57 protein-coding genes, 8 pseudogenes and 1 other annotated feature (2 of these 66 only partly in view) are annotated in these 56515 nt (G+C 60.5%); of the genes and pseudogenes, 23 read left to right on the plus strand and 42 right to left on the minus strand.

Annotated elements, in window-relative coordinates; all coding sequences use genetic code 11:
• The 5 genes from KS03_RS00310 to KS03_RS00330 all read left to right on the plus strand — a co-directional run.
• Positions 1-334, plus strand: the 3' portion of a protein-coding gene (locus KS03_RS00310) for an NrsF family protein (RefSeq protein ID WP_012732769.1). It extends 323 nt beyond the left edge of the window; the window shows 334 of its 657 coding nt (coding positions 324-657); its start codon lies off the left edge, out of view; the stop codon is at positions 332-334.
• A gap of 111 nt (positions 335-445) precedes the next feature.
• Entirely contained in the window at positions 446-766 is a 321-nt protein-coding gene (bufA1, locus tag KS03_RS00315) for a BufA1 family periplasmic bufferin-type metallophore (protein WP_012732768.1), read from the plus strand.
• A gap of 15 nt (positions 767-781) precedes the next feature.
• Positions 782-1675: an MNIO family bufferin maturase gene (bufB, locus tag KS03_RS00320; protein WP_012732767.1), complete on the plus strand. Its 894-nt coding sequence runs from the start codon at positions 782-784 to the stop codon at positions 1673-1675.
• The gene (locus KS03_RS00325; RefSeq protein WP_012732766.1) at positions 1659-2444 is read left to right on the plus strand and encodes an HvfC/BufC N-terminal domain-containing protein; all 786 of its coding nucleotides are present in this window, start codon (positions 1659-1661) and stop codon (positions 2442-2444) included. Before bufB ends, KS03_RS00325 begins: the two co-directional genes overlap by 17 nt.
• Before the next feature lie 25 nt (positions 2445-2469).
• Positions 2470-2940: a DoxX family protein gene (locus tag KS03_RS00330; protein ID WP_012732765.1), complete on the plus strand. Its 471-nt coding sequence runs from the start codon at positions 2470-2472 to the stop codon at positions 2938-2940.
• 107 nt (positions 2941-3047) lie between these two features.
• On the opposite strand, the gene KS03_RS00335 is transcribed toward KS03_RS00330, so the two are convergent.
• Together KS03_RS00335 and merR are read right to left on the minus strand one after the other, a co-directional pair.
• On the minus strand, positions 3048-3488 hold the full coding sequence (locus tag KS03_RS00335; RefSeq protein ID WP_012732764.1) for a DUF4148 domain-containing protein: 441 nt from the start codon (positions 3486-3488) through the stop codon (positions 3048-3050).
• Positions 3489-3772: 284 nt separating this feature from the next.
• Positions 3773-4183: an Hg(II)-responsive transcriptional regulator gene (gene merR, locus KS03_RS29120; RefSeq protein WP_012732763.1), complete on the minus strand. Its 411-nt coding sequence runs from the start codon at positions 4181-4183 to the stop codon at positions 3773-3775.
• A gap of 157 nt (positions 4184-4340) precedes the next feature.
• On the opposite strand from merR, the gene merC reads away from it, so the two are divergent.
• The 3 genes and pseudogenes from merC (at position 4341) to KS03_RS00350 (ending at position 8236) form a co-directional block, all read left to right on the plus strand.
• Entirely contained in the window at positions 4341-4763 is a 423-nt protein-coding gene (gene merC / locus KS03_RS00340; protein ID WP_012732762.1) for an organomercurial transporter MerC, read from the plus strand.
• A gap of 54 nt (positions 4764-4817) precedes the next feature.
• Positions 4818-6203, plus strand: a pseudogene (gene merA, locus KS03_RS00345) (mercury(II) reductase); the annotation flags it as partial.
• A 341-nt stretch (positions 6204-6544) separates the two neighbouring features.
• Positions 6545-8236: a phage integrase family protein gene (locus KS03_RS00350; protein ID WP_012732760.1), complete on the plus strand. Its 1692-nt coding sequence runs from the start codon at positions 6545-6547 to the stop codon at positions 8234-8236.
• Between the two features lie 107 nt (positions 8237-8343).
• On the opposite strand, the gene tnpC (KS03_RS00355) is transcribed toward KS03_RS00350, so the two are convergent.
• From tnpC (KS03_RS00355) to KS03_RS00420, 15 genes are all read right to left on the minus strand, one after another.
• Entirely contained in the window at positions 8344-9813 is a 1470-nt protein-coding gene (gene tnpC, locus KS03_RS00355; RefSeq protein ID WP_088499482.1) for an IS66 family transposase, read from the minus strand.
• A 31-nt stretch (positions 9814-9844) separates the two neighbouring features.
• Positions 9845-10195: an IS66 family insertion sequence element accessory protein TnpB gene (gene tnpB, locus KS03_RS00360; RefSeq protein ID WP_012732753.1), complete on the minus strand. Its 351-nt coding sequence runs from the start codon at positions 10193-10195 to the stop codon at positions 9845-9847.
• Positions 10171-10647, minus strand: coding sequence for an IS66-like element accessory protein TnpA (tnpA, locus tag KS03_RS00365; protein ID WP_012734051.1), 477 nt, complete (start codon positions 10645-10647; stop codon positions 10171-10173). The genes tnpB (KS03_RS00360) and tnpA (KS03_RS00365) overlap by 25 nt, the downstream gene beginning before the upstream one ends.
• A 47-nt stretch (positions 10648-10694) precedes the next feature.
• Positions 10695-10937, minus strand: coding sequence for a transposase (locus KS03_RS00370; RefSeq protein ID WP_017433970.1), 243 nt, complete (start codon positions 10935-10937; stop codon positions 10695-10697).
• 42 nt (positions 10938-10979) lie between these two features.
• On the minus strand, positions 10980-11348 hold the full coding sequence (locus tag KS03_RS00375) for a hypothetical protein (RefSeq protein ID WP_045678674.1): 369 nt from the start codon (positions 11346-11348) through the stop codon (positions 10980-10982).
• A 130-nt stretch (positions 11349-11478) separates the two neighbouring features.
• A complete protein-coding gene (locus KS03_RS00380; protein WP_043308431.1) occupies positions 11479-12258 on the minus strand; it encodes a hypothetical protein in 780 nt (259 codons plus the stop codon).
• 263 nt (positions 12259-12521) lie between these two features.
• Positions 12522-13127, minus strand: coding sequence for an RNA-dependent RNA polymerase family protein (locus KS03_RS31930; RefSeq protein WP_158335139.1), 606 nt, complete (start codon positions 13125-13127; stop codon positions 12522-12524).
• 346 nt (positions 13128-13473) lie between these two features.
• Positions 13474-13779, minus strand: a complete 306-nt coding sequence (locus KS03_RS00385; RefSeq protein ID WP_012734095.1) for a helix-turn-helix domain-containing protein — start codon at positions 13777-13779, stop codon at positions 13474-13476.
• Between the two features lie 880 nt (positions 13780-14659).
• A complete protein-coding gene (locus KS03_RS00390) occupies positions 14660-14869 on the minus strand; it encodes a hypothetical protein (protein WP_042968082.1) in 210 nt (69 codons plus the stop codon).
• Positions 14870-15505: 636 nt separating this feature from the next.
• On the minus strand, positions 15506-15817 hold the full coding sequence (locus KS03_RS00395) for a hypothetical protein (protein WP_127913983.1): 312 nt from the start codon (positions 15815-15817) through the stop codon (positions 15506-15508).
• A gap of 126 nt (positions 15818-15943) precedes the next feature.
• A complete protein-coding gene (locus tag KS03_RS00400) occupies positions 15944-17785 on the minus strand; it encodes a site-specific integrase (protein ID WP_012734094.1) in 1842 nt (613 codons plus the stop codon).
• Entirely contained in the window at positions 17782-18162 is a 381-nt protein-coding gene (locus KS03_RS00405; RefSeq protein ID WP_012734093.1) for a hypothetical protein, read from the minus strand. Before KS03_RS00405 ends, KS03_RS00400 begins: the two co-directional genes overlap by 4 nt.
• 34 nt (positions 18163-18196) lie before the next feature.
• Positions 18197-18514 carry a hypothetical protein gene (locus tag KS03_RS00410; protein ID WP_017433735.1) on the minus strand — a complete coding sequence of 106 codons (318 nt, stop codon included), beginning with the start codon at positions 18512-18514 and terminating at the stop codon, positions 18197-18199.
• A gap of 62 nt (positions 18515-18576) precedes the next feature.
• The gene (locus KS03_RS00415) at positions 18577-18987 is read right to left on the minus strand and encodes a type II toxin-antitoxin system VapC family toxin (RefSeq protein WP_039203971.1); all 411 of its coding nucleotides are present in this window, start codon (positions 18985-18987) and stop codon (positions 18577-18579) included.
• The gene (locus tag KS03_RS00420; protein WP_012734091.1) at positions 18978-19232 is read right to left on the minus strand and encodes a type II toxin-antitoxin system Phd/YefM family antitoxin; all 255 of its coding nucleotides are present in this window, start codon (positions 19230-19232) and stop codon (positions 18978-18980) included. The genes KS03_RS00415 and KS03_RS00420 overlap by 10 nt, the downstream gene beginning before the upstream one ends.
• Before the next feature lie 865 nt (positions 19233-20097).
• Here KS03_RS00420 and KS03_RS29130 point away from each other — a divergent pair.
• Positions 20098-20232, plus strand: a pseudogene (locus KS03_RS29130) (transposase); the annotation flags it as partial.
• A gap of 50 nt (positions 20233-20282) precedes the next feature.
• Positions 20283-21520 (plus strand): IS3-like element IS1416 family transposase gene (locus tag KS03_RS00430; RefSeq protein WP_085962428.1). Its coding sequence is split into 2 segments (ribosomal slippage): positions 20283-20574 and positions 20574-21520, totalling 1239 coding nucleotides; the frame shifts between segments, so codons are not numbered across the junction.
• Positions 20564-20680, plus strand: a sequence feature (AL1L pseudoknot). Its footprint overlaps the gene before it by 117 nt.
• Before the next feature lie 109 nt (positions 21521-21629).
• Here KS03_RS00430 and KS03_RS29135 read toward each other — a convergent pair.
• Complete coding sequence (locus KS03_RS29135) at positions 21630-23477, minus strand: clostripain-related cysteine peptidase (RefSeq protein WP_012734082.1); 1848 nt, start codon at positions 23475-23477, stop codon at positions 21630-21632.
• Between the two features lie 95 nt (positions 23478-23572).
• Positions 23573-25060 carry a hypothetical protein gene (locus tag KS03_RS30710; protein ID WP_124837819.1) on the minus strand — a complete coding sequence of 496 codons (1488 nt, stop codon included), beginning with the start codon at positions 25058-25060 and terminating at the stop codon, positions 23573-23575.
• A gap of 698 nt (positions 25061-25758) precedes the next feature.
• On the opposite strand from KS03_RS30710, the gene KS03_RS29140 reads away from it, so the two are divergent.
• A protein-coding gene (locus tag KS03_RS29140; protein WP_085962370.1) for an IS5 family transposase occupies positions 25759-26564 on the plus strand; the annotation gives its coding sequence in 2 pieces (ribosomal slippage) (positions 25759-26089 and positions 26089-26564; 807 coding nt in all).
• 37 nt (positions 26565-26601) lie between these two features.
• Here KS03_RS29140 and KS03_RS29145 read toward each other — a convergent pair.
• Positions 26602-27405: pseudogene (locus KS03_RS29145) on the minus strand (IS5 family transposase).
• Positions 27406-27619: 214 nt separating this feature from the next.
• Between KS03_RS29145 and KS03_RS29150 the strand changes: the two are divergent.
• The 3 genes from KS03_RS29150 (at position 27620) to KS03_RS00460 (ending at position 32040) form a co-directional block, all read left to right on the plus strand.
• Positions 27620-28357: a response regulator transcription factor gene (locus KS03_RS29150; protein ID WP_017423070.1), complete on the plus strand. Its 738-nt coding sequence runs from the start codon at positions 27620-27622 to the stop codon at positions 28355-28357.
• A 219-nt stretch (positions 28358-28576) separates the two neighbouring features.
• The gene (locus tag KS03_RS00455) at positions 28577-29356 is read left to right on the plus strand and encodes a response regulator transcription factor (protein ID WP_012734079.1); all 780 of its coding nucleotides are present in this window, start codon (positions 28577-28579) and stop codon (positions 29354-29356) included.
• Positions 29357-29505: 149 nt separating this feature from the next.
• Complete coding sequence (locus KS03_RS00460; RefSeq protein ID WP_158335140.1) at positions 29506-32040, plus strand: hybrid sensor histidine kinase/response regulator; 2535 nt, start codon at positions 29506-29508, stop codon at positions 32038-32040.
• A 31-nt stretch (positions 32041-32071) separates the two neighbouring features.
• Here KS03_RS00460 and KS03_RS29155 read toward each other — a convergent pair.
• The 4 genes and pseudogenes from KS03_RS29155 to tnpA (KS03_RS00475) all read right to left on the minus strand — a co-directional run.
• A pseudogene (locus KS03_RS29155) lies at positions 32072-32404 on the minus strand (integrase core domain-containing protein); the annotation flags it as partial.
• Positions 32405-32430: 26 nt separating this feature from the next.
• The gene (tnpC, locus tag KS03_RS00465) at positions 32431-33987 is read right to left on the minus strand and encodes an IS66 family transposase (protein ID WP_012732752.1); all 1557 of its coding nucleotides are present in this window, start codon (positions 33985-33987) and stop codon (positions 32431-32433) included.
• Between the two features lie 31 nt (positions 33988-34018).
• Positions 34019-34369, minus strand: a complete 351-nt coding sequence (tnpB, locus tag KS03_RS00470; protein ID WP_012732753.1) for an IS66 family insertion sequence element accessory protein TnpB — start codon at positions 34367-34369, stop codon at positions 34019-34021.
• On the minus strand, positions 34345-34821 hold the full coding sequence (tnpA, locus tag KS03_RS00475) for an IS66-like element accessory protein TnpA (RefSeq protein WP_012734051.1): 477 nt from the start codon (positions 34819-34821) through the stop codon (positions 34345-34347). Before tnpA (KS03_RS00475) ends, tnpB (KS03_RS00470) begins: the two co-directional genes overlap by 25 nt.
• 63 nt (positions 34822-34884) lie before the next feature.
• Here tnpA (KS03_RS00475) and KS03_RS33115 point away from each other — a divergent pair, with 63 nt between their 5' ends.
• On the plus strand, positions 34885-35823 hold the full coding sequence (locus KS03_RS33115) for a GGDEF domain-containing protein (RefSeq protein ID WP_017433349.1): 939 nt from the start codon (positions 34885-34887) through the stop codon (positions 35821-35823).
• A 127-nt stretch (positions 35824-35950) separates the two neighbouring features.
• Here KS03_RS33115 and KS03_RS29165 read toward each other — a convergent pair.
• Both KS03_RS29165 and KS03_RS00490 read right to left on the minus strand, forming a co-directional pair.
• Positions 35951-36677, minus strand: a pseudogene (locus KS03_RS29165) (IS6 family transposase).
• 15 nt (positions 36678-36692) lie between these two features.
• Positions 36693-37091, minus strand: a complete 399-nt coding sequence (locus KS03_RS00490) for a nuclear transport factor 2 family protein (protein ID WP_012734052.1) — start codon at positions 37089-37091, stop codon at positions 36693-36695.
• Positions 37092-37172: 81 nt separating this feature from the next.
• On the opposite strand from KS03_RS00490, the gene KS03_RS00495 reads away from it, so the two are divergent.
• Positions 37173-38114: a LysR substrate-binding domain-containing protein gene (locus KS03_RS00495; protein WP_012734053.1), complete on the plus strand. Its 942-nt coding sequence runs from the start codon at positions 37173-37175 to the stop codon at positions 38112-38114.
• A gap of 2 nt (positions 38115-38116) precedes the next feature.
• Positions 38117-38329 carry a hypothetical protein gene (locus KS03_RS32515; RefSeq protein ID WP_017424862.1) on the plus strand — a complete coding sequence of 71 codons (213 nt, stop codon included), beginning with the start codon at positions 38117-38119 and terminating at the stop codon, positions 38327-38329.
• Between the two features lie 415 nt (positions 38330-38744).
• Here KS03_RS32515 and istB read toward each other — a convergent pair whose 3' ends face one another.
• The 4 genes from istB to KS03_RS00530 all read right to left on the minus strand — a co-directional run bounded on the left by istB (position 38745) and on the right by KS03_RS00530 (position 44230).
• A complete protein-coding gene (istB, locus tag KS03_RS00505) occupies positions 38745-39611 on the minus strand; it encodes an IS21-like element ISBcen28 family helper ATPase IstB (protein WP_012732871.1) in 867 nt (288 codons plus the stop codon).
• Positions 39608-40864 (minus strand): IS21 family transposase, encoded by a 1257-nt coding sequence (gene istA / locus KS03_RS00510; RefSeq protein ID WP_017432522.1) that lies wholly within the window; start codon positions 40862-40864, stop codon positions 39608-39610. The genes istB and istA overlap by 4 nt, the downstream gene beginning before the upstream one ends.
• A gap of 548 nt (positions 40865-41412) precedes the next feature.
• A complete protein-coding gene (locus tag KS03_RS00520) occupies positions 41413-42651 on the minus strand; it encodes an FAD-dependent monooxygenase (protein WP_045678675.1) in 1239 nt (412 codons plus the stop codon).
• Between the two features lie 727 nt (positions 42652-43378).
• On the minus strand, positions 43379-44230 hold the full coding sequence (locus KS03_RS00530) for an AraC family transcriptional regulator (RefSeq protein ID WP_012734056.1): 852 nt from the start codon (positions 44228-44230) through the stop codon (positions 43379-43381).
• A gap of 226 nt (positions 44231-44456) precedes the next feature.
• On the opposite strand from KS03_RS00530, the gene KS03_RS00535 reads away from it, so the two are divergent.
• Positions 44457-44876, plus strand: a complete 420-nt coding sequence (locus tag KS03_RS00535; protein WP_012734057.1) for a hypothetical protein — start codon at positions 44457-44459, stop codon at positions 44874-44876.
• A 109-nt stretch (positions 44877-44985) separates the two neighbouring features.
• On the opposite strand, the pseudogene KS03_RS00540 reads toward KS03_RS00535, so the two are convergent.
• Positions 44986-45345 (minus strand): annotated as a pseudogene (locus KS03_RS00540) (integrase core domain-containing protein); the annotation flags it as partial.
• A gap of 97 nt (positions 45346-45442) precedes the next feature.
• On the opposite strand from KS03_RS00540, the gene KS03_RS00550 reads away from it, so the two are divergent.
• The 3 genes and pseudogenes from KS03_RS00550 to KS03_RS00565 form a co-directional block, all read left to right on the plus strand.
• Positions 45443-46647, plus strand: a protein-coding gene (locus KS03_RS00550) for an IS3-like element IS1417 family transposase (protein WP_085962358.1) whose coding sequence is annotated in 2 segments (ribosomal slippage) — positions 45443-45758 and positions 45758-46647 — 1206 coding nt in all. Because the reading frame shifts where the segments join, the coding sequence is not laid out codon by codon here.
• 108 nt (positions 46648-46755) lie between these two features.
• A protein-coding gene (locus tag KS03_RS00560; protein WP_085962446.1) for an IS3 family transposase occupies positions 46756-47993 on the plus strand; the annotation gives its coding sequence in 2 pieces (ribosomal slippage) (positions 46756-47110 and positions 47110-47993; 1239 coding nt in all).
• Between the two features lie 31 nt (positions 47994-48024).
• Positions 48025-48333 (plus strand): annotated as a pseudogene (locus KS03_RS00565) (ATP-binding protein); the annotation flags it as partial.
• A gap of 58 nt (positions 48334-48391) precedes the next feature.
• On the opposite strand, the gene KS03_RS00570 reads toward KS03_RS00565, so the two are convergent.
• From KS03_RS00570 to KS03_RS33460, 11 genes and pseudogenes are all read right to left on the minus strand, one after another.
• Positions 48392-49438, minus strand: a complete 1047-nt coding sequence (locus KS03_RS00570; protein WP_012734061.1) for an IS481 family transposase — start codon at positions 49436-49438, stop codon at positions 48392-48394.
• A gap of 712 nt (positions 49439-50150) precedes the next feature.
• On the minus strand, positions 50151-50345 hold the full coding sequence (locus KS03_RS30715; protein WP_124837731.1) for a hypothetical protein: 195 nt from the start codon (positions 50343-50345) through the stop codon (positions 50151-50153).
• A gap of 69 nt (positions 50346-50414) precedes the next feature.
• On the minus strand, positions 50415-50717 hold the full coding sequence (locus KS03_RS30720) for a hypothetical protein (RefSeq protein WP_127913981.1): 303 nt from the start codon (positions 50715-50717) through the stop codon (positions 50415-50417).
• A 63-nt stretch (positions 50718-50780) separates the two neighbouring features.
• Positions 50781-51023 (minus strand): hypothetical protein, encoded by a 243-nt coding sequence (locus tag KS03_RS00580; protein ID WP_012734062.1) that lies wholly within the window; start codon positions 51021-51023, stop codon positions 50781-50783.
• A 12-nt stretch (positions 51024-51035) separates the two neighbouring features.
• The gene (locus KS03_RS00585) at positions 51036-51299 is read right to left on the minus strand and encodes a hypothetical protein (RefSeq protein WP_017433216.1); all 264 of its coding nucleotides are present in this window, start codon (positions 51297-51299) and stop codon (positions 51036-51038) included.
• An 11-nt stretch (positions 51300-51310) separates the two neighbouring features.
• On the minus strand, positions 51311-51631 hold the full coding sequence (locus KS03_RS00590; RefSeq protein WP_012734063.1) for a type II toxin-antitoxin system PemK/MazF family toxin: 321 nt from the start codon (positions 51629-51631) through the stop codon (positions 51311-51313).
• Positions 51625-51873: an AbrB/MazE/SpoVT family DNA-binding domain-containing protein gene (locus KS03_RS00595; protein WP_012734064.1), complete on the minus strand. Its 249-nt coding sequence runs from the start codon at positions 51871-51873 to the stop codon at positions 51625-51627. Before KS03_RS00595 ends, KS03_RS00590 begins: the two co-directional genes overlap by 7 nt.
• 111 nt (positions 51874-51984) lie before the next feature.
• Positions 51985-52656, minus strand: coding sequence for a tyrosine-type recombinase/integrase (locus KS03_RS00600; RefSeq protein ID WP_012734065.1), 672 nt, complete (start codon positions 52654-52656; stop codon positions 51985-51987).
• Positions 52657-52780: 124 nt separating this feature from the next.
• Positions 52781-53071 carry a hypothetical protein gene (locus KS03_RS00605; RefSeq protein WP_017425259.1) on the minus strand — a complete coding sequence of 97 codons (291 nt, stop codon included), beginning with the start codon at positions 53069-53071 and terminating at the stop codon, positions 52781-52783.
• Between the two features lie 39 nt (positions 53072-53110).
• Positions 53111-54664 (minus strand): phage integrase family protein, encoded by a 1554-nt coding sequence (locus tag KS03_RS00610; protein WP_102952664.1) that lies wholly within the window; start codon positions 54662-54664, stop codon positions 53111-53113.
• A 338-nt stretch (positions 54665-55002) separates the two neighbouring features.
• Positions 55003-55122 (minus strand): annotated as a pseudogene (locus KS03_RS33460) (transposase); the annotation flags it as partial.
• A gap of 538 nt (positions 55123-55660) precedes the next feature.
• Here KS03_RS33460 and cysC point away from each other — a divergent pair.
• Together cysC and KS03_RS00620 are read left to right on the plus strand one after the other, a co-directional pair.
• Positions 55661-56344, plus strand: a complete 684-nt coding sequence (gene cysC / locus KS03_RS00615; protein WP_012734068.1) for an adenylyl-sulfate kinase — start codon at positions 55661-55663, stop codon at positions 56342-56344.
• A gap of 72 nt (positions 56345-56416) precedes the next feature.
• Positions 56417-56515 carry the beginning of a sulfotransferase family protein gene (locus KS03_RS00620; RefSeq protein WP_035976812.1) on the plus strand. It continues 717 nt past the right edge of the window, so 99 of the gene's 816 nt are visible here — the first part of the coding sequence; its start codon is at positions 56417-56419; its stop codon lies beyond the right edge, outside the window.

Below are 56515 nucleotides of genomic sequence, written 5' to 3' on the forward strand. Positions count from 1 at the left end.
GTGCTGGAGCGAATGGATTCTGGTCGGCGCATCCGGCATGTCGCTGCGTCCGGACTGGATGTGTCTGCCGAACATCGCTGTCATCGGCGCGCTGCCTGCGATTGCCATCGTCATCGCAATCCGGCGCGGCGCTCGGCTCGATGCGACGCCGGTGCTGTGGGGAAGCCTCGCGGCCGCGGCGCTCGCCGATGCGGCGCTACGCCTGATCCATGCCGAGGACGCCGCGCTGATGGTAATCGTCTGGCAATTCGGCAGCGTCGCGCTGTTCACGACGGCGCTGACGCTATTCCGCCGTTTTCTGGTACCGATTCGGACGGCTCGCATGCTGAGCTAACCGGTCAGTTACACGGGAACATGGTCGAACGTAACCTTTTGCGCCATTCGACGAAGTAACGGAATCGGCCTCGCCTCGAGTGCCGACCAACCAGGAGAAAGGAGAATCGCCATGACTCACCGACTGCTCGCCACCACCACGCTGTCCGCTGCCATGGGCCTCGCGCTGGCCATCCAGGGTGGCGCCGCCAGCGCGCAAGGCATGAAGGACATGTCGAATGCGCCACCGATCGTGAAGCAGAATATGGAACGCGCGATGAAGGGACACCTGGAAAAGTGCTATGGCATCAATGCCGTCGCGAAGAACGACTGTGCGGAAGGTGCTCACTCGTGCGCAGGACAAGCGACCCAGGCACGCGATTCCGCGTCGTTCGTGCTGCTGCCGGCAGGCGATTGCGGCAAGATCGCCGGCGGCAGCCTGAAGCATACGTAATGCGCGATGGCTCCCATGGCTTCCAATTCATGCATCGACCAGTCGCGGGAGTCTGGCCCGATCCCGGCTTCGGCCGGGGTCGGACTGCGTTTTCCCCACCATCAGGCATTCGTCGACATGCGCCCTGCCATCGGCTGGCTGGAGGTGCATGCCGAAAACTACATGGGTGGCGGCACGCCGTTGCGCTACCTGGACACGCTACGGCGTGACTATCCGGTGTCGCTGCACGGCGTCGGCCTGTCGCTTGGCAGCGCTGACGGACTGGATGCTGCGCATCTAGAACGCCTTGCCCGTACGATCGAACGGTTCGAGCCTTGGGTGATCTCCGAGCACCTGTCATGGAGCGTGGTCGGGCAAACGTATCTCGCCGATCTGCTGCCGCTGCCGATGACCGAGGAAGCGCTCAACGTCGTGTGCCACCACGTCGACCAGACACAGGAATATCTCGGACGCCGGATTCTGGTCGAGAACCCGTCGACGTATCTGCAGTTCAGCCACTCGACGATACCCGAGTGGGAGTTTCTGTCGAGCGTCGCATGCCGCACCGGCTGCGGCATTCTGTGCGACGTCAACAATATCTACGTCAGCGCACAAAATCACGGCTGGAATGCGCTTGCGTACCTCGATGCGCTTCCGCCCGCCGCGATCGGCGAGATCCATCTGGCGGGCCATTCAGTGACGACGCTCGATTCTGGCGCAACGATCAGGATCGACGATCACGGATCACGGGTGGCGCCCGCTGTCTGGACGCTCTACGAAGCTGCATTGACCCGATTCGGCGCGGTTCCAACATTGGTCGAGTGGGACACGAACATCCCTGCGCTGGACGTCCTTGTCGGGGAAGCTGCACTGGCCGAGCAGCAGCTCGGTCGCGCTCGCGAAAGGAGTCGCCATGCCGTCATTGCGTGAGCTACAGGACGCGTTTCGGCGGAGCATCGTCGAGCGCGACGATCTCGACGCCGCCGCTTGGATCCGCGATGACGGCATCGAGCCTGACAGGCGTTTGTCGGTCTATCGAAATACGTTTGCCAGTACGCTGATCCGCGCGATGCGGCTGTCATGTCCTGCGGTCGACCGATTGGTCGGCGGCGAATTCTTCGACGCGTCGGTTCGCGCGTACATCACTACTTGCCCACCACACAGCAGCTATCTGGACGAATTTGGTGGCGACTTCGCGGATTTTCTCGAGCAATATGCGCCAGCGCAATCGGTGTCGTATTTGCCCGACGTTGCCCGGCTCGAATGGGCGGTGAGCTGCGGTCTTCGCGCGCCTGATGTGCCCACGCTAAGTGCGGCGGAGATCGGCGGCGTCGATCCGGCCGATCATGAACGGCTCCGGTTTCAACCTCATCCGTCCGTGCGCCTCGTACGTAGCCGGTTTCCCGTCGACGAGATTTGGCGGGCCGTGCTCGGCGGCGACGACGCGAGAATGGCGGTCATTGATCCGGATAGCGGCGCGGTCTGGCTGCTCGTTCACCGAGACGAAACCGGCATCCGCGTCGACCGGCTCAAAGCGAACGCGTGGCAATTCGTCGGAGATCTGTTCGCCGGTTGCGCGCTCGGCGATGCGTTGGGCAAGCACCCCGGCGTCGATGCAGCGGGGATTCTGGCTAGCTTGTTCGTCGACGGGCTATGTACGCGCTTCAGCCTGGCAAACGCCGCCGGGACTCATGCGTGAATCCGAACGAAAAAGGAGTGAGGCGATGGAACCGACTGCGTCTTCGAAGCCGCACGTACACGGAAGCGCCGCGACGCTCGCGATGCGCTGCATTCGCTGGCTGGACGGCATCCCCTACACACTGCTTGCGATTCCGCTGCGCGTAGCGGTGGCAAACGTATTCTGGAGTTCGGCGATGGTCAAGCTCGCCAATTGGGACGCCGCGCTCGCCTTGTTCGAAGACGAATACAAGCTCCCGCTGCTTCCGCCCGATCTTGCGGCCTACATCGGCACGTCGATCGAACTCTCGACGCCTGTTCTGCTGATACTCGGCCTGTTGACCCGCCCGGCGGCGACCGCATTGCTCGGTATGACCACAATGATCGAGGTGCTCGTCTATCCGCAAGCATGGCCAACCCACATTCAGTGGGCCGCGATGCTGCTCGTGCTGCTCGCGCGCGGTCCGGGGAAGCTATCGCTCGATTGGCTGATTCGTCGGAAGTTCTTTGGCGAGTGATGACGCGCTGGACCCGGAAACAGCGATCGCGATCCGTCCGGATATCCGTTGCGGAGCTGCCGGCCCGTTGACCGGCGACCCCGCAATGGAAGCCTGTCGTCGAAGATTCAATGTCCCCGATAGAGACCACACTGAGGATCCATTGAGCAAGGCATGGCGTCATGCGGCCGCATACTCCGGTCGTGCGACAGGGCGCCGGCCTCGGTCTTGCCGCCGGCATTCCCGCCATAGGACGTCTCCGTGACGGCCGGCGCGTTCGCTCCCTCCTCTTTTTTCTGTTGCTGCTGCGCGAGTGCTTCATGCCGTTGTTGAACGATACGCTCGGCCGCCTGGATGTTTTGCGGGTAGTGGTACCAGTCCCGCGGGTTGTAGCCCGCATTCACGAGCTCCTCGAGCTCCGCCTTGACCTGGGCGCGAGTGACGGGCGCCTGACTGGTCGCTGCGCTCTGCGCGAACGCGGGAACCGCGGCAAGCAATGTTGCGCCCGACAAGATCGACGCAAGCCAGCACTTCCGCAGAAACGATTTGCGTAACAGTTCGGATTTCATGACTGCCTCCAGATGATCCGATGGACGAAAGGGCAATCGAGATCTGCTTCGATCGATATGCCGGAGGCGGGCCGAATGGGTCGTCCCTGTTCAGCGGACAATAGTCGGATTCGGTTGCTCTCCTGCCTACTTCTTCGTTCGCACCTCGCGAGAGGTTACATTACGTGCGAACGGTAACGCCCCGTCTGCAAATGGCCGATGCCTCGCATCATGGAACCAGGACAACGAACGCGGCAGCTTGTTGCTTCGTATCGGGCAAAGGCTTGTGCACGTTCGACGAACGGCTATCGGTCATGTAGCGCGGCGATCAATGGACAAGACACGTTGCCGCGGCGCGTGCGGCACTCGCTCACGAGATGGGAAAGCGCCGCTTCAATGCGTGCGAGATCGTCGAGCTTGGCTCGCACGTCGACGAGATGCCGGGCCGCCAGTTCCGCCGCTTCGCCACAATGCGTACCGTCATCCAGCCGCAGAAGCTGCCCTACTTCGTCCAGGCTGAAGCCTAGCCGCTGCGCCGCCTTGACGAATCTCATCCGTGCGACATCGGATTCGCCGTAGCGGCGAATCCCGCCAAGCGGTCGGCCCGGCGTACGCAGCAAACCCCTTTGTTGGTAAAAGCGAATCGTCTCGACATTGACGCCGGCCGCCTTGGCAAAGCCGCCGATCGTCAGATTTCCCGTTTCTTCGTTCGTCATGCTTGACTCCGTAGTCGACTACGGAAGTAACGTTACTTCATCGAGATCCGTTTCGATACGGGTTCTCCATATCGATTCCCAACACGGCGACGGCGCCTCGGCGTTGTGCGGGTGTTTACTCCCACCGGATGTCGATCCGTCGCCTTCGAGTACAGCGATGAAACTGGCTATGCGTCTTGCCGACAAGGCTGGAGTCCTGGGATCTGTCGTCTCTGCTATGGGCTGCGCCGCGTGTTTTCCTGCGCTCGCCAGCTTGGGCTCGGCCGTCGGGTTGGGTTTCCTCCAGCAGTACGAGGGTCTATTTGTGTCGCGGCTTCTGCCGTTATTCGCCGCGCTGGCTTTTGCAGCGAATGCGTTGGGCTGGTTGCACCATCGGCAGTGGCTTCGCAGTCTGTTCGGCATGATCGGTCCTGCCGTCGTCTTCGTCAGCGTCGCGTGGCTGCTCGGCAACTGGTGGACGGAAGCGTTGATCTATGCCGGCCTGGCGCTGATGGTCGGTGTATCGATATGGGATCTTGCCATGCGGTCCCACCGACGCTGCGGGCCAGATGTCTGCGATTCGCCGGCAGAACGTAAATAAAGCGGCCGTTATTCAAGTTTAGAAACCATGACGCGATCAAAACTCCAACCGCACATTGCCGTGATCGGCAGCGGCGGCGCTGCGATGGCCGCGGCGCTCAAGGCTGCCGAGCATGGCGCACGCGTAACAGTCATCGAGCGTGGCACCATCGGCGGCACTTGCGTGAATACTGGGTGCGTGCCATCCAAGATCATGATCCGCGCTGCCCAGATCGCACACCTGCGCACAAGCAGCCCATTCGACGACGGCGTCGCCGCAGTCGCACCTTCGATCGATCGTGGACACCTGCTCGCGCAGCAGCAGGCGCGCGTCGAGGAACTGCGCCATGCCAAGTACGAAAGCATCCTGGACGGCAATGCAGCGATCACCGTGTTGCCCGGAAACGCGCGCTTCAAGGACGGCCGCACCCTCGTTGTGCGGCTGCATGAGGGGGGCGAACGAGTGGTCGCCTTCGACCGCTGCCTGATCGCCACCGGTGCCAGTCCTACCATTCCGCCGATCCCCGGCTTGATGGACACGCCCTACTGGACCTCGACCGAAGCCCTGAACAGCGACGCAATTCCCGCTCGATTGACCATCATCGGTTCCTCGATCGTCGCGGCCGAGATGGCGCAAGCCTTCGCACGGCTGGGCAGCCGCGTGACGATTCTGGCGCGCAGCAGGCTAGTCTTCCGCGAGGATCCGGCCATTGGCGAGACCTTGACGGCCGTCTTCCGCCGCGAAGGGATCGAGGTGCTACAGCATACGCAGGCGAGCCTAGTCGAGCATCGGGACAGCGAATTCGTGCTGACGACCGGGCACGGCGAGTTGCGCGCAGACAGGCTGCTGGTCGCCACCGGCCGCAGTGCGAATACGCACGACCTGAATCTCGAAGCCGCCAGCGTAACGATGAATACGGAAGGCGCGATTGTCGTCGATCCCGCGATGCGCACCAGCGCGCCAGATATCTATGGAGCCGGGGACTGCACCGACCTGCCGCAGTTCGTCTACGTTGCGGCAGCGGCCGGCACGCGTGCGGCGATCAACATGACGGGGGGCGAGGCGACGCTCGATCTGAGCGCAATGCCTGCTGTGGTGTTCACCGATCCGCAGGTCGCCACGGTTGGACTGTCCGAAGCAAAGGCGCACCTCAGTGGGATCGAGACCGACAGCCGTACGCTCACGCTCGACAACGTGCCGCGCGCACTCGCCAACTTTGATACACGCGGTTTCATAAAGCTCGTCATCGAGGAAGGCACGCGCCGGCTGATCGGCGTGCAGGCGGTCGCACCGGAGGCTGGCGAATTGATCCAGGCTGCAGCGCTTGCAATCCACACCCGAATGACGGTCGAGGAATTGGCCGATCGGTTGTTCCCTTATCTGACGATGGTGGAAGGGCTGAAGCTTGCGGCACAGACCTTTCGGACAGACGTGAAACAATTGTCCTGTTGCGCCGGATAGGAGACAGACAGGCAACCGCAGCACCTGGCCGATCTGTTCAGCCCGTCGAGAGCAGCAGGGACGATGACTTCGACAAGCGGATGCACGATCTGCCGGGCGACAAATCCAGCGAGGTAGACGATCTCAACTGTTTCTCGGAGAGTGGTGCCCGAATGGAACGCACGGACCGCTACTGGCGCCTGCTTAAGCCGGTTGTCTGTTCCGTTGCTCCGTGGACTTCAGATTGCGAAGGTGTGGATCAAGGACATCAGTTGGTCCGAATAAGCAAACGGGAATGCACACGACCGGACAGATAACGCACATTATCGGTCCGTCATCGTTTTTTCTCTAAACTGGCGTTCATGGAAATGCGCGACACCCTCCCCACCGACATGACCGAACTTAGCTTTCCCGACGAAGCCCAACTCGCCGCGCTGCGCGGCTGGTACGCCGGCCTGGACGCGAGGGCTGCCGTGGGCCGTTATCTCGGCGATCGCCGGGAAGCAGGAGCATCGTCGCGCGGCATCCTCGGCGAGATTCGCCAGCGGCTCGTCGCATACGCGCAGACTCGGCACCGCGCCGACCTGGCGGCCGCGTTCGTCGTTCGCCCAACAAGGACATCGGGCGACAGCGTGGCCCGCGCGATCGAAACGCTTCGCAACCTGCCCGTGCCGGCGCCGCTGATCACCGACGCGATCGACCAGTGGCTGTCGCCCCGTATTGTTGGGGCGCTACTCGCGCACGGGATTCGGACGCTCGCCGAGCTGACCGTGCGGATCCCGCGGCGACGCCGGTGGTGGTCCTCAATCTCGGGACTCGGCGTCGCCGGCGCGCGCCGCATCGAGGCGTTCTTTGCTACGCACCCAGCACTGACCGAACGGGCGCGAGCATTGATCATTGCTGCGCCCACCGGCGACATCGTCCCGTGGGAACAGCTGCGCGTGCCACACGAGGTCGACGGTTCGCGCGGCCAGTTTCGCGCACCACTAAACGCTTGCCTGCTGAACGCGTCAAACGACTACGAGGCGATCCAGTCCTGGCTTTCGCTGCACGAGACGGCGGCCACGCAGCGGGCCTATCGGAAGGAGGCAGAGCGTCTGCTCCTTTGGTCAATCGTAGAACGCGGCCGCGCACTGTCGTCGCTCACTACCGATGACGCGATCGCGTACCGTGGCTTCCTGCGGCGACCGACGCCGCGCGAGCGCTGGGTCGGGCCATCGCGGCCACGGCATAGCATCGAGTGGCGGCCGTTCACGGGCCCGCTGTCCGCTCGCTCTGCGGCGTACGCGCTGAACATCTTGTCGGCATTGTTTCGCTGGCTGGTCGAACAACGCTACGTGCTTGCGAATCCGTTCGCCTGCGTCAAGATCAAGAGCCACGCGCAGCGTGCGGGACTAGACGTTTCTCGGGGCTTTTCCGAAAGCGAGTGGGTGCTGATCCGCACGCTCGCCGACGGCCTCGAGTGGTCGTACGGCTGGAGCGCGCCGGCCGCGCAGCGCCTGCGATTCCTGCTGGACTTCGGCTACGCGACTGGCCTGCGCGCGAGCGAGCTGGTCGGCGCGACGCTTGGCGACATCCGCCGCGACGAGCACGGCGATCACTGGCTGCACGTGCTCGGCAAGGGTGGCAAGCTCGGCAAGGTGACGCTGCCGACGCTCGCCCGAACCGCGCTGGATCAATATCTCGTGCAGCGAGGGCAGCCGGTCACGCCGACGCTCTGGAACCCCGTGACGCCGCTTGTCGCGAGTCTCGAGGAGGATGGCGCAGGCATCGAACCCCGGCGCCTCTGGCGCGTGCTTCGCCGGTTTTTCGCGCTGGTGGCCGACGCGATCCAGGACGAACGGCCAGCGACCGCTGAGAAGTTGCGCCGCGCAAGCCCGCACTGGATGCGTCACACGCACGCGTCGCACGCGCTGGCGCGGGGCGCCGAGTTGATCATGGTGCGCGACAACCTGCGCCATGCGTCGATCTCGACGACGTCGACCTATCTGCACAGCGACGAAGTGCAGCGGGCTCGCCAGTTTGATCAGGCGTTCGGAGCCCACAAAGGATAGTCCACCAACAGACCGACAACGCTAAGCTGATAAGGACACTGAATTTCTCCGTGAAATCATCGGGTTAAGGTGTTTTTGGCGAAAATCTCACGAATCCCGGCCGACCCTCAGACCAGATAGCGATACGGCTCGATGCCGTTCGCCTTGCACGTCTCGACGAGGGAGTACAGGTTGGCACTGGCCTGCGCACCGGCGACCGTATCAGAGAACAGCCAGCCCTTGCGGCCGACGACGAACGGCCTTATCGCGTTCTCGCACAGGTTGTTCGAGATCGGCCAGTTGCCGTTCTCGACGTAGCGGACCAGCTTGGGCCACTGTCCGTTCATGTACTGCAATGCCTTGCCGAGCAAACTCGACGGCACGACGCCCGGCAGATGCTCGATTAGCATGCGCTCGATGATGACGAGCACGCGGGCGCTGTACCGGGCGCGCAGCCGTCGCCGACGTTCAGACTCCCACTTCGCGCTGCGCGCCTCGGCCGCGAATAGCTTGCCGATCAGTGCCACGAAGCGTGTGGCCAGCAGATCCGGTGAGCGTGCCGCCTTCGGCACCGACTCCTCGGCCTTGATGAAGCCGCGGCGCACGTGTGCCCAGCATCCGAGATGCACGAGCTGGTGATCGTGGGCGATGCCGTTATAGAGCTCGTAGCCATCCGTCATCAGCGCAGTGCCGGGCTGTACACCGGCATACAGCTTCTGCGCATGTTGAGCACCGCGCCCGGGCGAGTAGGAGAACATCCGCACGGACGGCCCCGAGCCGTTGACCTGCGCCCACAGGTAACTCTTCGTCTGCGGCCTTCGTCCTGGTTCCTTCAGCACCTGGAACGTGGTTTCGTCGCCGTAGATCAAGTTCGATTCGAGCAGCGCGTCGCGCATCAGGTTGATCACCGGCTGCGTGGCCAGACCTACCCGCACCACGCTGGCGGCCAGCGTATTCGACGAGATGTCACCGCCGAAGCGACGCAGCAGTGTGGCCTGACGATACAGCGGCATGCCGTACTGGTACTTGCCGGTGATGATCCACGCCAGCGCGGATTCCGTGAGCAGCCCGCGCGGAATGATGCGCGTCGGCGCCAGCGTGACCTTGATGCCGAGATCGCAGCATGGGCACGCGTACTTGACCCGCTGGTGCTGAACGACGCGCACTTGCTCGGGAATCACGTCGAGCTGTTCGCTCGTTTCCACGCCGATCTCGACGAGGGCCTGGCCGTCATGGGCGCAGAACCGTTCGGACTCGGGCAGCTCGTGCCGCACGACCTCGCGCGGCAGATTCGGATCGAGTGGTTTGCGCCCGCGCTTGCCTCGCGTGTGGGCCGCGACCGATGTACCGGGCATATCCTCGCGCGCGGGCGCGTCGGCAGTCGTCGCCAGCGCCTCGGCTTCGTTGAACAGGCCGAGCTGGTCGGCATGGCGCGCCTCGCTCGAGGCGCCGAACAGTTCGTGCTTGTAGGCCCGCAGTTTCTCTTCGGCCAGATCGCGCTGAGCCGTCACGAGCCGAAGCTCACCGCGCAGCGCATCGCGTTCGGCGAGCAGTGCCTGGTATTCCTCAACACTCGGCATGACGGGGCTGTTCGGCATGGCCAATTAGACCACGCCACCTGCGTGGTGTTCAGCTCATCCGCGCGTAATATCGCTGGGGATGCTTCTGGATCACGGCCAGGTCGATGCCGTCGAGCAGCCAGTGCAACTGCTCGGTGCTGATCGTGATCGTGTCGCCACCGTTCGGCCAGACGAAGCGGTCGGCTTCGAGTCGCTTGAGCAGTAACCAGAAACCGTTGCCGCCCCAGCCGAGGATCTTGACTCGATCACGACGGCGGTTGCCGAAGACGAACAGCGCCGAGGTCATTGAGTTCAGGCGCATCGCCTGTTCGACCAGGATCGACAGCCCGTTGATGCCCATGCGGAAGTCGACCGGATCGCGATGCAGGTAGACCTTCAGCCCTTCGTCGAACCGGAACACGGCAGCCTCCCGAGCATCTGGACGAGCATCGTCAGTTCATCGAAGTTCGCCTGGCTCAGCTCCAAGGAAACGCCGTTTGGTAAGTGCACCTTCAGCGAGGACACCGCAGCCGATTTAGCCGGAGTGGGGGCAGCCGCAGAGGTGACGACCTGCATGAAGGCTGATTCCTCAGGCACGGAAGCCGTCGACAACTCGACGCGAGCCTCTCGTGACGGCTCCGCCGCGGAGCTGGCTATCTCGCCCGCGGCTTGTTCGCGCTGATACTTGGAAATCCACGTCCGAACGAGGTTCGGATTGATGTCGTGCTCCATGGCCGTCCGCGCGATCGACACCCCTGGCTTCAGACACGCCTGTATCAACTCGCGCTTCGCATCCTCGTCGTACTTGCGCCGTCCGTCTCGCTTGCGATCGGCCACCAACCGGCTCTGCAAACCTCCGTGTTGCTCGTTCATGCACACCTGTCCACGCTCATTGAACATGGACACGTAGCCTCGGTGAATCAGCCTCGTCGTGCAATGGCGTCCTTCAAAGAGCGCTTACCTTTCTCGCGCTCCATCAGATACTTCGAAATCCACTTGCGTAGCAGGTTGGCGTTGATCCCGTGCTCCTGCGCCAAGCGAGCCACCGACACGCCCGGGCGTAACGCCGCCTCGACCAATGCGCGTTTGCCCTTCTCGTCGTAGCGGCGACGGCCGTCGCTGTTTTGACGAACCACTCTCAACTCAGAGTCTTTGTCAGCCATAGGTGTCCACCTCCCAAATAGGTGGACACCTATGCTCCTCGCTCAGAGCGCCGTTGGGTAGACGCCGACAATGGACCGCATACAGATGACGCGCCAGGCGATCAGCGCGGCGGCTCCGGTTACAACGCCGCCGAGCACCCGTTGCAGCCATCGCGGGGTCGGCGTGGTGTTGGTGATGGGCGTGCCCACCACGAAGTCGTAGCACTGCTGGGTACCAAGGCCGACGAGACCGAGGCTCACCCCGGTCAGCGCGTGCTCGAGCGTCGAGACGGCGTCGTTCCAATGCAGCGCCGCGCGGATCGCCTGACGCGCGGCCAGCACGTGTCGATCTCCGTGGAGCGCGGCCGAGCGTTCACCGTCCGCCCATAGGAACAGCCACCACGCCAGACTCAATGCCGTGGCGGCCAGCAACAGATGCCAGCCGTGCCGGAGTGCCGCTCGCCAATCCCGCGCGGCGAGTCGCTTCCCGATTCGAGCGAGGCGCGTCGGGGCGTGGCGCGCGGGGGCGACCTCGCGGGCGCCACCGTCGGCGGCGGCGATATCAGGGCCGCGGCTGCGGCGGCCGCGGGCGCTCGGTGGCCGATCGACATGTCTCACGCGCCCGCCTCGCGGCGACCGCGCTCGAGACGTCGTGAGGCGGCCCTGCCTCGCCGGAGGGGGATTGCGCGGCCAGCTCGCGGCGAAAGCGCGCCTCGAGCGCCGGGTCCACCAGCGGGCGCGTTTCTGCCTGCCGGTACGCCTGACGGACGAGGTCGATGGCCAGCTCGAAATGCCTCACGTAGTCGGCCACCAGCGCGGACGGCGCGACGCCGATGTCGCCCCGGATGCGGCTGGCGAGCTGCGCGGCCAGCAGGCCGTAGTGCATCGTCTGGTGCGCTTCCAGTTCATAGAAGCCGGCATGGCGCGTCTGGCCCGCGAAGATTGCCCGGATTCCATCCTGGCTGACCGCGAACGCGACGGGCAGCTCGCGCACGTCGGCCACCAGCTGAATCGGCAGATCCGTCCAGACCGGTTCGGGCTCGAACTCGAATCCCAAGCGCACCTGATCCACGCGCTTGAAGGGGTCACCCTGTCCCACAGCCGCCAAGCCGGTTGCCACTTGGAGGTCCAAGAGATAGGCGCTGGCGCGCTGCGCAAAGGCCTCGAGCGCGCGCGCGACATCGAGTTGCGCATAGGCCTGGCGGTCCCGGAGCGCCGCAGCCTCGCGCAGGCGATCGCGGTGCCGGGTCCACAGCGAGATCCCGTTGTTGACCACGGCGCCGATGACGGCGCTCGAGGCCACCACGACCCACCAGTTCACCGGCTGGACGTCCGCCGCCATACCTGCCCCTTGCTCTCTGACGCCTCACGGCCGCCCGATCGCGGGCGCTTCATGGACGTGGTGTTTGATACGGAAACCGTGGTGTCCCGCATGCTCGCGGGGCGGCCCGGTGACGGGTCGGTGCCGAGGCCGTCGCGCGTCGATCCCGCCGAGGCCCGCGCTGCGCGCCCGCCCGGCGGGGTCTGACGAGAACGGCGTGAAAACAGGGTGAAACACGATTTTTTGCAGATCGCCTGCAACGCCCCGGCTACTCCCCAAATCTGTCACCCAGCGGTGATTGCTCCGCGGCGACCCTTAGGATTGTAGACATCTCGGCGCTTCAGCCATGCAGCTGTTTTTCGAGAAATTGCCGAGGCAGAGGCGATGCGTCCGCTCAATTTTATTCGAAGCGATGCGACCGTTTCGGCGTCAAACTCCCCCTTAGCGAGGACGCCCTGGTCGTCAACAATCTGCTTGAGGCGCCGATTCGGCACATGAATCCCCCTTCCGTTTACTGCGGCACCGGTGATGTGCTTGAATTGGCCTCGACCAAAGCTCTTATCTTTATGAGTTTCTAGACCCCGTAAGCGAAGTTTGTGCTTCACTTGGCGAAGGAGCGCGAGAGACGCGTGAGCACCGGAGAACGCCATATCGTCCACATATACGGTCATGACGACGCCGCGCTCGACAACTAATTCATGAATTTTGTCAAACGTTTGATGATGAGCCCAATACGATAGCAACGGACTGAGCGGGCTCCCGGTCGGAAGATGCCCGTCTGTAGTGCACAGATTGGCGAGCTTTCGGGCTAGATTAGGGGCCATATTGAGGCTATCGGAAAAGAACTCCTCGACTTGCTTCGTGCTCGTGGCTTCATAAAACGACTTCATGTCGGTGGTAACACAAGGCCCATGGGACACATGCTGCGAAGCATTGGTGATCGATGACCGTTTTCGCGTTGCAGAATGCAAAAATTCGGGGCGGATTACGCGGTCGAGCAACTCGCAGATCCGATAGTGCAGCCTCTCTGTCGTCCCTCTCGGGTCTTGGATATCGCGAGGTTTCTCAGGTCGCGATCTGTCCACCCAAGTCGCAAATTCTGGCGCCTGGGCACTTTGCCGAAGCGCTTTATTCGTGGTTTGCAAGAGATCCGTCAGCACGCTTAGCTGCCGAACTCCATACAGAGCACACCGACTGAGCTCGTAGCGACACGATTGGTTGGCCCTCAGGCGCCGTTTAAGCGCCGATCTTTTCTTGTTCATCAATCCAAGAAAGCACTTTTAGAATTTTGGAGGCTGCTTGCACCCTCAGGCGGTCGGCCCGACGCTCGGGCGAGATTTGTTCGGAAAAAAGCAACAATGACGAGACTGGAATGCCAAAAACGGCGGCATATTTCTCCAGCAAATCGATGGTGATCGAGTCTTTCTTGACTCCTGTTTCGATTTCAGACAGATACGAATTGGAAATGCCGAGCCGAGCGGCAAGATCCTTCTGAGTCATGCCGTGATATCTGCGCAGGAGCTTCAGCGCTTGGAAAAGCATGGTGCGCTCCTTAAGCTAAGTTGGTTCTGAGGTTGGCCGGGGCCAACGTCGCCGCTCATGACTTGTCGCCTAAATTCAAGATCGTGGTAACGAGCTTGAGAAGTGCGATTGCGAACCGGATGGTGTCCGGTCGCACAAGCCATGACCAACGCGGACGCTTCGTTGGTCGTCGTTCGTGAGTAGCCCTATTCTTGTGCATAGAATTCTCCTGGTTGCTCGTATCAAGCAAATGCCTGACACGCTCCAGTACGCAACCTTGGAGGAAGAGCAAACGACGATTTTGTCCCCGGCACCTAGAACTGTGGTGCCGCTTCCAGGCGGCACCACAGCCATCGCGTCCCGCCGTGCCGATCGCATCGGCCATGCGCTCCGCGATGTGTCAGAGGGTTTCCCCTCCACAGCCCTAAGGCCAGCATTACGACTGGAGTTAGCTTCCGTCACTACTCGGAACTGAGTGTATCAGATGTTCCGTATTCGACAACCAAAATTTCGCTGACAGCGAAATTTATGTCCGTATGACGCTACCGAGCACGCGGGGGAAACCCGCTTGGGAAAAGGGCTTGCCCGATTCCAAACGAGGAAGGGCGACGATCGGCGCAACTTTAGTTGTGTGAGCGGGTTTGACCAGGCGCGGCAACGCCGGCGCCGAGCTTTAACCCTGATAACTCGTATTATCTGGGGCGGCCGTTAATACGACGGTGATCGATTGCACACCGCCGCCTGGCCGGGTTCGCTGACGACAACCTTGTGCGGCCCAATCCAGTTTGTCAGCCGAAGCCGGTACAGCCGGACCAGCGCGTCGCAGATCGTCCCACTGCGATAGACGAAGCCTCGGCGCCGGCCTCTCGCCGTCATTCGCGGACGTGTCGTCTCCCGCCCCTCAATTCACGACAACGATCCGCATCGGTGGGTCGCCAGGCAAAACGAACTCCTCCTGGCGGCCCAAGCGCACATCGCGCATCAGTTGCTCCAGCTGCGCAATATGGACGAGCGTTCCCGCGGCGACACTCTCGCCCTCCGGGGCGAGTAAGCGCCGCCGATTGAGAATCATGGCCACAGCGCTTTGTCGCGAAAGGAAGTAAGAAGCCATAGGAGAGACACGGGGACAGACGATGAGTTAGCGATGGCGGTCACCGACCGCTCGCCCACGACCTCAGCATCCGACTTCGCCGCCTAGACGTGTGGCCGAGCAACGACCGGGCCGTGTCGGTGGGCAACTCATTGGACCATCACCAGCGCGATAGTTCGCCATTGACCAAGGCCTGCGCCGCGCCGGCCGGAGCGCCTCGGCGCGATGCGCAACGTGAGCTCGACGCGCACCGCGCGCGAGGGCGGCCGATCAGGCGGCCCGACGTCGAGATCTCCCTCCGCCTCGTGCACCGCAGCGGGTGCCGCGCCGGCGCCATCGAGCGCGGCATTGAAGAACGCGTCGACGGTCTGGTACTGGCGCGCGGCATCGCCCTCCGCCTAGTGGGTGCGCGGTTGAGGCCGGCCGAGCTGTCGAGCGTGGCGGGCACGCGCAGCGCCTCGAGCGGCGCCCACGCACGCGATTGGCTGCAGCGCCGCGTCCGCCGGGCGCGAGCTGCCGGCGTGGCACGAGGGCGAGCCGCGACAAATAGCCGAGCGTGCCGGCGTGCTGGTCGATGAAATCGGTGACGCGCCGCGCGCCGATCTCAGGGCGCCACAGTGAATTCGACGGGTGCGGCAACGCGTGCGAATTGAAGCGTTAGCCCACGTATTCGACAGAATAGGTGCCGCCGACAAAACGAGCCAATTCGACAGCCAGCTGCTGCCCTTCTTGGTGGAATTCCTCCCGGGGAAACTGATCGGGGGTTTCCGGTAAATACTCATCGTACCAATCGATCCATCGGTCGAACCGCTCGGACAAGGTGTCCGGCAGACCAAGATAATCGTGCGTGACCATGCTGACCGCACCGTGGCCTGCTTGGCTCCCCATCTGAGGGAACCAAATTCCGCTACTGCCCCACTCCGGCCAAACCCACAATCGTCTCCGGTCGTATTCGATGGATGCTGCCATATCATCTCCAATCTCGCTTCAAGCCAAGACTCTTGCCACCGAACGCTAAACACAAAGGTTTCGATCAGAGGATGAGGGCTGGGCGGTCATTTATAGCCGTCAGCGTACACAGCCTGAGGCCGCGTGTCATGAGTTGCCTGGCTGTTGCCGCGCGCTTGCCATCCCGGCGTGGAACTTCGCCGCCTCGATGCGCTGTCGGCGCTGCTCGGCCGTGACGTAGACGGACGTGGTCTGCAACGACGCATGGCCGAGCAACTGCTGGACGACGTCGAGCGTCATGCCGCTGGCCACCGACTGCGTGCCGAAGGTGTGCCGCAGACTATGCGGGCTCGTGCGCGCGAGCTGACGGCGCTCCGGCTCGCTCAGATCGCCCATTGTCGCCTGCAGGCGCTTGAGCACCCACGCGACCAGGGTCGCCGCGCCGCGCACCGAATAGCCTGCCGCGTCGGCACTCGCCTTATCCGATTCAAACTTCGTTTGCGCCCGCAGCGTCCTTGGGATCACCAGCGGCGCGAGCAAGGCGCCGGCGGCCTGGTCACTGTCGAACTGGCGGCCGCGGTCGGCCCAATGCGCGCGCAGCGCGGCCACGCACGCGTCCGAGACCGCGACAAACCGCTCCTTCCTGCCCTTGCCGATCACCTGCAACCACCAGGTGGCCGGCACCTCGCCGTCGCCGGGTAGCCAGGCCAGCTGCTCGCGGCTCGCCGCGGCCGCCTCCGACACGCGCAGGCCGGAGTCCCCCATCAGGAGCAACAGTGCCTGAGCCGCACGCCAGCGGGCGGCCTCGGGTGACGGGCTCTCGCTCCAGCTGGCGATCTCGGCCCGAACACGGGTCCACAGATCGAGCGGCAGCGCCCGGTCGACACGCAGCAGCGCCGCGCGCTTGACGGGCCGTGGATCGGTCACGGCCGCCCAGGGGTTGCCCGCCAGGTAGCGAATGCGCACCAGCCAGTCGAAGGCCGCCCGGATCGTGCGGATCGCGTACCGCTGGCTGTCGAGCGACATCGGCGCGTCGCTGAACGGGCGCCAGCGGCGCGAGCCGCGCGCGGCACGTGGCCCGCAGAAGGCGGCCGACGGGCTCGCCAGAAACGCTTTGTAAGCTTCGCAGTCCTCGACCCTCAGCGACGACAGCGCGGTGCCGCGCTCGACCACGCACCAGAGCAGCAGGCGTTCGAGCTCGCGGCGGTAGCTGCGCAGCGTATTGGGCGCATCGGTGTAGCGGTTCAAGTAGGCCGCGATCGCATCCAGGTCGTGGTTCGCCCGCACGAACGAAAACTCGGTGTGTCGGTTCACGCCCCGCTCGCCCGACATCTCGGGCGGGATGGCGATGCGCTCGAGCGGCACCAGCTGCCCGCGCGAGGGTGCGAGTACCTCGGCGGACGGGGCGAGCGGATTGGCGGCCTCGACGTCACGGTCGACCGTGGCGCCGATCGTCTCGGCATGCCGGCGCAGCCACGCCACCAGCACGCGGGCGCGCGTGAGGCCGATACGCGGCACCGATCGCCACCAGCTGCCGCCGCGGCGATTGCAATAGGCGACCAGCTCGGCGAGCGTCCGGATGCCCTCCCCGGCCAGCCGCTCGGCCACGAGCGGCCGAAACCAGCGGCCGATCTCGTGCTCGCCGGCGGGCTTGGCAGCGGCCCAGGCGCCGGCGGCCTGTTCGATCATGTGCAGCGACACGGACGTCAGCCGCGGTTCGCCGTACTTGCGGATGCTCTCCTGCAGGTACTGCTTGAGCACGCTCGAGCCCTCGCGCAGCGCGAGCGCGACCAGGTCGTCGCGCATCGTGCGCAGCAGCGCGTCGAGCTCGTGCGGGGCGTCCACGTAGGGCGTCGTCTCCCGGTCGAAATAGAGCCGCGCGATGGTCGCCGTCGGCAAGCCTTTTACACGCGCACGCAGGGCCGTGAACTCGGTCCGGCTGTAGGTGCGCGGCGCCGGCAGCTCGAGTTGCTGGACGCGGTTCGTCATGAGCGCTTGGCCATCTCTCGAAACTTGCGCTGCCACTCGGCGGGCGACAGGCGCCCGAGGGCCTCGAGCGCGATGGCGCGCGCCTCGTCGACCGAATCCCCACGAAGCCCGGCGATCGACCAGCCGGTGGCGGCGTCCGCGACGTCGTAGCGCGACGCTTGCATCACGCCGAGCAGCGGCGCGCGGTGGATCGCGAACACGCGGCCCCGACACTCGAACGGAATGCCGATGTGTTCCACGCGCAGGCCACCGGCCAGGCGCAGGTGGAAGACGATGCCGCCCGCCTCGATGCGCGGCGCGTACCGATCCGCGTGCCGGGAAGCCGCGGCGCCGAGCGGCTGATCGTTCGCCGGCGAAGACAGGGGGTTCGATGTCATGGTCGTGGCTCGTGGGTGGGTGTCGTGGCCGTCCTCACGGATTCGGCTCCGTGCGGCCTGCGCGTCGCGTCCACCGTGCGCGGCGCGCATCGGCCGAGTCACGCTGCAGCGTCACGGTGCCTGGCCAGCGGGCCACTGCGGCGCGGATGTCGGCCTCGAAATCCACCGATGGGCCGCCGCGCGCGAGCTCCACTAACTCGAAGTCGCCCAGGCGCTGCAGGCCCACGCGCATCAGGCGCCACGTGCGATCGTCATACACATCGACCTGGAAGGTGTTCAGGCCGATACCCCAGACCGTGACGCGCCACGTCTCAGCGATGCGGGCCTTCGGAGTCGGGGAGGACGATGTCATGGTGTGCCTCGGCAAATCGGGGAGTCCTCGCTGTCGGTCCGATCGGTGACGTTGCGCATGGCTTAACTCGTCGGCGCCAGCACGGTCAGACCGGGCAGGTCCGCGAAGTCCGCGACGTTCAGGGTCATCAGCGCGTAGCCGTGTTCGATGGCCTGCGCCGCGATCCACAGATCGTTGTAGCGCGGGCGCGGCGAGCGGCCCGCCTGCTTGACCGCGGCGGCCAGCACGCCGAAGGCTGCGGCCGTATGGCGGTTGACGTCGAGCACGGGTCGGCCCTCGAGCTGGCGCAGGTGTGCGGCACGCCGGGCACGCTCGGCCGGATCGGGGCAGGCCTGCACGCCGAACGCCAGTTCGCCGAGCGAGATAGTGGAGATGAACACCGGCGCCTCGCCAGCCGCGGCGATGACGGTGTGCTTGGCCAGCGTGCCGCCCGCCAGCGCTACCCACACGCAGCTGTCGAGAATCACGCCCACGGATCACGCACCTCGTCCTCGAAGCCGTTGCGGCTGTCCTGTAGCCAGCGCGCAGCTGTCTCGGCGTCCAGGCTCGTTGGCAGGCCCTCCAGGGCTTGCGCCGCGGTCATGACGGGTTCGGCCGGCACCAGGCGCGCGATGACGGTCTGATTGCGTTCGACCACGACGGTCTCGCGGCGCAGCGCGACCTGGTCGAGGATCTGGCGGGTGTGGCGGGCCAGCTCGGTGGCGGTGATGGTGGGCATGGCGGCTCCTGGTAACGAATACGTATTATACGCAATCCGCGCATCCGAACAGGGCAAACCTGGCACGTAATTCAGCCCTACGGCATTTTAGTGCATTAAACGCAATGCCGATAATACGAGCTAACGGCATTGAAACAACTGTACCTTCTTACACCATCGCAAACTTGGACCACCCAAAACCCTACCAACAGGCTTCCATGATTTCGCATGCCAATACGCCAGCGTCGCATTCCGTCACAGTAGGGCGGGGCAAACCAGAAACTCACAAGCAAAAAAATGGGCTACCTTAGGTAGCCCAGAAGCCAATGGGAAGTCGGCTTCAAAAAACTTCCATGCTCAGCAAATAATGTACTCACCACTCCGAAAACGGACAAGCCTCCGCAGAGAAATTTCTTTTATTCGGTGACTGATCCATCCCATATTTTTAGAATGCGAAATACATTCTAGCCAATGCAAATTTGGCTGGAGCAGCATACGCACAAACATGCTTGGCGACATCACCCCATCGCCTCCTTATTCGCCCCTAGCACCGCATTAACGTTCACGGTGCACCCACAAATCGGACGCAGCCTAACGCGCCGACCCTGTCTTTATAAAATCGCTTATGAACGGAGTCCCGGAACTTCAACCATTGATCACCAGTATCAATCAGGGTGGTACTTTTCATGCCATCTTGCATACCATACGACACATAAAATCAAAAAAACACAACGATAAAATTAATAATTCAATTTGATATAAATCAAATTTCATTGACCGCGTATTTTGGCGACCGTGATCAGCGATTTCGGTTAAACGTGATCAATGGTTTAGAGCCGCTAACATAACCTAGACATGACGTAGCAGAAGCCTTATCGTCTGCGACATGGCAAGACGCAAAATCAGCAACGAGTTGTGGGTGGAACTGGAACCGCTGATTCCGGAATTCACCCCATCGCCCAAGGGCGGACGGCGGCGCACGGTCGATGACCGAGCTGCACTCAACGGCATCCTGTATGTGTGAACCGCACCGAATTTTGTGGAGGCTCGGATTCTTGAGAGAATGGAGCCATGAACAAGAAGGCAACCAAGTTTTCCCCGGAAGTCCGGGGGCGCGCAGTGCGTCTGGTACGTGAGCAGCGTAGCGAACATCCGTCGATGTGGGCGGCGGTCGAATCGATTGCGCCGATGATCGGCTGTACGCCGCAGACGCTGCTGGATTGGGTCAAGCGCGAGGAGATCGATCGTGGGGAACGTGATGGCGTGAGCACGGCCGAGCGTGAACGCATCAAGGCCCTGGAGCGTGAGGTCAAGGAACTGCGCCGTACCAACGAGATTCTCAAGCTGGCGAGCGCGTTTTTCGCCCAGGCGGAGCTCGACCGCCGATTCAAGTCCTGAAAGCCTTCGTTGATCAGCATCGCGACACCTTCGGGGTCGAGCCGATCTGCAAGGTCTTGCGGATTGCCCCGTCGGGCTACCGACGCCATGCTGCGCGGCTTCGTGATCCGTCCAAACGCTGCGCTCGTGCCAAACGCGATGAGGTCCTGCAACCCGAGATCAAGCGTGTCTGGCAGGCCAACATGCAGGTCTACGGTGTGCCGAAGGTCTGGAAGCAGATGAACCGGGAGGGCATTGTGGTCGCACGCTGCACGGTCGGGCGGCTGATGAAGCTGCAGGGCTTGCGTGGCGCAGTTCGCGGCAAGCGGGTTCGCACGACGAATCCCGATACGAGCGCTGCGCGCCCGCTGGACCGGGTCAACCGGCAGTTCAAGGCTGAGCGCCCAAATCAGCTTTGGGTGTCTGACTTCACCTATGTCTCGACATGGCAGGGTTGGCTGTACGTGGCGTTCGTGATCGACGTGTTTGCCCGTCGCATCGTCGGTTGGCGCGTCAGTTCGTCGATGAGCACGGACTTCGTTCTGGATGCGCTCGAACAGGCGCTGTACGCGCGCCAACCGGGCGACGATGGGACCTTGATACACCACTCCGATAGGGGGGCTCAATACGTCAGCATTCGGTACAGCGAACGTTTGGCCGAGGCGGGTATCGAGCCGTCCGTCGGCAGCCGTGGCGACAGCTACGATAACGCGCTGGCTGAAACGATCAACGGTCTCTACAAGACTGAACTGATTCATCGGCGCGCCCCTTGGAAAACGAGGGAATCCGTCGAACTGGCAACGCTGGAATGGGTCGCCTGGTACAACCATCATCGGCTGATGGAACCGCTCGGCTATATCCCGCCTGCCGAAGCTGAGGCAAACTACTACAGGCAACTCAGAAATGCTGCTGAAGTGCCTGCATTAACTTAAACCAACCGGCCTCCACGATTCCCGGTGCGGTTCACGCTCGTCTGCTGGTACATCTTCAGCCGAGCTGAGCAGGGTTTTCGAACCGGACTCTAAATACTTACCGGGTTAGCTAGTTTGACCGGGGATATATGTCGGAAAGCTTTACGTCAAACGTGGAGTCCGTATCCAAAACGGCTTGACTCATACCGGCCGGAACTGACGTAAATTGAAGATCAAAGTTGCCTGTGCTAAATTCCGGAGTAACAGGCATCAAGGCCACTGCTTTTGCAGACTCCACATCAAATTTCGCGCCCAAGATTTGAATCTTGTCATCAGCGGAAGGCAAAGGCATCACGCGATAGACTGGGTCTTTTATTGAAGAAGCAGTACCAATTGCAGTCCAACCTCCATCATTTTCTCTTGTGTACAGCAAATATGTAAGTTCACCATTCAATTCAATTGGCGCTCCCCAGATCTGGCCACCATCCTGTTGGTTCAGATAGCCCAAAATCAGTGGATAACCGTTTAAAGTCAGCCAACCACCATTGAGCGGCGCTGTCACCGATACTGTCGCCCTGAAGTTTTGCACGTTGTCATAGATTGGCATACTACCCACCAACGTTGCTGTACCATCAGAATTTACTGAAGAAAACAATAGACTATCAACATCAAGAATCCCTGCATCAGCCTTAATATCGGCCGCAATCGCTCCGTTTTTGACGCCAGCATCAATTTCATGTATACGCGGCTTTGCCGAAATCATCGAAAGGTAATTTTTCGAAAAATTCTGATATTTTTGAGAAAAATTGATAGCTTGATAAGCTGACGATCCAGCACTACTATTCAATGAACGAGAGGGAAAATATGCAGTCAATCCGGATGCATTGCTATAATTAGAAGTGGCGTTATTGTAAACAACCGCTTGGCTGATAGAATCAGATAATTTCTCCGAGCCTTGCACGATATCTGAGATACTTCTCGAGAAAATCTTTAAGTCAACCAAATCAAGGTACCCATTTCCATTAGTGCCGTCGCCCGTTCCTCCGAAACCGAGCGAGGTGGCGCGCTTCCATACTATATTAGCCCAACTATTATCACTGGCGCTCGCTTTGGCTATAATTGAATCCGACCACGATTCCAGAGCGGTTTGCACAGCACCAATCTTTTGTAGATCGATGAGTGACAGCGTTCCGTTTTCTTTTTCAGTTTCTTGTTTCGCAATATAGGAATCTGCGACAATTTTCCCAAACGTTCGTGCTTCTGAATCTGCCGACGAAATTACCGATGTCCAATTCCAGCCTGGTCCCGGTTCAAGCTCCTCGGAAGCCAAAAGATAGTTGGCATATGGGCTAAGTGCAGTCGCTACCTCAACTGTAGCCATCAAGCAAGCATCAAATCCAATAACATCGAAATGAATATTCGAGGCCTTGACTCCGTCGCGAATGCCTTGAGCCAAGCTATTCAGAGATAACATCGAGTTGGAGCCGCTTGCAGTTTTAGTATTTTCGTCCCCACCAAAACCCGTCCAACCTCCACCATGATCCCACATCAGGAGTTTGTAGCTGCCTGCCGGATACTGTTTCTGTGCCCAATCAATAAAATCGGACAATGTTTTGGGCGCCCCCATGTCCAGCCTTCCAAGATCAGAGATCTGCTGGATTTTCCCACTCGATAGTACGTGCCGCTTAACACTAATCCAATTCGGTATCTGTCGAGACACATCGTTATTGACGTTGGCTCCTCCGGTTTCAATTACAACATTGGTGTTGGGAGGGAGTGATGCCTTAAGCATTTCGACTATATTACCATCCGCACTTTTATATTTGCTTTCCAAATTCGATCCAACCATATAAACCATCACGGTCGTCGATGCTTGCGGCTGTGGCTTGGGAGGAAAAGGTGAATTATCATCACTACCGCACGCAGAAAGAAATACAACGACCGAGAACATCACCGATCGGGAAAATTTATTTTTCATGAGCCAACCCCATATCATTCAAAAAATACAACTATTATCAAAAAATCCTTGATCCTCACCAATGCATTGCATCAAAATCTTAAAAATCGGAAACTTTATTGAATCACTTGAATTGGCACCGCAACATCCTGGTCTCGCATTGACCCTGCCGCGGCGCGAGGACTAGTATTAATCATGACGTAACCGAGCGTACCCGGCGCGGCGTTGGGTCGCACTGTGAGGACAACCTTGCCGTTTCCGCTATTAACCCCCCCCTTGTCTACCGATGCGACAATCCAGTCGGGCAGATTAGTCACCTGCCATGCCAAACGAATGGGCGTCTCATAATTTCCTGCGGTAATGGCTAGCTCAGTGGATTCCCCGGCTTTCAAGCGAATCGCATTGTTTCGCCCGCTCGGAACCGGGCCGAGGGAGTCGTCGCCATTCACCACATTGACGCGGAACACGGGCGTTGAGTAACTTATAGTATACGGACTTGTCAGTTTATAATCGTACAAATATGTCTGCGAGATTAGACCGTTATCACTTCTTAACCCGAAATTTCCTTCGAGCTTCGAAACCTTGATTTGCACGCTCTCTTTGGCGGCGGGATTGCCAGCAGGAACGCTGAACAAACCCCAGGCTATCGTCCCGGCAGTTCCGACCGTGGTTGGGTCGGCGTTCCATATATCTGAGTACGCAGTTGCGTGGGAGGAAACAAACTGCAAGGAATTTTTTGACGAAGACGCAATTATATTTTGGGCAGCATAAGAATATGACGTAGAAACCTCACCACTAACTTTCGCGCCGATGCCCTTATCACCAAATCCCAATTCCGCGCCCATTCTCTCTGTCACCGTTCGATTTCTTTCGACAGTCTTCGGCATATAGCTTTCTACCTGCGCGACTATTGGAATGCCATCCCTCAGGACCGACAACGAAAACTCCAAACTGTGCTGATTATTATAATATCCGCAATATTCTCCCTTTTTACATGCATCTGCACGCGTGGGATGGTATTTATTGACCCGAGGCTCCGGCGTCGTTTCCCACGAAGCCTTGACCAAATAATAATCGTTTTGAGTGTTCGAATTGAGGCGGTACAAAGTAAATTGGACCTTAGTGCTACCGGTCTTCTGATCAGCTTGCCACCAGTTGTCACTGTATGATTCTAAACTGACTTCTTGTGAGCTTTGTCCGAGAAGCGTCCATGCGCTTGGGTCTGGATTCGTATTGCCGACAAGCGGTGCGGGCGAGTTGTCCGCGGCGGCCCGCAAAGGCACTGACCGGGTCGACGCCGTTTTTTGAGCCTCCAGTTGCGCTTGACCGCTCCTAAGACTCTCCAAGCATTCGTCGACATCCGCTTGGTTAGCGCTGTCGCTAGGCAGTTGGCACTCGAAGGGAGATCCGTCCTCGTTGGACTTTGCAATAACAAAGCCTCCAGCCTGTACATCTTTAGTAGCCTCGGGCACTGCCGTGCCCTGCGCCACCGTGTTGATGACCAAGCCCGTGTCTGGAGGCTCTGTCGCAGAGACACCACTATCGATTTTGAATGACGGTACATTGTCCGTCGGTCCCCAGACATCGATATCTTCAGTTGCCACGACCGCGTAACCCGCGTTGTAGTGTGCTATTACCGCACACTTATCAAACGCCCCCGTTGACACTCGGTATATGGGATAGCCTTGGACCGACGCCAATGATGCGGTGCTGCCACAACTCGGATAGTCTGACGTCTGGATAAGCGCGGGTGAATCTTGGCCGCCGCAGCCTGCTAACTCCGCGGTTGCAAGCAGACACACAACCAGGGCGCAGCTTGTAAAAATTATTGACTTTTCGTTTTGCATTAGAAACCGACCCCATTATTTAATCATTTCACGTCATTCTTCAGTACATTTCCTGCTTACAACCCGTTTTTGGGTTACCACCCCAACCTCGATCCGCCACTCTGCGCGGTTTGCACGGGTTGCGTGCATCTCGACACGTTTTTTGCGGGAGGCAAAGGATAAGCAGGTATCCCCACTTGCCCCCGCCTCCCTATAACGCCATCCTTGCAGCATCGTCTGGTCGGCCCAACGTTACCCCCAGGATGCCGTACGGTACATGTCGTAACTTTGAAAGGTTGTTGAATTGGTTTGCTACGCTTCATTAAATTCTCCAGCCAGGTCGTGAGGCACCAGATGCTCTTTGTGCCCCAGTCGATCGGAATCGGCCCGGCGTCACGCGACCGTCCACCGCAAACCGTATAAGAGCCGCTAACATAACCTAGACATGACGTAGCAGAAGTCGTATCGTCTGCGATATGGCAAGACGCAAAATCAGCAACGAGTTGTGGGTGGAGCTGGAACCGCTGATTCCGGAATTCACCCCATCGCCCAAGGGCGGACGGCGGCGCACGGTCGATGACCGAGCTGCGCTCAACGGCATCCTATATGTGCTGCAAACCGGTATCCCGTGGGAAGACCTCCCGCAAGAACTGGGCTTCGGCAGTGGCATGACGTGTTGGCGACGTCTGCGAGACTGGCAAGCGGCCGGTGTATGGCGCCGGCTGCATCTGGCGATGCTGCGTCGGCTGCGTGAGCACGACCAGATCGATTGGGAACGCGCCAGCCTCGATGGAGCCAGCGTCTCCAGCCCCCGGGGGGCCAGGAAACCGGCCCCAACCCGACCGACCGCGGCAAGCTCGGATCGAAGCGACACATCGTCGTAGATGCACGCGGCATTCCTCTGGCCGTCACGATCACGGGAGCCAACCGCCACGATTCGATGGCATTCGAGTCCACGCTCGATGCCATTCCTGCGGTACCCGGGCTGAACGGTCCGCCACGCAAGCGCCCGAGCAAACTGCACGCTGACAAAGGGTATGACTTCGGGCGTTGTCGACGTTATCTGAGACAGCGCGGCATCAAGGCTCGTATTGCACGCCGCGGTATCGAAAGCAGCGAACGGCTGGGCAGGCATCGTTGGGTCGTCGAGCGTACGCATGCCTGGTTCGCCGGATTCGGCAAGCTTCGAATTCGCTTCGAACGACGCCTCGATATTCATACCGCTCTGCTTGTCCTGGCTGCCGCCGTCATCTGCTCCAGATTCGTGGATGACTTGTGTTAGCGACTCTAAGCCATTGGACAAACATCGCCGGATGTCACTATGATCCGCTGACACAAGTGTCAGCCACAAATCTCGAGCAGATGATGGCGGCAGCCAGGACAAGCAAAGCGGTATGAATATCGAGGCGACGCCCGAAGCGAATCCGGAGCTTTCCGAATCCGGCGAGCCAGGCATGCGTGCGTTCGACCACCCAACGATGCCGCCCAGGCGATCGCGACTTTCGACCCCACGACGCGCGATACGGGCCTTGATGCCGCGCTGTTTCAGATAACGTCGACAGCGCGCAAAGTCATACCTTTTGTCAGCGTGCAGTTGGTCGGCCGCTTGCGCGGCTGGCCAGTCAGGCCAGCCACGGCAGGGATGGCATCAAGCGTGGACTTGAGTGCCATCGAATCGTGCCGGTTGGCCCCCGTGATCGTGACAGCCAGCGGGATGCCACGTGCATCTACGACGATGTGTCGTTTCGATCCGAGCTTGCCTCGGTCGGTCGGGTTGGGCCCGGTTTCCTTGCCCCCCGGGGGCTGGAGACGCTGGCTCCATTGAGGCTGGCGCGTTCCCAATCGATTTGGTCGTGCTTACGCAGCCGACGCAGCATCGCCAGATGCAGCCGATGCCATACACCGGCGGCTTGCCAGTCTCGCAGACGTCGCCAGCACGTCATGCCACTGCCGAAACCCTGCTCTTGCGGGAGGTCTTCCCACGGGAGACCGGTTTGCAGCACATACAGGATGCCGTTGAGCGCAGCTCGGTCGTCGACCGTGCGCCGCCGTTCGCCCTTGGGCGATGGGGTAAATTCCGGATCATCCAGAACCGAGATGTGCGACTGGATGCCGAGATTCAGTCCGAAGCGAGGTCACGCTTGTCGTTCGAAGAGCTGACCATCAGTTGCGAACTCAAGTCAGCGGCAAATGTTGCCGTTAACCCGCAAGAAGAGGATTTTCACCCATAGACAATCCGGAGCTCCGGGTAAACAGAGCGTCGGACTCGTCGCTAAACGATTGCGAACGTACATGCCACAAGCAATTGAACGATCATGCTCCAACGACATTTCCGGAATGCGGATGCTGATCATAGACGATAATCCTGACGATCGACTACTGCTAGCGGAATACTTTGGCGGAATAGGTTGTAGGGTTTTTGTCGCGTGTGATGGTCATGACGGTTTTCGCAAGGCGCTGGCCATTATTCCCGACCTGATCCTAATGGATGTAGGCATGCCAGTATGCGATGGCCTGACCACTATGCGCCTTCTACAATCGGCCCGAGACACACGCGCGATCCCGATCTGCCTCCTCACGGCAGCTGGCCAACCAGCCGAGCGCGTGCAAGGGCTACGGCTAGGTGCCATCGACTACGTACCCAAACCCTTCGATCTGAAGGAGGTCCACCTGCGCCTGAGCATCCATGCACGTGCAGGCCGTTACGCACGCGGCAGAGGCATTGCCGCGTATCCGTGCGATACGCTGGACGCCCGCTTATTTCGGGACGCACGCTGCCACCTGCTCTCCCGTCTTCACGAGGCGTCATCCGTGCCATCGCTCGCACGAATGTTGAGTACGAATACTTTGCGTTTGAACCTGGCCTTTAAACGATGCACCGGCATGACGGTATCTCAGTTTCTGTTCGAAGCGCGCATGCAATATGCGGTAAGCCTTCTTACTCAAACCACCATTGACATTCAGGCAATTGCCGAAGCAGTGGGATATGGGACCCGGCAGAATTTCTCGACAGCGTACCGCAAACGATTCGGCGCTTCACCAAACGAATCACGAATACAGAAACTCGACATATGAAGCAGTGCAACCTTTTGCCAATCGGCCTCTTTTGTTTGGCGTCGAATATTATTTCCCTCCACCATCTAAATTTGCCGGCATGAGAGATATGCTTTCTTCGTTAAACCATTCCGCTGATGCGATGGGTGACGTTGCGGCATAAAGAACGATCCGCACTAATGGTGACACAACACCCCTCCTGTCAATTCCTCCACTTGCAGCACATCGAGCCACCGATCTATGAACCGCGTCCTTGTTGTCGATGATCACCTCGACGATCGCAGCCTGTTGGCCGAATTCCTTCGGCAACAGGGCTTTCGCGTATTCATGGCGAGCGACGGCCTAGACGGCTTGGCCAAAGCCCGTGTCGTCAGGCCAGACCTGATTTTGATGGATATCAATATGCCAAATTGCGACGGGCTCACCGCATGCCGCAAACTGAAATGCGACCCCGCCACCTCAGCGGTACCGTTGATTTTCCTGACTGCGTCAACCCAACCTGAGGAGCGCGTTGCCGGACTCGAGGCGGGAGCGATTGATTACATCGCCAAGCCGTTCCATTTCGAGGAGGTAAGGTTGCGTATTGCGATTCACTTGAGATTGGACAGTATCGCGCACGATTCTGAATCGAATGTTGGAATTCATCCCCTCAATCAGGAAGCAACGAATATCGACCTAGCACTCTTTCGTCAAGTTAAGGCCATCGTGCTCGCCAACTTTGCGGACGAACTCGATGTCGAAGCGCTTGCCGCTAGGGCCGGTACGTCCCCACGTCGGTTGTCGCTAGCGCTTAAACGCTGCATCGGGCTCACAGTATTCGACTACATCCGCGAAGAACGACTGAAAGAATCGAGGCGCCTACTGCTCGAGAGTAACAGCGATATCGTGACGATCGCGCGTAGTGTCGGTTATACGAACGGCGCGAACTTCGCGACTGCTTTCAAGACACGTTTTGGCATCTCCCCGAGCGTGCTTCGTCGCGGAAACAACGGCGCAAATGAAGCGCTAATCAACCCATGATTAGCCGCCGCATGCGTGTGGGTGGCCAACTGGCGCTGGCGTGGCTGCTGATGTCATTCGCATTGAGCGTATTTTCGGCTGACCTGCGATGGCCTCCTGCAATCGACGTCGCGTCAAGTTCCGCGCAACGATCTCTAGCGAACGATATCATGCTGTTCGACGATCGCACTGCGATCCTAACAGCTGACACCGTTTTGCGCAGCGATGGCTGGCAGCGTGCGGCCATGGGGGATTTGTCACGAGGGTTCACGTCGTCTGCCATCTGGATCGCAGGGGCGCTTGTAAATGAAGGGGCGCAAGCGACCACGCGTTGGATCTCAGTGGATCCAGTACGTCTTGAAGACGTTGCTTTCTACATAGTCGATCAAGATGGCAACGCGGCCAATTTGCGTTACCGCTCTGGAATTGGAGCACCCATTGCGGATCGGCCGCTCGACACCGTCAGAACAGCGTTTCCCATCACGCTCGCACCCGGTCAGCAACTGCGGTATCTGATCCGTGTGCGAAGCCGCTCATCGCTCACATTATCGTTGTATATCTGGCATCCAAGGAATTTCCAGGTCGAGGCCCGACGCGACATCACGGCTCATATGCTGCTGACGGGAGCCATGCTCGCCATGTCCGTTTTCTCGGCAGTGCTTGCGGCTGTCTGGCGCGACCGTGTCTTCGTGATACTGACAGCGACCGTGGTATCCGAAGTCATCTACGAACTCGCCTTTGAAGGCTACCTTTACGCGCTCCTTCTGCCTCAAGGCGGCGACTTGCTGGTGAGGTTGCCGAGCGTCGCGGGCAATATTGCTGTCGCTCTGTTCTCGGCCCTTCTGTATTCGTTCATCGGGCTTGACAGATTCTGCGTATGGCGCTGGGCTTACAAGATCATGATTGCAGCGTTTGTCGTCGCTTCCGCCTGGACTGCGTTCGGAGACTATCGCACAAGCGCAGCGGTCGCGGTCCAGGGCACATTCCTTTGTAATCTAGTATGGATAGCATCGGTGGCCCATGCGTATCGGAAAAAGTTGGCGAACGCGCGACTTATCTTCATAGCTTTTCTTCCCGACTGTGCGACGTTCTTCATTCGCATCGGTGTTCTCTGCGGATTCCTTTCCACAAGTTATAGCACGGGCACTGCACAGATCTGGGACAGCATCGGCATTCTAGTTTTGCTATCGATGATCGTTGGCCGCAGGTCTCGTCAGTTGCTGCTTGAGCAACGACAAGCGCAGCGGTTGCTTCTGGCTGAACGTGAGGCCACTCAGGAGCGACTCGAGAGCGCGGTTGTTACGCGTACTCGTGAACTGCAGAGTGCACTTGAACAGGCCGACGGCGCGATGCGGGCAAAGAGTAACTTTCTCGCTCGAATTAGTCACGACCTCAGAACACCGCTTACGTCGATTATCGGCTTCGCCGATCTTATCCAAGCGGACGGTCGCGAGGATGCAGAACGCGGTCGAGTAATCCGCCGGAGCGCTAACCACATGCTCGGCATGGTCAACGACCTGATCGACTATGCCAGGGGGCGCGAAGCGGACACGCTGTCACCCCGACCTGTGTACACCTATGCTCTACTGGATGTAGTCTCACAGCACGGCGATGCACTCGCGAAACGCAGCGCTAATGAGTTTTCTCTGAACGTCGTCGGCGATCTGCCGCCAATCATCGAACTTGATGAACAGCGTATGCATCAGGTGCTTGACAACCTGCTAGACAACGCTGCCAAGTTCACAAGCCACGGTAGGATCGTGTTAACTGTCAGCGCTAACCGTTTCGATGGTGCGCGGGGTCGCTGTAATCTACGCTTCTCCATATCCGACAACGGATGCGGCGTTGCTATCGCCGATCACGAGCGCGTTTTCGAACCGTTCGTGCGCGTAGGGGAGCAGAACCATAGGCCAGGTATAGGCCTGGGGCTTTCTATCGTCAAGCTATGGACCGACCGAATGGGCGCTTCTTTAACATTTGACAGTAGCCCAGGAATCGGAACTACGATCATCATTGAGCTTACGGTCAATGAGCTGGACGAATCGGAAGTCGGCAGCCTGGGCTTGCATGAATCCGCCGAAACGCTTCCACTCATAGACGGGGCCGGAAAACTCGTGCTGTTGGCGGAGGATACTGCCGAGATTCGAGAATTGTTGCGCGGAGATTTGCTCAGTCTCGGGTTCGAGGTTGAAGCTTACGATAATGGCGCGTCAGCCATTCGGAGACTGATAGCGGAGGATCGACCGGCCCCGGCACTCGTCCTAACAGATCAGTTCATGCCGGAAGCTTCCGGGCACGACGTCTTGGCCGTCGCACGCAGCTACCGACCACATGTCCCAGTCGTTCTGGTTTCCGCTGTCCCATTCAGTCAAACGACACAACCAGATGCGACCGAATATTTTGACGCACAGCTGCTCAAGCCAATCAGTCTTGCCGATTTGCGTAACACAATCGCGATGCTGCTGGATATGCAACGTGAGCATCGACCTTCGCAGCCAGTATCGCAAAACCCACTGGTTCTCGCCCCCCCCTCTCCGGAGTTGCTTGACGAAGCACGTACGCTAATCGAACTGGGGGCTATATCCGATTTGCTCGACTGGGCGGAAAAGATATCTCAGATAGCGCCACAGCATGCGCCCTTTGCCGCCAAAGTTAGTCAATTGGCAAAAAGAGGAGAGTTGCGGGAACTTCAAACAATGCTTTGAACCGCACCGGGAATCGTGGAGGCCGGTTGGTTTAAGGTAATGCAGGCACTCCGCCAGCATTTCTGAGTTGCCTGTAGTAGTTTGCCTCAGCCTCGGCGGGCGGGATATAGCCGAGCGGTTCCATGAGCCGACAATGGTTGTACCAGGCGACCCATTCGAGGGTTGCCAGTTCGACAGATTCCCTCGTCTTCCATGGGGCGCGCCGATGAATCAATTCCGTCTTGTACAGGCCGTTGATCGTTTCAGCCGGCGCATTATCGTAGCTGTCGCCCCGGCTGCCGACCGACGGCTCAATGCCGGCATCAGCCAGCCGTTCGCTGTAGCGAATGCTGACGTATTGGGCCCCTCTATCGGAGTGGTGTATCGTACGCGGTCTTTTAACGACGCCCCTCAGCGGTTGAGGCCAGCAGACATTCTCCAAGGCATGAGATCGGCGTAGTCGTCGGCGGTTGCAGCGAGCGGCAACCTGGTGAACAGCCAGACCAGATAGCGATACGGCTCGATGCCGTTCGCCTTGCACGTCTCGACGAGGGAGTACAGGTTGGCACTGGCCTGCGCACCGGCGACCGTATCAGAGAACAGCCAGCCCTTGCGGCCGACGACGAACGGCCTTATCGCGTTCTCGCACAGGTTGTTCGAGATCGGCCAGTTGCCGTTCTCGACGTAGCGGACCAGCTTGGGCCACTGTCCGTTCATGTACTGCAATGCCTTGCCGAGCAAACTCGACGGCACGACGCCCGGCAGATGCTCGATTAGCATGCGCTCGATGATGACGAGCACGCGGGCGCTGTACCGGGCGCGCAGCCGTCGCCGACGTTCAGACTCCCACTTCGCGCTGCGCGCCTCGGCCGCGAACAGCTTGCCGATCAGTGCCACGAAGCGTGTGGCCAGCAGATCCGGTGAGCGTGCCGCCTTCGGCACCGACTCCTCGGCCTTGATGAAGCCGCGGCGCACGTGTGCCCAGCATCCGAGATGCACGAGCTGGTGATCGTGGGCGATGCCGTTATAGAGCTCGTAGCCATCCGTCATCAGCGCAGTGCCGGGCTGTACACCGGCATACAGCTTCTGCGCATGTTGAGCACCGCGCCCGGGCGAGTAGGAGAACATCCGCACGGACGGCCCCGAGCCGTTGACCTGCGCCCACAGGTAACTCTTCGTCTGCGGCCTTCGTCCTGGTTCCTTCAGCACCTGGAACGTGGTTTCGTCGCCGTAGATCAAGTTCGATTCGAGCAGCGCGTCGCGCATCAGGTTGATCACCGGCTGCGTGGCCAGACCTACCCGCACCACGCTGGCGGCCAGCGTATTCGACGAGATGTCACCGCCGAAGCGACGCAGCAGTGTGGCCTGACGATACAGCGGCATGCCGTACTGATACTTGCCGGTGATGATCCACGCCAGCGCGGATTCCGTGAGCAGCCCGCGCGGAATGATGCGCGTCGGCGCCAGCGTGACCTTGATGCCGAGATCGCAGCATGGGCACGCGTACTTGACCCGCTGGTGCTGAACGACGCGCACTTGCTCGGGAATCACGTCGAGCTGTTCGCTCGTTTCCACGCCGATCTCGACGAGGGCCTGGCCGTCATGGGCGCAGAACCGTTCGGACTCGGGCAGCTCGTGCCGCACGACCTCGCGCGGCAGATTCGGATCGAGTGGTTTGCGCCCGCGCTTGCCTCGCGTGTGGGCCGCGACCGATGTACCGGGCATATCCTCGCGCGCGGGCGCGTCGGCAGTCGTCGCCAGCGCCTCGGCTTCGTTGAACAGGCCGAGCTGGTCGGCATGGCGCGCCTCGCTCGAGGCGCCGAACAGTTCGTGCTTGTAGGCCCGCAGTTTCTCTTCGGCCAGATCGCGCTGAGCCGTCACGAGCCGAAGCTCACCGCGCAGCGCATCGCGTTCGGCGAGCAGTGCCTGGTATTGCTCAACACTCGGCATGACGGGGCTGTTCGGCATGGCCAATTAGACCACGCCACCTGCGTGGTGTTCAGCTCATCCGCGCGTAATATCGCTGGGGATGCTTCTGGATCACGGCCAGGTCGATGCCGTCGAGCAGCCAGTGCAACTGCTCGGTGCTGATCGTGATCGTGTCGCCACCGTTCGGCCAGACGAAGCGGTCGGCTTCGAGTCGCTTGAGCAGTAACCAGAAACCGTTGCCGCCCCAGCCGAGGATCTTGACTCGATCACGACGGCGGTTGCCGAAGACGAACAGCGCCGAGGTCATTGAGTTCAGGCGCATCGCCTGTTCGACCAGGATCGACAGCCCGTTGATGCCCATGCGGAAGTCGACCGGATCGCGATGCAGGTAGACCTTCAGCCCTTCGTCGAACCGGAACACGGCAGCCTCCCGAGCATCTGGACGAGCATCGTCAGTTCATCGAAGTTCGCCTGGCTCAGCTCCAAGGAAACGCCGTTTGGTAAGTGCACCTTCAGCGAGGACACCGCAGCCGATTTAGCCGGAGTGGGGGCAGCCGCAGAGGTGACGACCTGCATGAAGGCTGATTCCTCAGGCACGGAAGCCGTCGACAACTCGACGCGAGCCTCTCGTGACGGCTCCGCCGCGGAGCTGGCTATCTCGCCCGCGGCTTGTTCGCGCTGATACTTGGAAATCCACGTCCGAACGAGGTTCGGATTGATGTCGTGCTCCATGGCCGTCCGCGCGATCGACACCCCTGGCTTCAGACACGCCTGTATCAACTCGCGCTTCGCATCCTCGTCGTACTTGCGCCGTCCGTCTCGCTTGCGATCGGCCACCAACCGGCTCTGCAAACCTCCGTGTTGCTCGTTCATGCACACCTGTCCACGCTCATTGAACATGGACACGTAGCCTCGGTGAATCAGCCTCGTCGTGCAATGGCGTCCTTCAAAGAGCGCTTACAGATTGCGCTGCAACTGAGGCAAATGAGTCGCCTGGCGAAAGGAGATCTCAGCATGCCCGAGGCTCGCAGATGGGAGGTGTCTCACCTCGTCGCCACGGCCATCGTTGCGGCGTCGGCTGGCGCTTTGACCACGGTATTTTTTCGACAGCCAGATCTGAATCTGCAATTACTTGGGACAGCCCTGCTGTTTGGATACTGCTCGGGAATTGTGGCTCGCGTTGCTATTCGCCCCTACATCGCCATTCCTGCGCTCATTATTGCTGCTGGGCCCGCAATCATTGCAACGGCGCTTTGGCAAGACGCACCACATCGTTACCTGTCCTGCATGTTTGCGATCTTCTTGCTCGGTGGGTGTGAGACTGCTCTGTATGTGTATAAGACGGCATCAAGGCATATTACGACACGCCTCGACATGTCTGTACTTGCGTATCACGACCCAGTCACCGGTCTTGCGAATCGTCTGGGATTGCAGCGCGCCTATCGTCTCGCCGTTGCGAAGTCATCGATGATCGCCGTCCACTGCCTCGATCTGGACGGCTTTAAGGGTGTGAACGACTCCTTTGGACACTCCGCCGGAGACGACCTCCTGGTTCAGGTGGCACGAAGAATTCGGGCTGTCATGCCCGAAGGCTCGGTTGTAGCCCGGATGGGGGGAGACGAATTTGTTGCTCTCCAATTCGATACATCAGATGATATCGACGCCTACGCGATCGGCCGAAGCATTGTTCAGGAGCTGGCAAAGCCGTTTCCAGTGGGAAACGAGAATATTCAGATAACGGCCAGCTTGGGATTTGCGGTAGCGCCGGCGCATCGAAGCAATCTAGGCGAACTACTAAAACTGGCCGATGCCGCGTCCTATCACATTAAGAAGTCTGGTGGTGGTGGCGCGATAAGCTCGTTGAATCTCCAATGAAGTATTTTCGCACGATAAGCCACGGCGGAGGTTGACCTGGCGGGTCAGATCCGCCACAGGCAATCCCCGGGACGCTGTCACGTTAGCGGAGTATGTTCACAAGGGGCGCAAGCTCGGCCTGCATGTTTCACGCTGCAGACGAATTCTGGGTGATCTCGGTCAATTCACGCCACGTCGAGAAGCGTGCGGCGAGGCGAGTGCGATAAAGCGAAGCACACAGCAGATGCCGCTTCAGGGCGAAGTGCTGGCGGATCAGCCCGAAGCTCGCGAGGAAAGCCTGAGTGCGCGTCGGGTCGAAATCCCCGCATGCGTCGCTCGCGTTCGCGGGTCGGCTAATGGCTGTTTTCGGCGCGGTTGTTCACGCGGGCAGCGGCTTTCACTAACATGTGCTTGACGTGGGCGAGTTCGGGAATATCGGCCATGGCCGCCGAGTAACTGCGCAATTGGTCGGTGACGATCCTCCGCGGTGCCGGGCAGGTACGCAGCACACGCTGAAAAAAGCGCTTCGCTGCGGCCTTGTCGCGCTGCTTCTGCAGCAGGATATCCAGTTCGGCACCGTGTTCGTCGACCGCTCGCCACAGTAGCCAGGGCTCGCCACGCAGATTCACGAACATTTCGTCCAGATGTCAGATGCGGCCAGGCTTTTGTCGCGTAGCCTTGACGCGCCGGGCGAAGGTCGCACCGAATTTTTTGCACCATCGGCGGATCGTCTCGTAGCTGACGATCACGCCGCGCTCTAATAGCAGCTCCTCGATGTCGCGTCGGCTCAGCTGGAAGCGGAAATACCCGCGCACCGCCTGGCTGATGATCGCTGCGGGGAGTCGATGGCCGTGGTAGAGCGCTGGCGGTTTCATCCCTCCATCTGTCGGCTACGCGTATTTGTCACCTACCGTAGTACGAATCGGATGGGTATCGTAGACGATGATCATCCGCTCGATGAGCCCATCGTCGTCGAATTCGAAAACATCGATGCACTCGAAACGCACTGCGGACCCATCTTTTAGCCCCCAGTCATAGACGAAGTAACCGGTTGCACGTCGGGCCCCTTTCGTGCTAGTGCAGATGTCGATAGGAGTTATTTTGCTTCCTCCCGACGCTGCATTGACCTTCTCAAAGAATGGCTCAGGGAGCATCCAGCCGAGAAGCGGCGAAAAGATCTGGGCGTCCGGCTTGAATAATGCACAGATCGCCGCGACATCGCCGCGCTCCAACTCCGCGAGATAGTTGCGAACCTGCTGCGTGTATATTGCTTCTGACGATGAGGCCATCTTCATTCTCCGATCATTCGTTGACAACTCCGCGCTTTCGAACGGACGCGCATCCGGTACTGGCAAGATAGCGATGCACCGATGACAGAACAATCGAAAAATCCGCAACCCGGGTATGCAACCCATGCATACCCATTGGCCGACCTTATGCGGCCGCTGCCGCCGCTGGCAGCGTTCCAGTCATTCGTCGCCGCGGCGCAACTCGGGAGCATCAGCAGAGCCGCTGACCATTTGTGTCGAACGCAAGGCGCGTTGAGCCGTCAGGTCCAGCAACTGGAATCCCACTATCGGTGCCCACTTTTTGTGCGCCACGCGTCGGGGCTGACGCTGACGGCGGAAGGAAGCGAACTATTGGTCGTGGCCGTAAGCGTACTCACGCAACTGGTTCAACACGCAGATATTCACGCGAAGACAGCGCCTATCGTCACCCTGCGATTGCCATCCACGTTCGCGATTCGTTGGTTGCTTCCACGGCTGGCGGATATTAATAGCGCGTTGCCTGGAACAGAACTTCGCATCTCCACATCATCGGACGACACGCCGGATTTCACTACGTCTGACGTAGACGCCATCGTTGTTCGTGGAACTGGGCAGTGGGCGGGTATGGATGCGATTCCATTGTTTGCTGAGCAACTCACACCGATGTGCACAAGCGAAATGGCCGCATCGCTTGGCTCGGCAGCTGACCTTGCTCATGTCACATTGCTCCATCCCGGGCATGGCCGTGAGGAGTGGCGATGCTGGCTGGAATTCATTGGGGCACGGCAGATCGACGCGAGCCGTGGCCTCGTTTTGGACTCCCTCGAATCGACGCTCGCCGCTGCGGCTGAAGGGCATGGGGTTGCAATAGGTGATCTCAGGATGGCGAGCGACCGCCTACGGACGAAGCAACTGGTGACGCCTTTTATCGAGGTGGCGCAAAACGGCTTGTCGTACTTCGTCGTCTACCCATCCCGACGCGTTGCACAGTCCAAGATTCGCGCCCTCGCTGACGTCTTGCTGCGGCTTGCGCGGGAAGACTGATTGTGTCAAGAAAATCAGTCCTGTACGCGACCGACCTGCGGCGCGCGGAGCTGGCCGTTGCCACCACCGGCGACCTGTCGCGCAAGGCGCTCGACGGCGCGCTCAAGGACGCCTACTTGCTGCGCGTGGACGGTAAGGGCCGGCGCCGGCGCGAAGTGCCAATGCCGGACAGGCTGATGGATCTGCTGCGCGCGCGGCGAGCTACTGGCACTTGAGAGCGCGCCGGCCGACAAGCCGCTCGTGGCGCACCTGGTCGCGGGCGAGGCGCTGCATCCGAACACGATCGGTGCGCTCTTCAAGGGATCTTCACGCGGGTTGCCGAGTGGCTCGCGCCGAGCTACCCGGGCGCCGCGGCCGACCTACAACGCGCGAGCACGCGCTGGCCACACCAAACGTTCGCCAACCAAGGTCTGGACGCCGCTGCCGACATCCGCGACATGCGATCGCTGCTCGGCCACGCGAGCCCGGTCACCGCCACCCACTACGCGAAGGGCGAGTACTAGACCGTCGAGGTGCTCTTCAACGCCGCGCTCGACGGCGCCCGCTGCGGTGCGCGAGGCGGATGTCAACGTCGGACGTAATTTCCCCAGAAGTGTCGAAGTAAAATTCCCCACCCTGTTCGGACGGTGATCAGCCGGCGACGTGATCGAATGGGTTCCTTCGGGGGCGGCCCGGGCGCCGGCGAGCCGGTTCAGCGGGCACGGGGTTCAGGGAAGACGGACGGTTGCGCAGATGGTCCGGCAGCAGATCGGCGTGTTCTCGCAGGCGGTACGATGTGCCTTCGATCTGCACGACGATCGCGTGGTGCAGCAGCCGGTCGAGCAACGCCGCGGCCACCACGCTGTCGCCGAACACGTCACCCCATTCACCGAAGCTGCGGTTGGACGTCAGGATGATCGCGCAGCGCTCGTAGCAGGCGTTGACGAGCTGGAAGAACAGATTGCCGCCGTTGGAGCCGATGGGCAGGTAGCCGATCTCGTCGACGATGAGCAGGCTGTTACGGGCAAGGAAGCGCACGCGCTGCGCCAGGTTGCCTTCCCGTTCGGCCTTGGCCATCGAGTTCACGATCTCGGCCAGAGAGCCGAAGTAGACGCTCTTGCCCGCGCGTACGGCTTCCACGCCCAGCGCAATGGACAGGTGCGATTTGCCCGTGCCGGGCGGCCCCAGGAAGTGAACGGTCTGCCGTCGTTCGATGAACTCGAGTTGCGCAAGCGTCATGATGCGATCGCGATCCAGGCTCGGCTGGAAGCTGAAGTCGTAGCCGGCCAGCGTCTTGATCGTGCCGAGCCGCGCGGTCTGCAGCGCCATCCGGATGCGGCGTGTTTCGCGTGTCGTGAACTCCTCGCCCAGCAACGTTTCCAGCACTTCGAGCATCGAACTGTCGCCTTGCTCGAAGCGGTTCAGGGTGGCATCCAGCGTTTCGAGCGCGCGCGGCATGCGCAGGCCGACGAGATAGCGTCGGATGCGCTCCAGTGTCGAGGCAGGCATGCTGTTCATGCGGTCCTCCCGGCTTCTGCGAGACGTCTTGCGACCTGGTCATAGAACGACAGGGGCCGGCGAGCCACGCTCGCCGTCACCGATGGCACGGGGTGCCGTGCCTGCTGCTTACGCTGGTTTGCACGCCGATGACCGGGCAGCAGCGAGGTTCGTCGTCGGCCTTCTAGCACGGGATGAACCGCCAGCAGTTCACCGTCCTCGTAGATGCGGATCTCGTGCGCCAGACTGTGAACGTCGAGCACGCGCTTGCGCGTACGATCGGGCACGCTGTAGTAATTGCCACCGACCGAGACGAGACCTTCATGGCTCACGCGCCGTTCAAGCCGGATCACGCCGTTGAAGGTGCCGGGCGGCAACGCCTGCAGCGTAGGACGCTCCTCATTGAAGTGCTGAGCGACGACGCGGTGCGTCGTGCCGTGCACGCGGACATTGGCGACCGTGTCGAGCCACTCGCGCAGTTGGCGGTTCAGGTCGGCGAGGTTCTGGAAACGGCGCGCCAGGAAGAAGTCCTGCCGGATGTATCGATACGGGCGCTCGATCTTGCCCTTGGTCTTGGCGCGATACGCCTTGCAGGCCCGCGGCGCGAAGCCGTAGTGCTGCGCAAACGCGACCAGCTTCGCGTTGTAGACGATGTGCCTCTCGACTTCGCTGAGCACGGCAGCCTTCATTCGGTCGTACAGAATCTCACGCGGAGCGCCGCCGAGGTGCTCGAACGCTTCCATGTGGCAGCGCAAGACGGTCTGCAGGTCCTGATGCTCGACGAAGCGTCCCCAGAGATAGCGGCTGTGCCCGAGTACAATCGAGAACAGCCAGATCGAACGCCGCTGGCCGGGCGCGTCGTCGAACTCGACACTGAAGTGCGCGAAGTCCACTTGAGCCTGATGGCCGGCGGGCGTCTCAAAGCGTACCTCGAAGCCGCGCTGGCGGGGCGGCCGGACCTCCCGAACCAGGTCGCCCAGCGCCGTGCGACCGCCCGCGTAACCCATCGCCCGGACCTCACGCAGCAGACGCTCGACGCTCAATTCGGGAAACTCGCGTACGCGTTCGGTGATGTACTGGACGAACGGATCGACCACGCACGGTCGCGGCGTACGTGGACCGTAACGCGGCGCCTGAACGCCATTCCTGATGTATTTGCGAACGGTCTTGCGGTCCATACCCAGTCGAGCGGCGATGGCCGAAATACTCAGCCCTTGCCGATGCAATTCCAGAATCGTCATCACTTCCTCCAGCTCGACCACCGACACCCCCACGACGGATCTCCAGGGCAATATGGTCAGCGATCGACAGGACGGCGCCGCTACCGCGGCGCCGTCAGATAAAAAAACTGGGGAAAATTACTTCGACGAAAGTGGGGAGTATCTATCCGACGCTGACAGCGGATCGGGAGCTCGATGTCGGGCCGCCCGATCGGCCGCCTTCACGCGGGGTACGGTCGACCTGACGTTGCGCATTTCGCCGAAGCGCCCGGGCGGGCGCGGTGAGACGGGGGCCGAGCGCGTTCGCGAGCGCATCGAGCACAATCTGCTCGCCCGGTATCGGCGCACGCCGACGCGCGACGGCTAGACCGCGCTGCAGGGGAAGTTTGCTTCGGCCGACCTGGTTGACTGCTAGATCGATGATCTCATCAGGGCGACCGTACTCGCCGCTGATCTCCACTGCCGGAGATAGAGGCGCGCCGCGGTAAAACGGATAAAGCCGGCGCGCTAACTACCGCAAGCAGCATTTTGTCGAGGCGTCTTAGCCATCGCGTTACTCCGGGGCGGGAAGACGTCGTTCGGAAGGGAACGTGGTTGTACTGTCAGACATAGAAGCGTGAATAGTCCTTCGGATCGAGTGAGTTCGCCGCGGTTTGCACGATGTCGGCAAGGGAACCTTCAGGGGTGGGGGTTCCCGCCTTCATCAGGTCGATGCCGGCAAGCTGCTCACGCACCTCGTCCCAAGAATTTGGAATCTGCGTTTCCTTGCCCTGCCAGATGATATTCTGGTTCATGTCTGCAAAGGGACGGGCCACTTCTTCGTAGCGCTTGAAAGCCGTTTTGTAGTCGCCCCGCGCTTCAGCCAGTTCGCCAGCCAACACATATGCCATGACCATGGCGGCGCTGGTGCCCTGGCCAGTGAATGCGGTCGGACCGGCCGCAGCATCGCCGACGAGCGACACCCGACCCTTGGACCAAGTTGGCATCTTAATCTGCGACGCTGAATCGAAGTAGAAGTCTGAGGCTTTATCCATTTCATCGAGTAGCCGCGGTATCTCCCAAGCCATCTTGTCGCTCATGAGCCTGCGGACCATAGCCTTCTGCTCAGAAATGTCGCGGCTGTCGAACGTCTCGAATTCGCCGGCCATCAGGAAGATTCCGCGAGTCTCGTTATTGTCTCCATATTGCTGGATTCCACCAAAGAAACCGGGGCGCATATGCCAATCCCACTTGCGATAGAGGCCGCGGTAATTGGGAATGGTGAATACGGAGATGTAGCGGTTCCAGAAATGCGCAAACTGCGACTCTTCGCCGAACACTAGGTGACGGACGTTGGAATGAGTTCCGTCAGCGCCGATCACAAGATCGTATCGCTCCTTTTCGCCACTTTCAAATTCGACTTCCATGCCGTCGGTATTCTCGGTGAGCTTGGCGATGGAATTGCCGAATTTAAATGTAACCTTATTTTTTATTTTATTGTAGAGTATTCTGGCAAGATCGTCCCGCAGCACTTCGAGGTCTCCGGCAATGCCGCCACCCGCGCCAAAGTTGCGATCCATGGAGGCAACGAGTTTATCGTCATCGTCATAGAATGCGATTTCCTCCAGTTTGGTATCTGCTGCCTGCAAGTCTTCCAAGATACCCATCTTCTGAGAGATGTGAATGGCGGAACCACGGACGTCGATAGCGTAGCCGCCTGGGCGGATGGTAGGGTGGCGTTCAACTATAGTGGCGTCGAAGCCGTACCGATCGAGCCAATAAGCCAGTGCCGGACCGGCGGCGCTGGCGCCGGAGACCAGAATCTTCTTGTTAGTCAAGGCCGGAGTGTTAAGGTTACTCATTTTATCTCCAATCAGATTGAATTCACCATCTGCAATAGCTGCTTACAGCGGGCGACAAGATCGTCATAACGCATCCAGACAACTGGGAAACTCGTACTGCCAAAGGTATCTATCGTATTCCTGGCGGACCGCGTTCAGTTGCAGCAGTTAGGATATGCTAAGCGGCAGGCGGCGTCATTGCGCAATCCGGCCATCATATAGTTCAATGCGGCATAAGCAGCGAATGATGGAGTATTGTGATGATGAAGTCGTAGATATATGTCTGATTAATTATCTTGATAAGATACTGAATTTGACTATAAACTCGACAGCAAAGATGTGAGAACATGAACTGCAGGAGCTGTCACATTGTTATGGATCTCGGGGTTGCTGGTCCGCACGGAAGGCGCGCAAGGCCGTGCTCTCTACGCGCTCAAGCCTGACCGGAAGGATGTTCAGAACGACATCATGCACTGCCACTGTGGCGCATGGTTGATTTTTAGCGAGGATCGGGTCTTACTCGAGCATCTCCGATCGCAGGCGAGCCAAGAAGGCTTCTATCTCGACGAGGAGCCAGCTTTCACCGTCACCGTGACGTGTCCGGAATGTCTGATGTCCCAAGGCAGAAGAGGATAGGCGAGCTCGAACCGAGGTCGGTGAATTCGACAGCGGCTGGCCACTGATGTCCAGCGGCTGTCTCCCGATTTCTGTCAGGCTTCTATGCTCGGTGCACGACCGCATGCTGCAGTCAAGGCGAGACCTGATCGGCAAGCACGATGCCGCCGATGGCAGCAGACCGTGCGTTTACCATTCGATCGGCAAGGTATCGTGCTGGCGGCTTGCCTACCGCCTTGCGGAACATGGTGACGAACCCGCTGGCATTTTCATAGCCCAACTCCAGCGCCACCGTTTGCACGCTTTCACCTTTGGTCAAGCGTTGGAGTGCAAGGATCACATGCAGTTGCCGGCACCAGCGTCCGAAACTCATGCCGATTTCGTGCATCAGCAGTCGGCTCATGCTTCGTTCGCTCATGCCAATGCGGGTAGCCCAATCACCCTTCGAGGTTTTGTCCGTAGGATCGGTCAACAGCATTTCCGCGAGTCGGCGCAATCGAGGATCGCGCGGCATCGGCAAATGCAGGTCTTCCACCGGCGCCATCGCCAACTCATCCAGCAACACGGCAATCAGCCGGTCTTCCCGGCTCCCCAGCGGGTATAACTCGGGGAAGCAGGCCACCTTCAGAAGCAGTTCGCGCAGCAATGGCGAGACGGAGATCGTACAGCAGGATTTCGGAAGATCCGGTGCGGCGTCAGGCTCCACGAATAGGCAATGACACTCCGTTTCGCCCGATCCGCGTGCCGCATGGGGCAAGTCTCCAGGTATCCATACCGCGCATTGCGGCGGCACGATCCAGACGCCGTCTTCAATTTCGCAGTTGAGAATGCCGCGCACGGAGTAAAGCAGTTGCGCCCGCCGATGCCGATGCTTCGCATGTTCCCAGTCCTTCGTCACCGTCATGGCGCTCAGCGCGACAACGGGCCGGGGGACGTTGTCCACGTCCTTGGACACAATCAAATCGGTGATGGCAATGCTTGACATGATGCGTATCAGACCTCCGGTCAAAGACTAGGCGGTGGCCTAATTGAAAAATATTATGGCTGAATTGTGCAGTGACGTCGAGATATTCCGTCGGTATCGTGTGCTTGACCATGCTGGTCGTTCTGCTTAACGGGCCATTGCGCTTCCGACCTGCAGAGGTATCCCGTTGCCTTGATGAGGTGGGGTTGCCAGCTTTTCCCCTTTAGGTCCCGAAGGAGTATTCGGCATGTTGATTGATGCCTCGAAGTTCCCCGTGGTCTGGATGCGACTGAACTCGCCGGGCACCGACGCCGCCGCCTCGCCTTTCACCGAGTTCGAGGTATTGCTCGCGCGAAAGGAAGTCTTTGTTTTGCTCAACGAAGAGGGTCTTGATAAAGGAAGGCAAGAAGAGCACGAACATCCGCCGGAAGAAATGAAACAAACCTCGCTGTGGATGAAACGCCACAAGAGCGCATTGCGGGCCTTCGTCAGGGCAGGGATTTACATCGAACCGAATACCGCCAAGCGGCTGGCGACCAAGGCATTTGCCCTGATGTATGAGAAATTTTGGGGCTTCCCCATGCTGACGGTTGCGACGAGAGACGAGGCACTGGCTCTGGCGCGGATCTTGTTGCCAGACGCGCAAACGGATGCAGGGTCGCACTAGTCCCGAGAGGGGCGCACGGCTTCTATCCGATCCGGCGACTCCCGGCATGGGTAATGTGTAGAAGTCGCGACCTGATCTGACAGTTACCCGTTCCGACGGTGCGTGACTGTCAGATCAGATTCAGGTGGCTCACTTTCTCCTTCCACACCTCCTTGCCCGCAATGAGCGTCTGCAGAGGCGTGCGACCGCAGCACATCTTACCCTGATGGGTTCGCTCGCCGTTGTAATACGCCAGCCAAGTATCGAGATCGGCCTGTAGTTCCTCGAGCGACAGATACAGTTTGCGGCGGAACGCAACCTGATAAAACTCCTGCAAAATGGTTTTGTGGAACCGCTCGCAGATGCCATTGGTCTGCGGATGTCGCGCCTTGGTTTTGGTGTGCTCGATGTCGTTCAGCGCCAGGTACAGCTGATAATCGTGCGATTCCGGCTTGCCGCAATACTCCGTGCCTCGATCGGTCAGCATGCGGATTGGAGCAGCCCCCTGAAACACCGGACACAGTCACCCACTTACAATAACGGGTAGGCATAAGACCGTGTTTTTGACTCACACCAGGCAGGAAGTGATGGACGTGTTGACGGGCCCGGAGCGTCGGCGGCGCTGGACGGCAGAGCAAAAGCTGGCGATGGTTCGCGAGAGTTTCGAGCCGGGGAAATCGGTTTCGATGGTAGCGCGCCAGCACGGCGTGAATCCGAACCAGCTCTTTCACTGGCGCAAGCTTTACCAGGATGGAAGCCTGTCGGCGGTCAAGGCTGGCGAGGAAGTGGTTCCGGCCTCGGAGCTGGCCGACGCGCTCAAACAGATTCGCGAGCTGCAGCGCATGCTCGGCAAGAAGACGATGGAGAACGAGATTCTTCGCGAGGCTGTCGAATACGGCCGGGCAAAAAAATGGATAGCGCACTCGCCATCGTTGCCGGAGGACAGCCAGTGAAACTGGTCTGCGAAGTCCTCGGCGTGTCGCGCTCGAACGTATCGGCACGCAGGTCACGCGAGGCGACTTGGCGCGACGCACGGCAGTCCAGAGCGACCCACGATGCACCAGTCGTCGAAGCCATTCAGCGGGTGATCAGCGAGCTGCCCAGCTACGGCTATCGACGCGTATGGGGAGCGTTGCGCCGCGAGCGCATTGCAGCGGGACAGGCACCGCTGAACGCCAAGCGCATTTACCGCGTAATGCGCATGCATGGCCTGCTGATGCAACGCAGAGCGACACCGGTTCGGCCGCAGCGCCGTCACGATGGCAAGGTTGCGGTGGAGCGCAGCAATCAACGGTGGTGTTCCGACGGCTTCGAGTTTCGCTGCGACAACGGCGAGCCGTTGCGCGTGACGTTCGCACTCGACTGCTGCGACCGCGAAGCGATGAGCTGGGCGGCCACGACGGCCGGCCATAGCGGCGACATCGTGCGCGACGTGATGCTGGCTGCGGTGGAAAGCCGGTTTGGGGATGTGCTGCATACCGAGTCCGAAATCGAGTGGCTGAGCGACAACGGCTCGGGCTATACGGCCGAGGAGACGCGTCAGTTTGCGGCGCTGCTCGGCCTGAAGCCGTTGACCACGCCGGTGTGCAGCCCGCAGAGCAACGGCATGGCGGAAAGCTTCGTGAAGACCATGAAGCGCGATTACGTCGCTATCATGCCGAAGCCGGACGCAGCGACCGCGGCCAGGAATCTGGCCATCGCATTCGAGCACTACAACGAAAAGCATCCCCATAGCGCGTTGAAGTACCGCTCGCCTCGCGAGTTTCGACGTTCGACGGATTCAGCAACCTAAGTGGGTGCCGTGTCCTGAGTTACGGGGGCAACTCCACGGATCACTGGGCTGGCCCCCTCGAAAGCCGGACACGAGGTAACGCTTAAATGATGAGGTAGTCTTACGCCTATGTTTAAGCCCAGTCACAACGTCGAACCCGTCGAGGTTCTGACCCAGCCCGAGCAACGTCGCCGGCGTTCCGTCGACGAGAAGCTCGCCATCGTGCGCGAGACCTTCGAGCCCGGCGCCACCGTTTCCGGGGTTGCCCGTCGTCATCAGGTCAATGCCAACCAGGTCTTCGCCTGGCGCAAGCTCTATCAGGACGGCAGCCTCTCGGCAGTCAGTGCCGGCGAGCAGGTGGTGCCGGCCTCGGACCTGAACGAGGCCTTGAAGCAGATTCGCGAGTTGCAGCGGCTGCTGGGCAAGAAGACGATGGAAGTGGAAATTCTTCGTGAGGCCGTGGAGTACGGTCGAGCAAAAAAATTGATTGCGCGCTCACCCTTGCTGCCGGGGGACGACCGTTGAAGACGGTCTGCGATGTCCTTGGTGTGTCGCGCTCGAATCTCACGGTCAAGTTGAATCGCACCGCCGAATGGGTCGACCGGCGCAAGACGCCCGCGCTGGACGACATGCCGCTCGTCAACGAACTGCAGGCGTTGGTTGGCGAGTTGCCCACCTACGGCTACCGGCGCGTCTGGGCATTGCTCCGGCGAAGCCGGGACGCGCTGGGCCAGGCGCGTGTCAACGTCAAGCGGGTGTACCGCGTCATGCATCGCCACGGGCTGCTGCTCGAACGCCGACGTCACGCGGCGTCCACGCGTCGACACGAGGGCAAGGTTGCCGTGGACAAAAGCAATGTGCGCTGGTGCTCGGATGGATTCGAATTCCGCTGCGACGACGGCGTGCCGTTGCGCGTGGTCTTCGCGCTCGACTGTTGCGACCGGGAGGCCATGAGCTGGGCCGCGAGCACGGGCGGCTACACCGGCGACATGGTTCGCGACGTGATGCTTCAGGCCGTCGAAAACCGCTTCGCCGGCAAGCTGAAAGCGGACAATGAAATCGAATGGCTGAGCGACAACGGCTCCTGCTACATTGCCGACGAGACGCAGACGTTCTCGAGAGAAATCGGTCTGACGCCGGTTACGACACCGGTCCGGAGTCCGCGGAGCAACGGGATGGCCGAAAGCTTCGTGAAGACGATGAAGCGTGATTACGTGTCGTGGATGCCCAAGCCCGACGCGAGGACGGCACTGCAGAATCTGGCCATCGCTTTCGACCACTACAACGAGTCGCATCCGCACAGCGCCTTGAAATACCACTCGCCACGCGAGTTTCGCCAGCGAGCCAGTTCTCCAACTCAAGCGTGACCGAGTGTCCGGTTATGCGGGGGCAAGTCCAATGCAGCAAACCTTAACCCAGCTCAAGTCCCTGAAGCTCGACGGCATGGCCCGCGCGTTCGAGGAACAAGCGGCGTTGACCGCCAGCACCAGCCTATCGTTCGAAGAGCGCTTCGGCATGGTCGTCGAACGCGAGCTCGCCTGGCGCGATACTCGGCGGCTCGAACGGCTGCTGAAGTCTGCGAAACTCAAGAATCCCCAGGCCTGCATCGAGGACATCGAATACCGGCAGAGTCGCGGCATCGACAAGAGCGTCCGAAACACCGCGACCCTCCGATCCTCAACTTGGCGTCTACGGTCCAACCACCTTTGAGCTGTAGAAGTCGCGACCCGATCTGACAGTTACCCGTTCCGACGGTGCGTGACTGTCAGATCAGATTCAGGTGGCTCACTTTCTCCTTCCACACCTCCTTGCCCGCGATGAGCGTTTGCAAAGGCGTGCGACCACAACACATCTTACCTTGATGCGTTCGCTCGCCGTTGTAGTACATCAGCCAAGTATCGAGATCGACCTGCAGTTCCACCAGCGTCAGATAGAGCTTGTGGCGGAACGCGACCTGATAAAACTCCTGCAGGATGGTTTTATGGAACCGCTCGCAGATGCCATTGGTCTGCGGATGTCGCGCCTTGGTTTTGGTGTGCTCGATGTCGTTCAGCGCCAGGTACAGCTGATAATCGTGCGATTCCGGCTTGCCGCAATACTCCGTGCCTCGATCGGTCAGCATGCGGATCACACCCATGCCGTGCTCCTCGAAGAACGGCAGCACCCGGTCATTGAGCAGATCGGCCGCCGTGATCGGTGTCTTGGTCGTGTACAGCTTGGCCATCGCCACTTTGCTGTAGGTGTCGACGAAGGTCTGCTGGTAAATCCGGCCTACGCCCTTGATCGTGCCCACGTAGAACGTGTCCTGCGAGCCCAGATAGCCGGGGTGAGCGGTTTCGATTTCGCCATGAGCTACATCGTCGTCCTGCTTTCTTTCCAGCGCGGCCACCTGATCGTCGCTCAGCACGATGCCTTTTTCAGCGACCTGCTTCTCCAGCGCCACGAGCCTCAGCTTGAAGGACGACAATTCGTGACGCAGCCAGATCGAACGAACGCCGGATGCAGACACGAAAATACCGCGCCGGCGTAATTCGTTGCTGACCCGAACCTGCCCGTGGGCGGGCTGCTCGATGGCATAGGCCAGCACGGCGATTTCCGTCGCTTCATCGACTCGATTCTTGGGATTCGGCTTGCGCCGATTGCTGTCGAACAGGGCATCGACGCCGCCCTCGGCCACGGCATTCTGATAGCGGTAGAACGTATCGCGCGACAGCCCCATCACCTTGCAGGCCTTCGACACGTTCCCGAGCTCGGTGGCCAGATTCAGCAGACCGATCTTGTGGCGGATGACATTTTGGTTGAGACTACTCACGGGGTTACTCCTTGGCGCTTGCGCGCTGTTTTGATGAAGATTCGCACCTCTATCAAAACGGGTAACCCCGCCTCTTGGCAAGGCCTTACTGTCAGATCAAGTCTGAACTTCTACATTTGAGCTTGTACTGCGACTATTGGTCCGAAGAACGTCGCCGCGACGATAGCGAGATCGGTGATTTTGATTGTCCAGTCCCATGCCACAGTTATCCTCCTAGTGCCCTTGTTTGCTCTTGCCAGCAGCACCGACGCTTTCCCTGGTAGCGGCGCTACGGGCGAGTGCGCCTTTTCTGTTTTCCGTGCTCTAGCTGCCAAGGCACTTGACGACCGCCAGTAGGGTCGCGATTGCCGCGAAAAGGAAGCAAGCCTTCCAGTTGCCGATAATGAGGGGCATCTTCGCTCGTTCATCCGGCGTCATACCTCGCGCTCGCAGCCCAAAGTAGATGAAAGCGACAGCCATTATCACCGGCACCACGACGTCATACGCTGGGCCGAAAACCTGGCTTCCGTATGTCTGTGACATTCCCTGATCCTTTTTGCCCGTTTTCCTTGGCGTTATGCGGTCTGCGGCAGACCGGCTGCACGCATGGTTCCGTTGGTCTCGTCGTGCTTGAGAGGCCGAGCCAGGACCGCTTCGTTAACTTCATTTCCACGAGTGCTATGTGTGAAATCAGCTCTGCTACGAAGTGCCTGTGCATGTGGAACTCCACCGATCAGTGCCGATTCCAGCCTTGAAGCTCGTACTTTTCAATCAGCGCAATCGAGCGCAGCTCTCGTGATCGGCGCGATTCATCGTAGCCCTCACCAGGCACGATTTCCGGCGTGGCCGCACGCGTGGCGTCTTCACGCGCGAGTTGGTCAACAAGCGCGATCAGTTCTTTCAGTTCCCGTTTTGCATCAGTGAACATGATGTGTCCTTCAGTGTCTATTTGCAGCGGCCCAGGTTCGCTTTTCCTGTTTTCCTAGTCGGTCTCAGATCAGAGGGTATCCGCCGCATCCCGAGCGTTGTCCAGCATCTCCGAAGCGATAGCGATGACCTGAGCCTCAGGCGCTGCAGTGCTCGGCGATGGGAATTTATTTTCAATGGACCTTGTTCCGGTCACATCGCCGCTGGCAGCCGTCTCCTCTCGATGCCATTCGGTGACAGCTCTGATTGCATCAGAACGGGTCATATCACCGGCCGCGACAAGGCGTGCCGCACCGGTTGCAATTTCCTCCGCGAGGCGTTCACGGTGTGATTCCTCTTCATCTCGAACACCCTGATTAGATCCATAACCCACTTTTTCTTCTCCTTGACGCCGGCCAAGCCGGCTTGTCCTTGGGTCGGCCAGGCCGACGTTTTCCTACAGTTCGTGGTTCGCGAGCCACATCAGTGCCCCATCGCGTTCGCTACCCGCGAGAGTCGTCCACATGCGGCCTTGTTCATCGACTGCTATGCAGCCGGGTCGCCAATGTTCAGGGTTGCGCAACTGGTTCACCCAGCCTTGGACCTCGCCTTGGAAAAACACCACGACGCCACCCTTACCAACAAGCTCTTCCTGCTCGCGATAGCGACGCGCATCATCAATCATCGTCTTGGCATCCATCGTCGCGTTTTCCTACTGTTTGCTGTCCGCTTCGCCTGCCTTCAGCAGATGCTCGGCCACACGTTCAGCGAACTCCATAAATTGCCGTGCGTCATTGGCACTCGGTTCGTACACTTCGAAGAACTTCGCACCGTCACTCTTACGTTGCACCCAATCACCCCGCAGGCGTGCCGCACAGTCGAGATATCGGAACTGCGGATGCGCCAACACGACGCGAGCAACGTCGGCCGGGAGACGAATCAGGTTCTCGTTCGTAAGGCCGTTGCGGTCGCGCATCGTCGTTTTCCTTACTCGGCAAAGACTTCCTGCAAGGTTCGCAGGGTGTCCAACAACGTCTTATCGGCAACTGCGCCCTCCTTCTTGACCAGGCGCACCTTGTCCACTGCGCGAATCTGATCCAGAAGGATCAAACCATGTTTGCGCTTGAACGTCACGGGAATCCGAAACGGCGCTGGACGCCCCTTGGAAGTCATCGGCGCGACGATGACAGTGCGCAAGTGGTCGTGCATTTCGGGAGGTGAAACGACGACACAGGGGCGCGTCTTTTGAATCTCACTACCAAGCGTCGGATCGAGCGCGACTAACCAGACTTCCCCGCGCATCACCACGCAAGCTCCGCGTCATCGGCATTCGAAAAATCGCCCATGACCAGCGCATCGTCACCGCTCTCGGCCAGAGCCTTGCTTGCTTCCGCCCAACCCTCGCGGGCTTTGTGCTTCGGGCGACGCAGAACAATCGCGTCGTTTTCGACTTCCATTTCCACTTCGCTCTCCAGCCCCAGTTGCGCAAGGACGGGCTTCGGAATCAGCACACCCTGCGAATTACCCATTCTGCGAATCGTCGTTCTCATAGCACCTCCAAAGTAATAACAATGTTACCCCACGCGGTCGCAACAGTCAACACAATGTTATTACACTTTACTTCCCCGGACCCGCGCGCCGCACAGTGCCGCGCGCGGCTTTCATAACACTTCGCAAAACATCTGTCGGAGCCTTTTATCGGACACGTCCAGATACGGCAAAACGTGGTCAAGTTCGGCATGGCCGAGAAGCTGCTGCACAGTCTCGATATCGTGCCCTTGCTCAATGAGGTTACTGGCAAACGAGCGTCGGCCCGAATGGGACGATCCACCGAGTATCCCCGCGTCCCTGTAGAGCTTTGTGATGTGCGATTGAAGGCTGTCACACGCCGAGTAGTCAACCGGCTCCCCAGCCTCGTTGATGCGTCGCTTGGTGTTCATCGCAAACTTTCGGCCCTTGCTTGCCAGGACCAGGCAACTTGACGGCGCGAGTCCGCGATAGTGCTCGGCGGTTAGCTCGATTCCGATCCCGTGCGCAATGCGATGGCCCAGGTAGCACTCCAGAGCCGAAACCGTTTTCGGGTGCGTGAGATAGACGCAGCGCTGCCGACAGCCCTTCGTAATTGCGGCCCTGAGACTGACCTCTGAACGGATAGCGCCCGAAGGGAATAGCACGTCTTGAATCTCGATTTGAGCTATCTCGCTGACGCGCATCCCGCACGTGATGCCTAGCAGGAGAACAAGACTATCGCGCTCAGGATGGCGGGATGTTGCAGACGTGACGGCGAGCAGGTGCCGAATTTGTGCCGGTCGAAGTGTTGCAGCTTGGGCCATGCGTTCCTCTGAATAGGACTCGTTGATGACGTATTCAGAGAGAGATTTGTTCAGGGTCTTTTTCTAGCCTATCACGGCTTGCCGCCTCGATTCCTCGGAAAAACCCACCGGGCGCCGAGCGCCGTCACCAGCGCCACGTCTCGCCGTCGACCACGGCCCACGCCTCGCTCTCCGACACGCAGTCGTGCCGCTCGGCCTCGAGCGCGATCGCGGCAAGCAGATCATCGAGCTCGCGGTCGAACACGTCGGCCGAGACGAACTCCACCTGCAGGACGGTCTGGCAGTCGCCCGCGGGCGTGCGCCGGTAGCGGGCGAGCAGCCCGCGCTCGATGCGCTCGCGCACGCGCTTGGCCGCCGTCTCGCTGTGCCTGCCGGGGCGCTTCGGCGCGATGCGCAACGTGAGCTCGACGCGCACCGCGCGCGAGGGCGGCCGATCGGGCGACCCGACGTCGAGCTATCCCTGCGTCTCGTGCACGGCAGCGGGCGCCGCAGCAGGTGCGGCGCCCGCCCCCTTGAGCGCGGCATTGAAGAATGCATCGACGGTCTGGTACTGGCGCGCGGCATCGCCCTTCGCGTAGTGGGTGGTGGTGGCCAGGCTCGCGTGGCCGAGCAGCGCCTGCATGTCGCGGATGTCGGCGCCGGCGTCCAGGCCGTGGTTGGCGAACGTGTGGCGCAGCCAGTGCGTGCTCCCGCGTTGCAGGTCGGCCGCGGCGCCCGGGTAGCTCGGCGCGAGCCGCTCGGCCGCGCGCGCGAAAATCCCCTTGAAGAGCGCGCCGATCGTGTTCGGATGCAGCGCCGCGCCCGTCACCAGGTGCGCCACGAGCGGCGTGTCGGCCGGCGCCGTCTCGAGCGAGAGGGGCTCGGCGCGCGCGCGCAGCTCGGCGCGCAGCAGATTCATGAGCCGGGCCGGCATCGGCACCTCGCGCCGGCGCCGGCCCTTGCCGTCCACGCGCAGCACGTAGGCGTCCTCGAGCGCGCCGTCGAGCGCCTTGCGCGACAGGTCGCCGGTGGTGGCCGCGGCCAGCTCCGCGCGCCGCAGGCCCGTCGCATAGGCGAGCAGCAGCACGAAGGCGTCGCGCTGCCGCCGAATCCGGTCGGCGCGCGCGGCGTCGCTCCGGTCCGGCTCGGCGCCGAGCACGGGCTCCGGTTGCCAGACGGTCTGCAGCACGTAGCGCCATTGGGCGTGCGTGAGCGTGCGCCCAGCCGTGTCGATCGGCACGGGCGCCGCGGCCGCGAGCCCTTCGAACGGGTTCACGCGCAGGTATTGCTGACGCACGAGCCAGGCGCCCATCGCGGTCAGGATGCGCCGTGCGGTGTCGCGGCTGCGCGCCGAGAGCGGCCCCGCGAACGGCCGCCAGGCAAGGTCGAACCGCTCCACCCCGCCCCGCCCGATCCAGCGCTCGGCCGGCTGCGGGTTGGCGAGGAACTGCTCCAGGTACTCGGCCACGTCGAGCGTGTTGAGCGACGAGAGCGGCTTGCCCTTGGCGACGATGGCCCACAGCAGCAGCCGCTCGGCCTCGCGCCGGTAGGCCCGCTGCGTCTGCGCGCTGCGCGCGCCGCGGATCGCGATCCAGGCGTTGACCGCCTGCAGGTCGGTGTTCATCTCGGCCTGGTGCGCGGGCACGGGCGCGCGGTTCAGGCCCGCCGAGCCGTCGAGCGCAGCCGGCACGCGCAGTGCCTCGAGCGGCACCACTTCTGCGCCCGCGCGCGCGAGCGGCCGCAGGGCCGCGTCGCCGGGCGCGAGCTGCCGGCGCGGCACGAGCGCGAGCCGCGACAGCGAGCCGAGCGTGCCGGCGTGCTGGTCGAGGAAGTCGGTGATGCGCCGCGCGCCGGTGGCCCCGAGCCGCGGCACGGCCGTGTACCAGCGCTGGCGCCGGCGGCGGATCAGCGCCAGCAGGGCGTCGAAGGTGGTGATGCCGACGGCGGCCAGGCGCGCGACCACGGCCGCGTCGAACCAGCCCTTGAGCGTGTGGTCGGGGCGCGGGGCTTCGACGACCGCCGCTTCCATGCGGGCGAGCGCCGCGTCCTGCCGTTCGCGCAGACGCCGATTGCGCGCGACCTTCCGGTCGATCGCGGGCGAGCTCGCCGGCGGAAATTGCTCGAAATTGGGGCCGAGCAGTTCCCGCTCGCTGGAGAAGCAATCTGGGTCAACCTGGTCGCGGAAGGGGCCTCGAGCGTGGCCGGCACGGGCGCAGCGGCCGCTTGCGACGGACACTTGGTCGAAGGGTAATGTCGGCGTTCGCCCTAACCCTGATAACTCGTATTATCAGGGCTATTCATGCCCCGATTCTCCGGGCGCCTCTGGCTACTGCCCGTGCGCCCTCGCTTGCCACGTCCCTCTCGGAACAGCGGAAATCGGTAGTACAGCCACCTCGCGTAGCTGATCACGGCAGGTGGGAAGCGGTAGCCTTTGAAAGAGATCGGCGAATCAACGCACGGCTGGACGGCATCAGTCGATTTCTTCATGCCCTACTATACAAGCCTTCGCGCAACAATCTGATAATACCGACAGTACCCTTCAAAGTGTGCCTGTCCGGCTCGACGCTGCCCTACAAATGCACACTCACATTTTTTACACATATTTACATAGCTGCGCGACGGTTCTCCCGGATTGCTGCGTTTAATCGTCGTGCAATTCGGCAAGGACCACCCACGCCGAACGCCTTGGGCATACCCACATCTTCTGCAATAAAAGGAAAATCATAATGAAAGAAATCATTCAATTCTTTTGTGGCCATGCCGAGCCCGGCCTGCTGCTGATCGGTATGCCGATGAAGCGCATCGCCCCGACTTGAACTGCCAAAGCCCTACCGATCAAGGCCGCAAAGCAGCCAGCGGAATCCCACCGCCAGCGAGCGCCGGCGGCAAGTGTGCAAATCTAATGCGTTGTGGGAGCAGCGTGTCGCGTGATTCTTACGAGGACGAACGTAGCGACATTGCATGAACGAACGTCGGGCCAAAGCCGCTATTAATGGTGGAGCATGACCGACGGAAGGAGTCTGCAATGGGCCCCGACGTACTGATGCAATCACAAGCTGTAATCGAATCCACAAAAGGTGGTGCCATGAATACCCCACAAGAAGCCCGATCGGCGGCCGCGAACCGGCCGCGCAGCGACACGCCTGGCCCCTCTCTAGCGCGAGCCGGACTATGTTATTGGTTGACCGGCCTGCCCGGCGCTGGCAAGACGACCTTGGCCCGCGCTTTTGCCACGCGCTTGCGGGACGGACATCGCGATGCACTAGTCTTGGACGGTGACGAACTGCGCGAACGCCTGAACTGCGACCTCGGTTTTGATCGTGCCGGTCGCGCCGAAAGCGCGCGGCGCACAGCCGAGATCGCGCGTATCGGGGTAGCCGCCGGCCTGGTGGTATTGGTCTCGTTAGTGTCACCGTTCGAGGAGGACCGGATGCGGGCCGCCGAGATCGTGGGCGTCGAGCGCTTCGTGGACGTGTTCGTGGACGCCTCGCTCGACACTTGCATGCAGCGCGATCCGAAAGGCATGTATCTGAAAGCTCTCGCGGGCCTGATTCCAGGCTTCACTGGCGTCACCAGTCCCTACGAACGTCCGATCGCCCCAGGTCTGCACATCGTTACCGATGAGATGAGTTGTGCCGACGGCGTTGAGAGGTTGATGCGCCATTTCGAACGTCAGTGCATGGTGGATCGGTCAGCGCCACACGGTTGACATTACTGCGTTGGGCGAGGCCATTGCCAGCCCTCTCTGCTCCCCAGTCGGGTGCCTATCTATTCGTTCATTATGTTCATTCTTTTTGGATCACCCCGTTCCGGCACGACGCTGTTCAAGGAGGCGCTCAACCTCCATAGCGAGATATTCATTCCCAACCAGACCACCTTC

Source organism: Burkholderia glumae LMG 2196 = ATCC 33617 (assembly GCF_000960995.1).
Classification (GTDB): domain Bacteria; phylum Pseudomonadota; class Gammaproteobacteria; order Burkholderiales; family Burkholderiaceae; genus Burkholderia; species Burkholderia glumae.

Excerpts from the sequence above, each read along its gene's own strand:
- KS03_RS00350 (WP_012732760.1), top strand. The coding sequence starts at position 6,545 with ATGGAAATGCGCGACACCCTCCCCACCGACATGACCGAACTTAGCTTT.
- KS03_RS33115 (WP_017433349.1), top strand. The coding sequence starts at position 34,885 with ATGGCGTCCTTCAAAGAGCGCTTACAGATTGCGCTGCAACTGAGGCAA.
- cysC (WP_012734068.1), top strand. The coding sequence starts at position 55,661 with ATGGGCCCCGACGTACTGATGCAATCACAAGCTGTAATCGAATCCACA.
- KS03_RS00595 (WP_012734064.1), bottom strand. The coding sequence starts at position 51,873 with ATGAGAACGACGATTCGCAGAATGGGTAATTCGCAGGGTGTGCTGATT.
- KS03_RS00400 (WP_012734094.1), bottom strand. The coding sequence starts at position 17,785 with ATGACGAACCGCGTCCAGCAACTCGAGCTGCCGGCGCCGCGCACCTAC.
- KS03_RS00535 (WP_012734057.1), top strand. The coding sequence starts at position 44,457 with ATGTTGATTGATGCCTCGAAGTTCCCCGTGGTCTGGATGCGACTGAAC.
- KS03_RS00580 (WP_012734062.1), bottom strand. The coding sequence starts at position 51,023 with ATGGATGCCAAGACGATGATTGATGATGCGCGTCGCTATCGCGAGCAG.
- bufB (WP_012732767.1), top strand. The coding sequence starts at position 782 with ATGGCTTCCAATTCATGCATCGACCAGTCGCGGGAGTCTGGCCCGATC.
- tnpC (WP_012732752.1), bottom strand. The coding sequence starts at position 33,987 with ATGCCGAACAGCCCCGTCATGCCGAGTGTTGAGCAATACCAGGCACTG.
- KS03_RS00520 (WP_045678675.1), bottom strand. The coding sequence starts at position 42,651 with ATGAGTAACCTTAACACTCCGGCCTTGACTAACAAGAAGATTCTGGTC.
- KS03_RS29150 (WP_017423070.1), top strand. The coding sequence starts at position 27,620 with ATGCGGATGCTGATCATAGACGATAATCCTGACGATCGACTACTGCTA.
- KS03_RS29135 (WP_012734082.1), bottom strand. The coding sequence starts at position 23,477 with ATGAAAAATAAATTTTCCCGATCGGTGATGTTCTCGGTCGTTGTATTT.
- KS03_RS00390 (WP_042968082.1), bottom strand. The coding sequence starts at position 14,869 with ATGGCTTCTTACTTCCTTTCGCGACAAAGCGCTGTGGCCATGATTCTC.
- tnpA (WP_012734051.1), bottom strand. The coding sequence starts at position 10,647 with ATGAACGAGCAACACGGAGGTTTGCAGAGCCGGTTGGTGGCCGATCGC.
- KS03_RS00530 (WP_012734056.1), bottom strand. The coding sequence starts at position 44,230 with ATGTCAAGCATTGCCATCACCGATTTGATTGTGTCCAAGGACGTGGAC.
- bufA1 (WP_012732768.1), top strand. The coding sequence starts at position 446 with ATGACTCACCGACTGCTCGCCACCACCACGCTGTCCGCTGCCATGGGC.
- KS03_RS31930 (WP_158335139.1), bottom strand. The coding sequence starts at position 13,127 with ATGAAGTCGTTTTATGAAGCCACGAGCACGAAGCAAGTCGAGGAGTTC.
- KS03_RS00325 (WP_012732766.1), top strand. The coding sequence starts at position 1,659 with ATGCCGTCATTGCGTGAGCTACAGGACGCGTTTCGGCGGAGCATCGTC.
- KS03_RS00370 (WP_017433970.1), bottom strand. The coding sequence starts at position 10,937 with ATGGCTGACAAAGACTCTGAGTTGAGAGTGGTTCGTCAAAACAGCGAC.
- KS03_RS00455 (WP_012734079.1), top strand. The coding sequence starts at position 28,577 with ATGAACCGCGTCCTTGTTGTCGATGATCACCTCGACGATCGCAGCCTG.
- KS03_RS00610 (WP_102952664.1), bottom strand. The coding sequence starts at position 54,664 with ATGGAAGCGGCGGTCGTCGAAGCCCCGCGCCCCGACCACACGCTCAAG.
- KS03_RS00335 (WP_012732764.1), bottom strand. The coding sequence starts at position 3,488 with ATGAAATCCGAACTGTTACGCAAATCGTTTCTGCGGAAGTGCTGGCTT.
- KS03_RS00380 (WP_043308431.1), bottom strand. The coding sequence starts at position 12,258 with ATGGCGGCGGACGTCCAGCCGGTGAACTGGTGGGTCGTGGTGGCCTCG.
- KS03_RS00420 (WP_012734091.1), bottom strand. The coding sequence starts at position 19,232 with ATGCCCACCATCACCGCCACCGAGCTGGCCCGCCACACCCGCCAGATC.
- KS03_RS00585 (WP_017433216.1), bottom strand. The coding sequence starts at position 51,299 with ATGCGCGACCGCAACGGCCTTACGAACGAGAACCTGATTCGTCTCCCG.
- KS03_RS00405 (WP_012734093.1), bottom strand. The coding sequence starts at position 18,162 with ATGACATCGAACCCCCTGTCTTCGCCGGCGAACGATCAGCCGCTCGGC.
- KS03_RS00600 (WP_012734065.1), bottom strand. The coding sequence starts at position 52,656 with ATGGCCCAAGCTGCAACACTTCGACCGGCACAAATTCGGCACCTGCTC.
- KS03_RS00385 (WP_012734095.1), bottom strand. The coding sequence starts at position 13,779 with ATGCTTTTCCAAGCGCTGAAGCTCCTGCGCAGATATCACGGCATGACT.
- merC (WP_012732762.1), top strand. The coding sequence starts at position 4,341 with ATGAAACTGGCTATGCGTCTTGCCGACAAGGCTGGAGTCCTGGGATCT.
- KS03_RS00495 (WP_012734053.1), top strand. The coding sequence starts at position 37,173 with ATGACAGAACAATCGAAAAATCCGCAACCCGGGTATGCAACCCATGCA.
- KS03_RS00395 (WP_127913983.1), bottom strand. The coding sequence starts at position 15,817 with ATGGCAGCATCCATCGAATACGACCGGAGACGATTGTGGGTTTGGCCG.
- KS03_RS00330 (WP_012732765.1), top strand. The coding sequence starts at position 2,470 with ATGGAACCGACTGCGTCTTCGAAGCCGCACGTACACGGAAGCGCCGCG.
- KS03_RS30715 (WP_124837731.1), bottom strand. The coding sequence starts at position 50,345 with ATGTTCACTGATGCAAAACGGGAACTGAAAGAACTGATCGCGCTTGTT.
- tnpA (WP_012734051.1), bottom strand. The coding sequence starts at position 34,821 with ATGAACGAGCAACACGGAGGTTTGCAGAGCCGGTTGGTGGCCGATCGC.
- istB (WP_012732871.1), bottom strand. The coding sequence starts at position 39,611 with ATGAACAGCATGCCTGCCTCGACACTGGAGCGCATCCGACGCTATCTC.
- merR (WP_012732763.1), bottom strand. The coding sequence starts at position 4,183 with ATGACGAACGAAGAAACGGGAAATCTGACGATCGGCGGCTTTGCCAAG.
- KS03_RS00410 (WP_017433735.1), bottom strand. The coding sequence starts at position 18,514 with ATGACATCGTCCTCCCCGACTCCGAAGGCCCGCATCGCTGAGACGTGG.
- KS03_RS00460 (WP_158335140.1), top strand. The coding sequence starts at position 29,506 with ATGCTGTTCGACGATCGCACTGCGATCCTAACAGCTGACACCGTTTTG.
- KS03_RS00490 (WP_012734052.1), bottom strand. The coding sequence starts at position 37,091 with ATGGCCTCATCGTCAGAAGCAATATACACGCAGCAGGTTCGCAACTAT.
- tnpC (WP_088499482.1), bottom strand. The coding sequence starts at position 9,813 with ATGCCGAACAGCCCCGTCATGCCGAGTGTTGAGGAATACCAGGCACTG.